At 43.7% G+C, this 51,315-nt stretch carries 46 protein-coding genes and 2 pseudogenes; 24 read left to right on the top strand and 24 right to left on the bottom strand.

From position 1 onward, the window contains the following. The 6 genes from BN161_RS20060 to BN161_RS20035 form a co-directional block, all read right to left on the bottom strand. On the bottom strand, positions 1-778 hold a 778-nt coding region (locus tag BN161_RS20060), incomplete at its 3' end, for a galactofuranosyltransferase (protein WP_044269650.1). 12 nt (positions 779-790) lie between these two features. Continuing rightward, a complete protein-coding gene (glf, locus tag BN161_RS20055; RefSeq protein ID WP_044269648.1) occupies positions 791-1,906 on the bottom strand; it encodes a UDP-galactopyranose mutase in 1,116 nt (371 codons plus the stop codon). 800 nt (positions 1,907-2,706) lie between these two features. Beyond that, entirely contained in the window at positions 2,707-3,516 is an 810-nt protein-coding gene (locus BN161_RS20050; RefSeq protein ID WP_394332306.1) for a biotin--[acetyl-CoA-carboxylase] ligase, read from the bottom strand. Beyond that, on the bottom strand, positions 3,500-3,856 hold the full coding sequence (locus BN161_RS20045; RefSeq protein ID WP_044269646.1) for an MmcQ/YjbR family DNA-binding protein: 357 nt from the start codon (positions 3,854-3,856) through the stop codon (positions 3,500-3,502). Before BN161_RS20045 ends, BN161_RS20050 begins: the two co-directional genes overlap by 17 nt. Positions 3,857-3,896: 40 nt before the next feature. Next, positions 3,897-5,645, bottom strand: coding sequence for an AAA family ATPase (locus BN161_RS20040; protein ID WP_044269644.1), 1,749 nt, complete (start codon positions 5,643-5,645; stop codon positions 3,897-3,899). Positions 5,646-5,750: 105 nt separating this feature from the next. Beyond that, complete coding sequence (locus BN161_RS20035) at positions 5,751-6,116, bottom strand: YraN family protein (RefSeq protein ID WP_044269642.1); 366 nt, start codon at positions 6,114-6,116, stop codon at positions 5,751-5,753. A 93-nt stretch (positions 6,117-6,209) separates the two neighbouring features. Between BN161_RS20035 and BN161_RS20030 the strand changes: the two genes are divergently transcribed. From BN161_RS20030 to BN161_RS30950, 3 genes are all read left to right on the top strand, one after another. Then, positions 6,210-6,443, top strand: coding sequence for a hypothetical protein (locus tag BN161_RS20030; protein ID WP_044269640.1), 234 nt, complete (start codon positions 6,210-6,212; stop codon positions 6,441-6,443). A gap of 34 nt (positions 6,444-6,477) precedes the next feature. Beyond that, positions 6,478-6,912, top strand: a complete 435-nt coding sequence (locus tag BN161_RS20025; protein ID WP_044269636.1) for a nucleoside deaminase — start codon at positions 6,478-6,480, stop codon at positions 6,910-6,912. A gap of 88 nt (positions 6,913-7,000) precedes the next feature. Next, on the top strand, positions 7,001-7,180 hold the full coding sequence (locus BN161_RS30950; protein WP_044269634.1) for a hypothetical protein: 180 nt from the start codon (positions 7,001-7,003) through the stop codon (positions 7,178-7,180). Here the strand turns inward: BN161_RS30950 and BN161_RS20015 are convergent, their stop codons facing one another. The 3 genes from BN161_RS20015 to BN161_RS20005 all read right to left on the bottom strand — a co-directional run bounded on the left by BN161_RS20015 (position 7,181) and on the right by BN161_RS20005 (position 8,932). Further along, a complete protein-coding gene (locus tag BN161_RS20015; RefSeq protein WP_044269633.1) occupies positions 7,181-7,495 on the bottom strand; it encodes a DUF4834 family protein in 315 nt (104 codons plus the stop codon). Between the two features lie 68 nt (positions 7,496-7,563). After that, a complete protein-coding gene (gene pssA / locus BN161_RS20010; RefSeq protein WP_044269629.1) occupies positions 7,564-8,262 on the bottom strand; it encodes a CDP-diacylglycerol--serine O-phosphatidyltransferase in 699 nt (232 codons plus the stop codon). A 7-nt stretch (positions 8,263-8,269) separates the two neighbouring features. After that, entirely contained in the window at positions 8,270-8,932 is a 663-nt protein-coding gene (locus tag BN161_RS20005; protein ID WP_044269627.1) for a phosphatidylserine decarboxylase family protein, read from the bottom strand. 196 nt (positions 8,933-9,128) lie between these two features. Between BN161_RS20005 and dnaE the strand changes: the two genes are divergently transcribed. The 6 genes from dnaE to BN161_RS19975 all read left to right on the top strand — a co-directional run bounded on the left by dnaE (position 9,129) and on the right by BN161_RS19975 (position 19,664). After that, the gene (gene dnaE, locus BN161_RS20000) at positions 9,129-12,923 is read left to right on the top strand and encodes a DNA polymerase III subunit alpha (RefSeq protein WP_044269625.1); all 3,795 of its coding nucleotides are present in this window, start codon (positions 9,129-9,131) and stop codon (positions 12,921-12,923) included. Between the two features lie 65 nt (positions 12,924-12,988). After that, positions 12,989-13,306 carry a thioredoxin gene (gene trxA / locus BN161_RS19995; protein ID WP_044269623.1) on the top strand — a complete coding sequence of 106 codons (318 nt, stop codon included), beginning with the start codon at positions 12,989-12,991 and terminating at the stop codon, positions 13,304-13,306. Between the two features lie 46 nt (positions 13,307-13,352). Further along, a complete protein-coding gene (locus BN161_RS19990) occupies positions 13,353-13,691 on the top strand; it encodes a hypothetical protein (protein WP_007212268.1) in 339 nt (112 codons plus the stop codon). A gap of 219 nt (positions 13,692-13,910) precedes the next feature. Further along, positions 13,911-15,131 carry an efflux RND transporter periplasmic adaptor subunit gene (locus BN161_RS19985; protein WP_044269620.1) on the top strand — a complete coding sequence of 407 codons (1,221 nt, stop codon included), beginning with the start codon at positions 13,911-13,913 and terminating at the stop codon, positions 15,129-15,131. A gap of 24 nt (positions 15,132-15,155) precedes the next feature. Further along, entirely contained in the window at positions 15,156-18,287 is a 3,132-nt protein-coding gene (locus tag BN161_RS19980; RefSeq protein WP_044269653.1) for an efflux RND transporter permease subunit, read from the top strand. A gap of 3 nt (positions 18,288-18,290) precedes the next feature. Next, complete coding sequence (locus BN161_RS19975; protein ID WP_044269619.1) at positions 18,291-19,664, top strand: efflux transporter outer membrane subunit; 1,374 nt, start codon at positions 18,291-18,293, stop codon at positions 19,662-19,664. Between the two features lie 124 nt (positions 19,665-19,788). Here the strand turns inward: BN161_RS19975 and BN161_RS19970 are convergent, their stop codons facing one another. From BN161_RS19970 to BN161_RS19930, 9 genes and pseudogenes are all read right to left on the bottom strand, one after another. Further along, positions 19,789-20,004: an immunity 17 family protein gene (locus BN161_RS19970; RefSeq protein WP_044269616.1), complete on the bottom strand. Its 216-nt coding sequence runs from the start codon at positions 20,002-20,004 to the stop codon at positions 19,789-19,791. Positions 20,005-20,010: 6 nt separating this feature from the next. Further along, on the bottom strand, positions 20,011-20,439 hold the full coding sequence (gene tsaE, locus BN161_RS19965; RefSeq protein WP_044269615.1) for a tRNA (adenosine(37)-N6)-threonylcarbamoyltransferase complex ATPase subunit type 1 TsaE: 429 nt from the start codon (positions 20,437-20,439) through the stop codon (positions 20,011-20,013). Between the two features lie 25 nt (positions 20,440-20,464). Further along, positions 20,465-22,055: pseudogene (porX, locus tag BN161_RS19960) on the bottom strand (T9SS response regulator signal transducer PorX). 118 nt (positions 22,056-22,173) lie between these two features. Continuing rightward, positions 22,174-25,194: a type IX secretion system periplasmic lipoprotein PorW/SprE gene (porW, locus tag BN161_RS19955; protein ID WP_244436566.1), complete on the bottom strand. Its 3,021-nt coding sequence runs from the start codon at positions 25,192-25,194 to the stop codon at positions 22,174-22,176. Between the two features lie 15 nt (positions 25,195-25,209). After that, on the bottom strand, positions 25,210-26,037 hold the full coding sequence (locus BN161_RS19950; RefSeq protein ID WP_026367615.1) for a metal ABC transporter permease: 828 nt from the start codon (positions 26,035-26,037) through the stop codon (positions 25,210-25,212). 1 nt (position 26,038) lies between these two features. Then, positions 26,039-26,455: a hypothetical protein gene (locus tag BN161_RS19945; RefSeq protein WP_044269611.1), complete on the bottom strand. Its 417-nt coding sequence runs from the start codon at positions 26,453-26,455 to the stop codon at positions 26,039-26,041. A gap of 77 nt (positions 26,456-26,532) precedes the next feature. Continuing rightward, positions 26,533-27,786 carry a 3-phosphoshikimate 1-carboxyvinyltransferase gene (locus BN161_RS19940; protein ID WP_044269610.1) on the bottom strand — a complete coding sequence of 418 codons (1,254 nt, stop codon included), beginning with the start codon at positions 27,784-27,786 and terminating at the stop codon, positions 26,533-26,535. 548 nt (positions 27,787-28,334) lie between these two features. Further along, positions 28,335-29,162 (bottom strand): annotated as a pseudogene (locus BN161_RS19935) (ATP-binding protein); the annotation flags it as partial. Between the two features lie 15 nt (positions 29,163-29,177). Next, positions 29,178-30,092 carry a helix-turn-helix domain-containing protein gene (locus BN161_RS19930; protein ID WP_044269609.1) on the bottom strand — a complete coding sequence of 305 codons (915 nt, stop codon included), beginning with the start codon at positions 30,090-30,092 and terminating at the stop codon, positions 29,178-29,180. A 295-nt stretch (positions 30,093-30,387) separates the two neighbouring features. On the opposite strand from BN161_RS19930, the gene BN161_RS19925 reads away from it, so the two are divergent. The 4 genes from BN161_RS19925 to BN161_RS19910 all read left to right on the top strand — a co-directional run bounded on the left by BN161_RS19925 (position 30,388) and on the right by BN161_RS19910 (position 35,828). Continuing rightward, positions 30,388-31,698, top strand: coding sequence for a TolC family protein (locus BN161_RS19925; RefSeq protein WP_044269607.1), 1,311 nt, complete (start codon positions 30,388-30,390; stop codon positions 31,696-31,698). A 160-nt stretch (positions 31,699-31,858) separates the two neighbouring features. Beyond that, positions 31,859-32,893, top strand: coding sequence for an HlyD family secretion protein (locus BN161_RS19920; RefSeq protein WP_044269605.1), 1,035 nt, complete (start codon positions 31,859-31,861; stop codon positions 32,891-32,893). Between the two features lie 4 nt (positions 32,894-32,897). Further along, positions 32,898-34,493 carry an MFS transporter gene (locus BN161_RS19915; protein ID WP_044269602.1) on the top strand — a complete coding sequence of 532 codons (1,596 nt, stop codon included), beginning with the start codon at positions 32,898-32,900 and terminating at the stop codon, positions 34,491-34,493. Positions 34,494-34,622: 129 nt separating this feature from the next. Then, positions 34,623-35,828 carry a multidrug effflux MFS transporter gene (locus BN161_RS19910; protein WP_044269601.1) on the top strand — a complete coding sequence of 402 codons (1,206 nt, stop codon included), beginning with the start codon at positions 34,623-34,625 and terminating at the stop codon, positions 35,826-35,828. Here the strand turns inward: BN161_RS19910 and BN161_RS19905 are convergent. After that, positions 35,795-36,187, bottom strand: a complete 393-nt coding sequence (locus tag BN161_RS19905; protein ID WP_007212286.1) for an A1S_2505 family phage non-structural protein — start codon at positions 36,185-36,187, stop codon at positions 35,795-35,797. The two genes, BN161_RS19910 and BN161_RS19905, sit on opposite strands and share 34 nt — an antisense overlap. Positions 36,188-36,418: 231 nt before the next feature. Here BN161_RS19905 and BN161_RS19900 point away from each other — a divergent pair, with 231 nt between their 5' ends. The 3 genes from BN161_RS19900 (at position 36,419) to BN161_RS19890 (ending at position 38,642) form a co-directional block, all read left to right on the top strand. Further along, positions 36,419-36,856 carry a cupin domain-containing protein gene (locus tag BN161_RS19900; protein WP_044269600.1) on the top strand — a complete coding sequence of 146 codons (438 nt, stop codon included), beginning with the start codon at positions 36,419-36,421 and terminating at the stop codon, positions 36,854-36,856. A 775-nt stretch (positions 36,857-37,631) separates the two neighbouring features. Beyond that, positions 37,632-38,021 carry a DUF2721 domain-containing protein gene (locus tag BN161_RS19895; RefSeq protein ID WP_044269598.1) on the top strand — a complete coding sequence of 130 codons (390 nt, stop codon included), beginning with the start codon at positions 37,632-37,634 and terminating at the stop codon, positions 38,019-38,021. Between the two features lie 9 nt (positions 38,022-38,030). Beyond that, the gene (locus BN161_RS19890; protein WP_044269597.1) at positions 38,031-38,642 is read left to right on the top strand and encodes a radical SAM protein; all 612 of its coding nucleotides are present in this window, start codon (positions 38,031-38,033) and stop codon (positions 38,640-38,642) included. A 3-nt stretch (positions 38,643-38,645) separates the two neighbouring features. On the opposite strand, the gene BN161_RS19885 is transcribed toward BN161_RS19890, so the two are convergent. Beyond that, the gene (locus tag BN161_RS19885; RefSeq protein ID WP_044269596.1) at positions 38,646-39,893 is read right to left on the bottom strand and encodes a nitroreductase family protein; all 1,248 of its coding nucleotides are present in this window, start codon (positions 39,891-39,893) and stop codon (positions 38,646-38,648) included. Between the two features lie 384 nt (positions 39,894-40,277). Here BN161_RS19885 and BN161_RS19880 point away from each other — a divergent pair, with 384 nt between their 5' ends. After that, entirely contained in the window at positions 40,278-41,597 is a 1,320-nt protein-coding gene (locus BN161_RS19880; RefSeq protein WP_044269594.1) for an LruC domain-containing protein, read from the top strand. A gap of 190 nt (positions 41,598-41,787) precedes the next feature. Here BN161_RS19880 and BN161_RS19875 read toward each other — a convergent pair whose 3' ends face one another. Both BN161_RS19875 and BN161_RS19870 read right to left on the bottom strand, forming a co-directional pair. After that, positions 41,788-43,383, bottom strand: coding sequence for an aspartate:alanine exchanger family transporter (locus BN161_RS19875; protein ID WP_044269591.1), 1,596 nt, complete (start codon positions 43,381-43,383; stop codon positions 41,788-41,790). 83 nt (positions 43,384-43,466) lie between these two features. Next, complete coding sequence (locus tag BN161_RS19870) at positions 43,467-46,667, bottom strand: S41 family peptidase (protein WP_044269589.1); 3,201 nt, start codon at positions 46,665-46,667, stop codon at positions 43,467-43,469. Positions 46,668-46,816: 149 nt separating this feature from the next. On the opposite strand from BN161_RS19870, the gene BN161_RS19865 reads away from it, so the two are divergent. After that, complete coding sequence (locus tag BN161_RS19865) at positions 46,817-47,668, top strand: GNAT family N-acetyltransferase (RefSeq protein ID WP_044269587.1); 852 nt, start codon at positions 46,817-46,819, stop codon at positions 47,666-47,668. 296 nt (positions 47,669-47,964) lie between these two features. Here the strand turns inward: BN161_RS19865 and BN161_RS19860 are convergent, their stop codons facing one another. Then, the gene (locus BN161_RS19860) at positions 47,965-48,225 is read right to left on the bottom strand and encodes a hypothetical protein (protein WP_044269585.1); all 261 of its coding nucleotides are present in this window, start codon (positions 48,223-48,225) and stop codon (positions 47,965-47,967) included. Positions 48,226-48,231: 6 nt separating this feature from the next. After that, on the bottom strand, positions 48,232-48,579 hold the full coding sequence (locus tag BN161_RS19855; RefSeq protein ID WP_044269583.1) for a helix-turn-helix domain-containing protein: 348 nt from the start codon (positions 48,577-48,579) through the stop codon (positions 48,232-48,234). Positions 48,580-48,700: 121 nt separating this feature from the next. Here BN161_RS19855 and BN161_RS19850 point away from each other — a divergent pair, with 121 nt between their 5' ends. From BN161_RS19850 to BN161_RS19825, 6 genes are read left to right on the top strand one after another with little or no spacing between them, the layout of a single operon-like run. Then, positions 48,701-48,901: a hypothetical protein gene (locus tag BN161_RS19850; protein ID WP_044269581.1), complete on the top strand. Its 201-nt coding sequence runs from the start codon at positions 48,701-48,703 to the stop codon at positions 48,899-48,901. 9 nt (positions 48,902-48,910) lie between these two features. Beyond that, the gene (locus BN161_RS19845; RefSeq protein ID WP_044269579.1) at positions 48,911-49,153 is read left to right on the top strand and encodes a hypothetical protein; all 243 of its coding nucleotides are present in this window, start codon (positions 48,911-48,913) and stop codon (positions 49,151-49,153) included. Next, a complete protein-coding gene (locus tag BN161_RS19840) occupies positions 49,137-49,697 on the top strand; it encodes a response regulator transcription factor (protein ID WP_044269578.1) in 561 nt (186 codons plus the stop codon). Before BN161_RS19845 ends, BN161_RS19840 begins: the two co-directional genes overlap by 17 nt. Positions 49,698-49,734: 37 nt before the next feature. Then, positions 49,735-50,034 carry a hypothetical protein gene (locus BN161_RS19835; protein ID WP_044269576.1) on the top strand — a complete coding sequence of 100 codons (300 nt, stop codon included), beginning with the start codon at positions 49,735-49,737 and terminating at the stop codon, positions 50,032-50,034. Positions 50,035-50,038: 4 nt separating this feature from the next. Further along, on the top strand, positions 50,039-50,260 hold the full coding sequence (locus BN161_RS19830; protein WP_125910880.1) for a hypothetical protein: 222 nt from the start codon (positions 50,039-50,041) through the stop codon (positions 50,258-50,260). A gap of 33 nt (positions 50,261-50,293) precedes the next feature. After that, positions 50,294-51,271, top strand: coding sequence for a site-specific integrase (locus tag BN161_RS19825; protein ID WP_044269574.1), 978 nt, complete (start codon positions 50,294-50,296; stop codon positions 51,269-51,271). Positions 51,272-51,315 lie beyond the last annotated feature (44 nt).

The following is a 51,315-nucleotide window of genomic DNA, read 5'->3' as shown; positions in this document are numbered from 1 at the left end:
ACTCATGATTGTTTATCCTCAGGTATATCCCGAAATCTCCCGAGCAAGTATGGATAGAGTCTCCTTCCCATATTAAGCCAAAGTGGGCGCTGACCTGTTCTATTAACTGATCAGAAGGCACAAAACCTTTAAATTTGAACAACGTCTTGTCTTCTATTTTGTCTTCCTCGAATCCTCCGCCGTAAAGTTCAAATTGCCATTTTGACATCACATCATTCAAAGAGTACAGGTATCTGTTTTTCTTGTAAGTCAGTGCTCCTGCATAGATCACCTTAATTGGTTTCTGATTAGGCTGGGTATTGTTGTTTACGGAAGGAGATAGATAATCGAAAATCTCCAGGCATACCATAGGTTTGCTGTATCCTTGCTCTTTCAGCCATATCTCCATCTTATCGTTGTGTACGATCAGTACATCCGAATGGTTAAGGCGTTTGATTTCCTGCTCTGCTGTCAACTTCTTTCTTCTGAAAGTTCCCAAGTCATGGATAATCGTGATAACCTTTCCCCGTTTCAAGTGTATGATATTACATACGAAAGAGTAATACTTCTTGAAAGGATACTGGACGACTACCACGTCATTGGCAGAAACTGTAAACAAAACTTTTAGTACTCCGGCAAGGGTTATTAAAAAGCCTGCTATCTTGTTGGAATAAGTGGTTTGCGGTAGTCCGGCATTTTTATATCCCAGTTTAGAGAGAATTTCTTCTATATCTGTTTTTGCCTTATTACCTGCATTGTTCAGGCCATTATAGTTTTTGGATAGATAATATCGGGTCATTATTTTGTTCTTTTAGATTGATAACTCCTTTTTAGTGAGCAATATGGCGGATGCAATAGTATCATCCATATCGAAATATGCATATTGTCCCAAACGTCCTCCGAAAATGACACGGGAATCTTTTTCTGCCAATGCCTTATACTTATTGAAGCATTTTAAATTCTTTTCATCATTGATGGGATAGTAAGGTTCGTCGGAAGGTGTGTATTCCTGAGGATACTCCTTGGTTATGATGGTTGAAGGCTGTTTCCCGAATTCAAAATGTTTATGTTCGATGATTCGTGTAAACGGGTATTTTGCTTCATTGTAGTTGATTACGGCATTACCTTGATAATTGTCAGTATCCAGATGGATATGTTCAAACTTCAGGCTTCTGTAATCCAGTCTGCCAAATTTATATTCAAAATACTCGTCAATGCAACCTGTGAAAAGTATCTTTTCGGCTATACTCTGAAAATAGGGTATGTTATCAAAATAGTTCGTATCGGTTTGAACATCAATATCCTTTAACAGATTATTGGTGAGTGCAGTGTATCCATCTTTAGGGATACCTTGATAGGGATCGTTGAAGTAGTTATTGTTATAAGTAAGGCGGAAAGGTATTCTTTTGATGATGGAAGCCGGCAGTTGGTTGGCGGGGCGTCCCCATTGCTTTTCCGTATATTCCTTAATAAAAGTGTAATATATGTCGTCTCCGCAAAGTTTCAGTGCTTGCTCTTCCAGATTGGCAGGCTGGGATATGTCTTTATACTTAGAGCATTGTTCCTGAATCTTATGTTTTGCCTCTTCCGGAGTATTTACGTTCCATAACTTATTGAATGTATTCATATTAAAAGGAAGATTGTAAAGCCTTCCTTCGCTGTATGCCAGAGGGGAGTTAACGTAATTGTTGAATTTTGCGAATCTGTTTATGTAACGCCAGACTTCTTCATTGTCCGTATGGAATATATGTGCTCCATACCAATGTATTTTTATATCATTTTCTTCTTTAGTGTAAATATTTCCTCCAGTGTGGTTACGCTTGTCAATGACCAGGCATTTCTTTCCGTTTTCATTCATAATTTGAGCAAAAACAGAACCGAATAAACCGGAACCCACAACGAGATAGTCATATATATACTTTTCCATTTATTTAATGCTTCTGATTTGCAAAGTAACGGAAAAATAAAATCTTATCAAAGCATTTGAATATGTAAAAGTATGTGGTACAATGCAATTATAGCGTTATCCGCCTGGCAAACGAGTTGGCTACGTATTATAAATGTCTTGATATGAGTGAAATATGATATCAAACAGGTGGGAAATATGCTACGTTACACTGTGTTTTAGCCTTATTGTTCTTTCTCAAAGCAATGTATGTTTATTGCTAAAAGTATGTAGGTTGTCTTGCAAAACAGTGCCTTATTCCGTTCGACCACATTAGTGGAGCACGTGCTCCATTATTGTGAAGCAACAGGACTACGATTGTGAAGCACGTGATTTATAATTGTGGGTAATGCTAAATTATTGGTTTATAATGTAATAACATAGGTGGCTAACCGGAAAAACATAGGCAGTCAACGTAAACAAACACTGTTCTGAGCATCACTGTAAGGCGGGGATTCTCCCACCGGGATGGCGCAAACTACTGCTACTTGGCACATTCGACGTCTTTGTGATGAAGAAAAAAACGAAAAATGAGGGGTGTTGAAACAGTCGATTTATCTGCTAAAAGAAGTGTAATAAGCCTATTATTAGCGGTATAACTCTGTCTTACGTTGGTGTAGGCAATTTTACCTACACCTTTTTAAAATTTGCCTACACCATCGCTCATTGCCGATGAATAGGGCGATACAGAGCATGGGTGTAAGCGTGTAGGTAAAAGTGTGCATAAACTCTAGGTAGACCTGAGTTCAACTTTTAAATGCGGCACCTGTTTTTTGAGTTTGTCAAAGAATGTATTGTACTTCCTTGAACAGATATCCGCGTACCTTTCCTGCCTGATCTTCAAGAATAAATCGCCCGTCCGGTTCTACGCATAACAGGCGTGCAAGGAATTCACCGTCTGCATCGGCATAGCGGTGGAAACCTTCCCGACGGAAAAGAGAGCGGGCATATCGTTCGGCAATACAGTTGGCGGCATCGCCCGAAGAGTCTGTTTGCAGAAGGATATAGTATTCTTTGAGTCGCCTCATGATGTTGGCGAGTATCAGATAGCGTTCATGTTCTTGTCCTGTGATCTGCTTTAGAGATACCGGGTTGGGGGCATTGCTCCGAAAAGTTTCCTGGTTTATGTTGACACCAATGCCGGAAATGCTGCGTCCGATGTGATGTCCGGAGAGGTCGTTTTCTATCAGTATGCCGCAAATCTTCTTTTCGTTCCAGTAGATGTCATTCGGCCATTTGATGGAAATGCTTTTTGTCCATTCGTCCAACTCTTCTTTAATGGAAAGGGAGACGATTTGAGAAAGGATGAACTGGCGACGGGCTTCAATGAAAGTGGGGTAAAGCACGAAGCTGAATGTGATGTTCCGGCAATCTTCGGACTCCCAACTGTTGCCACGCTGCCCTTTGCCGGCAGTCTGGCGCTCGGCTATGACCGTCGTGAACTCTCGGACAGCGGATTGCTGTTCGTTGCAAAGTTGAGTTAAATAGTTATTCGTAGAGTCTGTTTCCGGCAATATGATCAGTGGGACAGGAAACTCTGCGGGAGTAATCATCAAATTCGGTTCTTTCTTCATATCAGGGCAGGGCATCATATTCGGTACGCATTTTCTTGGTGAACTTCTTTAGTACTTCCTCATAAGCATGGTCGATGAGGCTCTTTATCAGTTTATCGTCCACATCTCCGTCAAGGAAGATCTGGTTCCAGTATTTCTTGTTAAAGTGGTAGGCGCCCTCAATAGCTGAGTAATGCTCACGCAATTCTATTGCATACTCAGGATCACACTTCATACAGATTTTGTTAGAGCCTTCCAAGTCAATCAGTACAAACATCTTATCCATCACTTTCATCACAAGTGAATACTCGTCGAACGGAAGACATTCCGTTACGGCTTTCTTGGCGAGACAGTATTCGCGGGCGGTTTCTATATCCATACTTTCTGTTTTTAATTTCTATTAATTTGCGGGTGTCCGGTTACGAAATTTGCTTGAATTTCACCAAATCCCATCCGCGGAACACCAGGGCGATTGCGATAATTTCCGTAGTACCTTTCTTTTCCTGTACTTTCGGACAGGCTACATATTGCGCCAACTGCATTCCTGCATCTTCCAGCAACTTCTCCACTTCTGCATCTTTGGCGTCGCGGGGGCAATACTTCACTTCAATGGCATAGCTGTACGGCATATCGGGCAGTTGCGGAAGGTTGGGTATCAGGTAGAAGTCGGAGAAGCCTTTGTTCATTTCGTATTCGGGCATTGTTATGTAGTAACTGTTCATGCCCATATAGCTGAGGAGAAAGCCCTTGACGTGCGCTTCACCTTCCATGAATTCGCGGATGGAGCTTTGTTCCTTTAGCCGGGTGGCGATATATTGGAAGTAGCTTTCCCATTCACGGGAATAAGCCATGCCGTACATCAGCTGATTCAGTTCGTCAACATCCAGGTCCATGTGTCCGGCGGTGCGGTATGCGTCTGCCAGATAGCCGTATAGTTGTTCGCGCACCACTTGGTTGGGGATTGTCAGTTGCAGCATCGGTCCGCGTGTACCCGCTATTGTCAGCATTCCGTAATAGAAGAGCAGACTCTTGAAATTATCCGTTTGCGCTATCTCCACGGCGGGGAAGGACTCTTTTATCCTGCCAACCGTTTCACCCTGTGTGATGATTTCTTGAATGATACTGGCATTTTTGCCGAAGTTTTTGTCTATAAGGATGAGGTGGCGCAGTTTGTTATAGTCAGTGCGGCAGTTGGTGTCGAGCATGTCACGGGGCGGTTTCTGACTGGCGAAGTATCTGTTCACGAAATAGAGCACCATGTCAGAATTATACATCGGAGGTTCATTCAATGCATCTTCTGAGAAACAGTAATTATCATACCACGGTTTCATCATGCTGATCAACTCATCGACGGGATGAATGATTTTTCCTTGCTGCCGGTAGTATTCCAGTAATTCCCGTACTTCGGCTTCAGTGAACCCGATCATGCTGTTGAATACCGGGTTGGTACTTTGATTGCTGGCGATATTGAAGCCACTTGTAAGATCGTCCATCGTTACAGGGCTGACACCGGTGATGTACATACGTTCCACAACCCTGTCAGTATAGTCTTTGACGGTTTTGAGAAAGTTCCGCAGAAAACCGTCGCCATGAGTGAGGGCGCGATAACGGGTATTACCGTAGTTGACCAGTACGTTGTTGGCAAAATTGTCGTATTCGTCGAGGATGAGGTACATCTTCAGGCCTTGTCTCCGCAATGACAGGCATACCGCGGTCAGCTTCTCGGAAGCCACTTCCTTTTGTTGTACCATTTCAAGGGTGTCCGGTGGCAGTAAATATGCATATTTCAGACAAAAGTCCGTAAATATCATGTCGCAGTTACTATTGAATGAGGCTTCCATTTTTTCCGGGTCGGAGACGATACTGGAGAAGCTCATCTTCAGCACAAGATACTTGTTGCGGTCCGGGGTAGGATGTTTTCCCACGTATAAGTTGCCAAACAGTTCATCAAATTGTTTTTCTGTCTTACAATCATAATAGCATTCCAGCATATTGAGGAAAAGACTCTTCCCGAAACGACGGGGGCGGACGAAAAAGAAGAAACGGGCAGTCTGTTCTATCTGTCTGATATATTCCGTCTTATCGACATAATAATAGTTATTACGGATAATTGCAGGAAAGTCTGTCATCCCGTAAGGGATTAGCTTAGTGGAATTTGCCTGATTCATAAATAGAGCTTTTTTAGAATATTTCCGAACGAAGATAGAGAGTTTTCCCGAAACGGGCAAGAAGAATTACGAAAATGCTGTGTAAAAGCACTTTTCACGTTTGATTCAGAACATTGGCGGATAAAATGCATCTTTGATATGCTCTATTTTAAATGCATCAGCTTCACCGACAACAGTAATGATATCAAAGCGTACAGGGACATCAATGTTGAAATGCTTGATGTAAGCATCAGCGGCTACTACGATATGGCGTACTTTCTGCCAGTTAACCGCGTCTTGCGGTTCGATGTATTCTGTATTACTGCGGGTTTTTACCTCCACCACAATTAATTGTTCATCCTTGACTGCCACAATGTCCAGCTCAAGACGATTTTTCCGCCAATTACGGTGACAGATAGTGTATCCGTTATATTCCAGATGCGCCACTGCGGCGTCTTCTCCGGCCTTTCCGAGAGCATTGTGTGCTGCCATACCTGTATTCGTACTTATTTTTAGCTGTTTCTATGCAAAAATACGTTTTTTCTGCTTTGTATTTACAGAAGTAAAACTAATTTTGCAGGAAATATGAGAAAGAGAGATAAAGCGTGTGTGAAAGCAACACCTGAAGAACCCAAACGCGAACAGCGCATTGTTTGCCTGATGAGCGAGGAAGAGCTGCGGATTGTAGACCGTTATCTGGAGAAATACAAGATAACGAATAAATCGCGATGGCTGCGGGAGACTATTCTCATGTTTATCCATAAGAATATGGAAGAAGATTATCCGACTCTTTTCGGTGAGCATGATATGAGACGATAAGGAGAATTCTTTAATCCTAATTAAATTGAAGCGGATGGACGATAACTATTATATGAAACAGGCGTTGATTGAAGCGCGTAAGGCTTCCGAAAGGGGAGAAGTGCCCGTTGGCGCAGTCGTTGTATGCAAAGACCGTATTATAGCTCGCGCCCATAACTTAACAGAAACTTTGACTGATGTGACTGCTCACGCTGAAATGCAGGCTATTACTGCCGCAGCCTCTACTCTTGGCGGAAAATATCTGAATGAATGCACTCTCTATGTTACAGTAGAGCCTTGTGTAATGTGTGCGGGGGCGATTGCTTGGGCTCAGATGGGAAGGCTTGTGTTTGGTGCCGGAGATGAGAAACGTGGATATCAGCGTTATGCATCTCAGGCCTTGCACCCGAAAACGGCAGTTTCACAGGGCGTTCTTGCTGAAGAGTGTGCAGTGCTGATGAAGGATTTTTTTGCGGCAAAACGTCGCTGAATTCTAATATAGTTCCTCTTTTTGATCTGTATTTCGTATTTTATCCGTATATTTGACTACTTAACAGATTCTTAAAATGCATTATGTAATGGAATATCATCGTATATCTTTTATTCACAACGATACAGAGTATTCATTTATCAAAGCTATGAATGACAGATTAGTGGGATATGCCTTAATGTCTGCTTGCCGGCTGGAAGTTCAAATTTATATGAAGGAGCATAATCTGAGAGGCAAATACATTCTTACCGGCATGGCAAAAATCTGATTATTCTTTAATTTCTTCAAAATCCACGTATTCTCCTTCATCTTTAGAGAAAAGTTTCTTGTGTTTTCTATGGATATCATTTCCAGAGGAAGTTGTTTCTCCGTTGGATTGCGAAGAAGCATCCTGTTGTTGATCACCCGAGAAAGAATAACCTCTACCGGATTGATAACTTCCTCCGCCATTCTGGTAAGTACCTGAAGAGCTACGACGTTTCCCCAGTCCGAAAACAGTTCGGAGAACGGTGCCGATGATGCTGAGTCCGATGACCAGAATAACGACTATAATGATAAATAAAAATCCTAAGATGTGAAACATGGGCTAATCGTTTTTATATATTGTTCGTCTTACGAACGATAGTACAACAACTGTGCCAGAAGATTTGTTTAGAGCTTCTTTCTTACAAACCAGCACAGAATGATGTACCAGCCAATGACAGCTGCAAGTCCTACAAAGATGAGCAAAGGAATGCTGACTATCAAAAACAAATAACGGATTTTATTTTCTTCCCAAGAGAAATTCTTCAGTTTGAAGGCGAACATTGGGAATTCAGATACCAGTAACAGAGAGAATAATACGATGCAAATCAATAAACCATACAGGATTACTCCACCTTGTATCAGCCAATCATGGTATTGCGCCGCTGCTGCTGCCCAAAATAAGGTATTGGCAGGAGTATTCAGGCCGATGAATGAGCTGGTCTGGCGTTCGTCAATATTAAATTTAGCCAAACGCAATGCTGAAAATACAGCGATGAGGAAAGCAAAATAGGGAACATATTCTTGAAAACAGCTCATCCAGTCGGGATAAGTAGTTTCGCGCAATAGAGAGAATACAATTACTGAGGGTACTACTCCGAAACTGACGTCATCTGCCAAAGAGTCCAATTCTTTTCCAATAGGAGAGGGGGCATTCAGCAACCGCGCTGACATTCCGTCGAGGAAGTCAAAAACAGCGCTGACAATAATGAAGGTAAGAGCCCATTCATACTTGAACTCGAAAGCCATAACACATGCAATACAGCCTGAGAACAGATTCAGACATGTCAATGTATTGGGGATATGGCGGGTAATACAGTTAGGCATTGTTTAGTTATTTTAGTTTGGCTATCACAGTCTGGTTTCCTGTAGTGGTTTGTCCCATCTTTACGAATACTTCTGTACCTAACGGGAGATATACATCTACACGGGAACCAAATTTGATAAAGCCCATGTGTTCATCGATATAACAGTCTTCACCGGGTTCGGCATAGGTGACGATGCGTCGTGCCATCGCTCCGGCAATCTGACGTGCCATTACTTCTACACCTTCGGGAGTTTCAATTACCACTGTAGAACGTTCGTTGTCCGTACTGGCTTTCGGTAACCAGGCTTTCATGAACTTTCCGTTATGATGGGCTACCTTCTTCACGGTTCCGTCTACCGGATACCAATTAGCGTGTACATTGATAACACTCATAAAGATGGAAATCATGAGCCGACGATCGTGGAAGTATTCATTCTCATCCACTTCTTCTATGACTACTATTCTACCATCGGCAGGTGCCACCACTATTTTCTCGGTGTCTTCCTGGCCAAACAGGCGGATAGGGCATCTGAAAAAATTCACCAGCATTCCATACAGGACAATACTTACCACAGCTACGATATAGAATGGCAATTTGCATTCTAATCCAAAGTAGAGAGCGGAATTAACAACCAGTAGCAACAATAAACTGCCGGCCAGTGTATGTGTCCCCTCACGGTGAATTCGTATCTTTTTTAGTTTTTTAGTCGACTCATGTAAGTTGTTTTATTCTTCGAATAGAAATTATCGGCAAAAATAGGCTTATTTTGAAAATCTAACAAGCATTTGGGGCGAGAAATGCAGATGTTGATAACTTTTAGGGAAATATTTTTGTTAGGTCTTATATACGTTGTACTTTTATGCTCTCAATTGAAAGGAGATATTTATGCAGGATTTTGTTCATTTGCACGTTCATACCCAGTACTCCCTCCTCGATGGTCAGGCCAGCGTAAGCGCGTTGGTGGATAAGGCTATGAAGGATGGAATGAAAGGGATAGCCGTGACTGACCACGGTAATATGTTCGGCATTAAAGAGTTCACAAATTACGTTAACAAGAAGAATGGCGGGCCGAAGGGAGAGATTAAAGATCTCAAAAAGCGGATAGCCGGTATTGAAAGTGGTGAGATAGCTTGCGAAGACAAAGACGCGGAACTTGCTGATTGTCGTGCGAAGCTTGCGGAAGCGGAAAATAAATTGTTCAAGCCGATAATCGGTTGTGAGATGTATGTGGCACGCCGCACCATGGATAAGAAAGAAGGTAAACCCGACCAGAGCGGTTGGCACTTGATTGTGTTGGCTAAGAATGAGAAAGGATATCATAATTTGATAAAATTGGTATCCAGAGCCTGGACAAAAGGATATTATATGCGTCCGCGTACAGACCGTAGCGAACTGGAAAAGTATCATGAAGGATTGATCGTCTGTTCAGCTTGTATTGGTGGTGAGGTGCCTAAAAAGATACTTAACGACCAATTGGAAGATGCGGAAGAAGCCGTGCGTTGGTACAAAAATCTTTTTGGTGAAGATTATTATCTGGAGTTGCAACGCCATAAGGCAACCGTGCCCCGTGCCAATCACGAAGCTTATCCGCTACAGCAGAGGGCGAATGCCAAGCTGATAGAGTTTGCCAAAAAATACAATATCAAACTTATTTGCTCCAACGACGTTCACTTTGTAAACGAGGAACATGCTGAGGCGCACGACCGTTTGATCTGTCTGAGTACGGGTAAAGATCTGGATGACCCTAAACGCATGCTTTATACCAAACAGGAGTGGATGAAGACAAAAGCTGAAATGAATGAATTATTTGCAGACATTCCCGAGGCTTTGTCCAATACGCTGGAAATCCTAAATAAGGTAGAATATTATTCAATCGATCATGCGCCTATCATGCCGACTTTTGCTATTCCTGAAGATTTCGGAACAGAAGAAGGGTATCGGCAAAAATATACTGAGAAGGATTTGTTTGATGAGTTCACTCAGGACGAAAATGGCAATGTAGTATTAAGTGAAGAGGCAGCTAAGGCTAAAATCAAACGCTTGGGCGGATATGAAAAGTTATATCGTATAAAATTAGAAGCGGACTACCTTGCCAAACTTACTTTTGACGGTGCTAAAATATTCTATGGTGATCCTCTGTCCGAAGAAGTAATGGAGCGATTGAAGTTTGAACTTTACATTATGAAGACGATGGGTTTCCCAGGGTACTTCCTTATTGTACAGGACTTCATTGCTGCCGGGCGTAATATGGGTGTCTCGGTAGGTCCGGGACGTGGGTCAGCAGCCGGTTCGGCAGTAGCGTATTGCTTGCAGATTACAAAAATCGACCCCATTAAATATGACTTGCTGTTTGAGCGTTTCTTGAACCCCGACCGTATCTCCTTGCCTGATATCGATATCGACTTTGATGATGACGGACGTGGTGAAGTACTTCGCTGGGTGACACAAAAGTACGGTCAGGAAAAAGTGGCGCATATTATCACATATGGTACGATGGCTACCAAACTTGCTATCAAGGACGTGGCCCGTGTGCAGAAACTTCCTCTGTCGGAATCTGACCGTTTGGCCAAATTGGTTCCTGATAAGATACCTGATAAAAAGCTGAACCTGCGGAATGCTATTGATTATGTTCCTGAATTGCAGGCGGCTGAGGCTTCTCCCGATCCTTTGGTGCGTGATACGCTGAAATATGCCAAAATGCTAGAAGGTAACGTACGCGGTACGGGTGTGCATGCCTGCGGTACGATTATTTGTCGTGACGACATTACCGACTGGGTGCCTGTAAGTACGGCCGATGATAAAGAAACGGGTGAAAAGATGCTCGTTACTCAATATGAAGGTTCGGTAATTGAAGATACAGGCTTGATCAAGATGGACTTCCTGGGATTGAAAACATTGTCAATCATCAAGGAAGCCGTAGAGAATATTCGCCTGCACCGCAAGTTGGAGTTGAATATAGATAAAGTGCCTATTGACGATCCTGCTACTTATAAACTATATAGTGATGGGCGTACGATTGGTACATTCCAGTTTGAGTCTGCCGGTATGCAGAAATATCTGCGTGAGTTGCAACCTTCTACTTTTGAAGACTTGATTGCAATGAATGCTCTCTATCGTCCGGGACCTATGGATTACATTCCGGATTTTATCGACCGTAAGCATGGGCGGAAACCGATTGAGTACGATATTCCTGTCATGGAGAAATACCTGAAGGATACGTATGGTATTACGGTATATCAGGAACAGGTGATGCTTCTGTCCCGTCTGTTGGCTGACTTCACTCGTGGTGAGTCCGATGCCCTGCGTAAGGCGATGGGTAAAAAGCTACGTGACAAACTGGATCATATGAAACCTAAGTTCGTTGAAGGCGGACGTAAGAACGGACATGATCCGAAAGTACTTGAAAAGATTTGGGGAGACTGGGAAAAGTTTGCATCTTATGCTTTTAACAAGTCTCATGCTACTTGCTATTCATGGGTAGCTTATCAGACGGCTTATCTGAAAGCTAATTACCCTGCCGAGTACATGGCAGCCGTAATGAGTCGAAGTTTGTCGAACATTACCGATATCACTAAACTGATGGACGAATGTAAGGCTATGGGTATCAAAGTTCTTGGTCCGGATGTGAATGAGAGTAATCTGAAGTTCACTGTTAACCCGGAAGGAAATATTCGTTTTGGTCTCGGTGCAGTGAAAGGTGTGGGCGAAGGTGCCGTGCTGAATATCATGGAAGAACGTGAGAAGAATGGTCCTTTCAAAGGTATATTCGACTTTGTGCAACGCGTCAATCTGACAGCTTGTAATAAGAAGAATCTGGAATGTCTGGCTCTGGCAGGAGGTTTCGATGAGTTCCCGGAATTGAAACGCGAGCAATATTTTGCCGTGAATTCTAAGAATGAAGTTTTCATGGAAACTTTGGTACGTTATGGTAACCGTTATCAGGCAGATCAGGCAGCTGCCGCCAATTCCTTGTTCGGTGGTGAGAATGTAGTTGATATAGCTACTCCCGAAATTCCTGAAGCTGAACGCTGGAGTGATCTGGATCGTCTGAACAGGGAACGTGATCTAGTGGGTATCTATCTTTCCGCTCATCCGCTGGATGAATATTCGGTTGTGTTACAACATGTTTGCAATACGCGTATGGCTGAACTGGAAGACAAAGCGGCACTTGCCGGACGTGAAATAACGATGGGAGGAATTGTAACTTCTGTACGCCGGGGCATCAGTAAGAATGGTAATCCTTACGGCATTGCTAAGATTGAAGACTATTCCGGTTCGGCGGAACTTCCTTTCTTTGGTAATGACTGGGTGACCTATCAGGGGTATCTGGGTGAACGTACTTTCCTCTTTATAAAAGCGCGTTGCCAGCCTAAACAGTGGCGGCAGGATGAATTGGAAGTAAAAATTACTTCTATGGAATTGTTGCCGGATGTAAAGGAGAAGTTGATTTCCAAAATTACCATTCTGATACCGCTTTCCGTGCTGAACCAAGCTTTGGTTACAGAGCTTGCGGCGCTAATGAAAGGGAATCCCGGAACGACGGAACTTTATTTCAAAGTGAGTGATCCTGATAGTAAGACAGTGGTAGATATGATTTCCCGTCCGGTGAAACTTTCCGTAGGACGTGAGTTAATCTCTTATTTAAATGATCGTCCGGAACTGGAATTCCGGATAAATTAGTATCTTTGCTTCCATAAAGATTTTGACAGTAATCATTAAACATTAAATAATTAATCAATAACGCAATGGCTTTAGAAATTACAGACAGCAACTATAAGGAGATCCTTGCAGAGGGTAAACCTGTAGTGATTGACTTTTGGGCCCCGTGGTGTGGTCCTTGTAAAATGGTAGGTCCTATCATTGAAGAATTGGCAGAAACATACGAAGGACAGGTTCTCATCGGTAAGTGCGATGTAGACGAAAATGGCGATGTAGCTGCTGAATACGGTATTCGTAACATCCCTACTGTACTATTCTTCAAAAACGGTGAGTTGGTTGACAAACAGGTAGGTTCTGCTTCCAAATCGGCTTTTGATGATAAGATAAAAAAGATGTTCCTCTAAGGAGCATAATATAAATAAGGTATTAACCCTTAAAAAACTAACTATTATGGGACTGGAAGACGATTTCTTAAAGGATGATCTCGATGACGAAAAAACCATCGAATACATCAAGAATTATTTGCCGCAGGAGTTAAAAGAGAAGTTCTCTGACGACGAATTCTATTATTTCCTCGATTTGATTGACGAGTATTATTCTGAAAGCGGCATTCTGGATGTAGAGCCGGACGAAGAAGGATGTGTCGAAGTGGATCTGGGGCAAATCGTGGATTACATCATCAAGGAAGCCCACAAAGACGAGATGGGTGACTATGATCCGGAAGAAATCCTGTTCGTGGTTCAAGGTGAACTGGAATATACGGAGTCATTGGATGATGATGAAGAATAGAAAGGTTCAGTTAAGTAAAAAAGGAGTCCGGACAGTTTGTCCGGACTTTTTTTGTGGAATTATTCCACACTTGTAGAGCTGATTCTACACTCTTCATTATTCTTGTTAAGTCATTTAATGCGTTGGCTATGAATAATAAAGGTACAGCCATCGAACTTTGGCACGCCAGTTGTGTTTTTTATTTATAGGGTTTTTAACATTAACATAAACAGAGAGCTTATGAAATCGTTTTTTAAGAAGAGAGAAATCAGAATAACGAAAAGGCAGGCAGTGATTGCCGCAATAGCTGTAGTGGTGTTGGTAGCAATTTATTGGTTTATTACCCACCGACCGGCACCTGCACCGGATCTTCCGGTGGTAGCCGTGGAACCGGTGATACAGGACGACGTGGAAATCTATGGTGAATATGTAGGACGTGTCCGTGCCCAGCAATTTGTAGAAGTCCGCGCCCGTGTAGAAGGGTATCTGGAAAATATGCTTTTTGAAGAGGGTACCTATGTGACGAAGAATCAGGTATTGTTTGTAATCAACCGCGACCAATATGCCGCGAAGGCAGACAAGGCGCGTGCACAACTAAAAAAGGATGAGGCGCAGGTACGCAAGGCACAGAACGACCTGGAGCGTATCCGTCCTTTATATGAACAGAATGCTGCCAGTAGGTTGGATTTGGATAATGCAGTGGCTGCCTATGAAACGGCTGAAGCAAGTGTTGCTATGAGTCAGGCTGATCTGGATCAGGCCGAGCTGGAATTAGGATATACCATTGTTCGCTCACCGCTTGCAGGGCATATCAGTGAACGATATGTAGACCTTGGTACGCTGGTGGGGACGGGTGGTAAATCCTTGCTTGCTACTATTGTAAAGAGTGATACAGTACTGGTAGATTTTAGCATGACAGCATTGGATTACCTGAAAACCAAAGAGCGTAATGTGAATCTGGGACAAAAGGATTCTACCCGTTCCTGGCAGCCCAATATTTCTATAACACTGGCAGATAACACTGTTTATCCCTTCAAAGGTTTGGTTGACTTTGCTGAACCGCAGGTTGACCCACGTACCGGTACATTCTCTGTTCGTGCCGAAATGCCCAATCCAAAACATGTATTACTTCCGGGACAGTTCACTAAAGTGAAGCTCTTGCTGGATGTACGGGAGAATGCAACAGTAGTTCCCCTGAAATCCGTTATCATCGAAAAAGGTGGTGCTTACGTGTTTGTAATGCGCCGTGATTCTACTGTAGAACGTCGTTTTATAGAGTTAGGACCTGAATTCCAGAACCAGGTGGTGGTGGAGAGAGGTCTGGTGCCGGGTGAGACAATAGTGGTGGAAGGATACCACAAACTAAGCCCGGGTATAAAAGTTAAGGTTAACAATGCCCTGTTGAAGAAAGAAGATGAAGATCAAAGTCAGACACCGGATTCGGCTAAGACTGAAAAGTAATTGACGAACATAAAACAGACGCATATGAAAGTAAGTTTCTTTATAGACAGACCGGTATTCTCGGCTGTCATCTCCATACTGATTGTCATTGTGGGTATCATCGGATTGACGATGCTTCCCATTGACCAATATCCGCAGATTACGCCACCGGTGGTGAAGATTAGTGCTTCGTATCCCGGTGCCAGTGCACTGACAGTATCACAGGCGGTAGCTACACCTATCGAACAAGAATTGAATGGAACACCGGGAATGCTCTATATGGAGTCCAACAGTTCCAATTCCGGTGGTTTTTCCGCTACAGTGACATTTGATATTTCGGCTGACCCCGATTTGGCGGCAGTAGAAATACAGAACCGTTTGAAACTGGCGGAGTCCCGTCTTCCGGCAGAAGTGGTACAGAACGGTATATCCGTAGAAAAACAGGCAGCCAGCCAGTTAATGACTATCTGTCTGATGTCTTCCGACCCGAAGTTTGATGAAATCTATTTGAGTAACTTCGCTACACTGAACGTACTCGATTTGCTTCGTCGTATTCCAGGTGTAGGGCGTGTCTCCAATATTGGTAGCCGCTACTATGCAATGCAGATTTGGGTGCAACCGGACAAATTGGCAAACTTCGGACTGACCGTAGCCGATTTGCAGAATGCTCTGAAAGATCAGAACCGTGAGTCCGCGGCCGGTGTGCTGGGGCAACAACCTGTACAAGGATTGGATATTACCATTCCTATTACGACTCAGGGACGTCTTTCTACTGTAGGGCAGTTTGAAGAAATCGTAGTTCGTGCGAATGCGGATGGTTCCATTGTTCGTTTGCGCGACGTGGCACGCATCTCGCTGGAGGCGTCTTCATACAATACGGAGAGTAGCATCAATGGCGAAAATGCAGCGGTGTTAGGCATTTATATGCTTCCGGGTGCCAATGCTATGGAAGTGGCAGAGAATGTGAAAAAGGCGATGGATGAAATCAGCAGTAACTTCCCTGACGGATTGAGTTACGAGATTCCGTTTGATATGACGACATATATTTCAGAGTCTATTCACGAAGTATATAAGACTTTGTTTGAAGCGTTGATACTGGTAATTATCGTGGTATTCCTGTCACTGCAAAGCTGGCGTGCTACACTTATTCCGATTGTGGCAGTACCTATTTCCCTGATTGGTACGTTCGGTTTCATGCTGATATTCGGCTTTTCGCTCAATATACTTACATTGCTTGGATTGGTACTTGCCATCGGTATTGTGGTGGATGACGCTATTGTGGTAGTGGAGAACGTAGAGCGCATTATGCACGAAGAGAAACTACCACCTTACGAGGCTACGAAAAAAGCGATGGAAGGATTGACGGGAGCGATTATTGCTACGTCTCTGGTATTGGCGGCTGTGTTTGTACCGGTTAGTTTCCTTGGTGGTATCACAGGGCAGCTTTATCGTCAATTCACGGTGACAATTGTGGTTTCCGTATTACTTTCTACGGTGGTTGCATTGACTTTGAGCCCGGTAATGTGTTCGTTGATATTGAAACCGGAATCGCATAAGCGAAAGAATATCGTATTCCGTTATATTAACTATGCACTGAATATGGGCAACCGTAAATATGTTCGCCAGATTTCACGTGTGATAGGAAATCCTCGCAGAGTACTGGCTGCATTTGGTGTGGTACTGGTAGCCATCTTACTGATAAACCGCCTGATACCGACCAGTTTCTTACCCGTGGAAGATCAGGGTTACTTCAAAGTGGAACTGGAATTGCCTGAAGGTGCTACACTGGAGCGTACACGTACCGTGTCAGAGCGTGCAGTGGAGTATCTGATGTTGAATCCGGCTGTAGAGTATGTGCAGAGCGTAGTGGGTAGCAGCCCTCGTGTAGGCAGCAGCCAGGCACGTAGCGAACTGACGGTTATTATGAAGCCGTGGGGTGCGCGTGACGGACAAACCATTGACGAGGTGATGGCACAAGTGAAAAAGGATTTGCAGGAATATCCTGAGTGTAAAGTATATCTTTCCACACCGCCGGTTATTCCGGGATTGGGAAGCTCGGGTGGTTTCGAAATGCAGCTTGAGGCACGTGGAGATGCCACATTCGATAATCTGGTGCAGGCTACGGATACATTGATGTATTATGCATCGCAGCGTAAGGAGCTATCCGGACTGTCATCATCTTTACAGGCGGATATTCCGCAACTCTATTTCGACGTAGATCGTGATAAGGTAAAACTGGCGGGAGTGCCGTTGGCAGATGTCTTTTCAACCATGAAGGCTTATACAGGTTCGGTATATGTGAACGACTTCAATATGTTCAATCGTATCTATCGTGTATATATTCAGGCTGAAGCACCTTATCGGGAACACAAAGAAAATATCAACCTGTTCTTTGTACGTGGGGCGGATAATGTAATGATACCGTTGACTTCTCTCGGAACCACTTCCTATACCACGGGACCGGGTAGCATCAAACGTTTCAATATGTTCAACAGTGCCGTAATTCGTGGTGGAGCGGCGGATGGTTACAGTTCCGGTCAGGCCATGGAAATCATTGAGCAGATAGCTCGCGAACACTTGCCGGAAAATATAGGTGTAGAATGGAGTGGACTTTCTTATCAGGAGAAACAGGCCGGAGGACAGACGGCAATGGTATTGGCATTGGTATTCCTGTTCGTATTCCTCTTCCTGGCAGCACTTTACGAAAGCTGGACAGTGCCCATTGCGGTGCTGCTTTCATTGCCCATTGCAGCGTTGGGAGCCTACCTCGGAGTGTGGCTGTGTGGATTGGAGAACGATGTCTATTTCCAGATCGGATTGGTAATGCTGGTCGGTCTGGCGGCAAAGAATGCTATTTTGATTGTAGAATTTGCCAAAGAACAAGTAGATCGTGGGGCGAATGTGGTTAAGGCGGCTTTACATGCATCGCAGCTGCGCTTCCGTCCTATCCTGATGACGTCATTGGCATTTATTCTCGGTATGTTGCCGATGGTTATTGCCAGCGGACCGGGCTCGGCAAGCCGTCAGGCTATTGGTACCGGTGTATTCTTTGGAATGATTTTAGCTGTGACGATAGGTATTCTTTTGGTACCGTTCTTCTTTGTACTGATTTATAAGGCGAAGGCAAAAGCGAAGAGTACGAATATTAAGAAAGTTACGAAGCGATTTAAACGATAAGTTATGAAAAGAAAATATACAATATATTACATGATGGCGTTGGTGTTATTGTTCAGTTCCTGCCAGTTGGGTAAACATTATGTACGTCCGGAACTGAACCTGCCGCAACAGCTTGACTCAACGGAACAGGACACGCTCTCTATCGCCGACCGGCAATGGTGGGAACTCTACACCGATACTACGTTGCAAGCGCTCATAGAGCGGACGCTCGAATATAATAAGGATATGAAGATAGCCGCCGCGCGGGTGAAGGAGCTGGCGGCAATGAAACGCATAGATTTTGCTAATCTTTTCCCGCAAGTCAGTGGTAAGTTGTATGCGGACAAGGAAGCGGAGAACTATGGCGGGGACAATTATGATTCGGACCGTAGCTATGAAGCAAAGGCAATCGTTTCATGGGAAGTGGACCTGTGGGGAAACCTGCGTTGGGCGAAAGATAAGAGTATGGCGGATTTCCTGGGTTCGATAGAGGCGCAACGGGCACTGAAAATGAGCCTGGTGGCAGAAGTGGCTCAGGCATACTTTGAACTGGTGGCTTTGGATAATGAACTGGCTATTGTTCGTCAGACACTGAATGCCCGTAAAGAAGGCGTGCGGTTGGCAAAGCTTCGTTTTGAAGGCGGACTTACCTCGGAAACCTCTTATCAACAGGCGCAGGTGGAATTTGCACGTACCGCGACGCTGGTTCCGGATCTGGAGCGAAAGATTTCCATTAAGGAGAATGACATTGCTTTCCTGGCAGGTGAATATCCGCGGAAGATAGAACGCTCGGTGTTGTCCGAAGAGGTGAAACTGCCGGAAAACCTTCCTGTAGGGCTTCCGTCCACATTGCTGGAACGCCGTCCGGATGTACGTCAGGCGGAACAGAAATTGATTGCGGCCAATGCGGCGGTAGGCCTTGCGTATACTAATATGTTTCCTCGTCTGGCTCTGACGGCACATTACGGTTTGGAGAGTGCGGAATTCTCTGATTTCCTGAAATCGCCCTATCATTTCCTGAGCGGTTCCTTGCTGACACCGTTGTTTGCGATGGGTAAGAACCGGGCGATGCTGAAAGCCAAGAAAGCGGCGTACGAACAGGAGGTTTACACTTACGAGAAATCAGTGCTGACGGCTTTCAAGGATGCGCGGAATGCAATTGTAGATTTCAATAAGATAAAGGATATTTATGAGTCGCGCCTGCAACTGGAACAAGCCGCGCAAACCAATGTGGAGTTGGCTCAGTTGCAGTATATCAATGGCGTAATCGGATATCTGGACGTGCTGGATGCACAACGTGGATATTTCGACGCCCAGATCGGATTGAGCAATGCGATACGGGATAAGCAGATCACACTGGTGCGACTGTATAAGGCACTTGGCGGGGGATGGCGGTAGCTGCCTATGCGTACACCCTGCATAGGTCTATGCGTACACCCTGCATAGGTCTATGCGGGCACCCTGCATAGGTCTATGTGTACACCCTGCATAGGTCTATGCAGACACCCTGCATAGTACGGCATCATTCCCTTGGCGTGTTCAGGAAGAAGAATGCGGACATTGCGATAAGAATCACTCCCAGTACGCCATAGAATAACCGGGCGCGCTGCCGTCCTACACTCTTTACGGCGAACTGTGTGTTGCGGGCGGTGAAGAACCACTCCCAGTCGAACACGGCCGCCAGCAGCGAGAGGATGCCGGCTACCGCGAATATACCTTGTACGATGTATTGGCTCATAAGCTATTAATCCGGTTTTTCTTCCATTGTCAACCTGCGCGAACCGTCTTCCTGTTCCTCAATAGTCACTTTAATGGTATTGCCCGGTAGCAGTTCCTCCACCAGTTCCGGCCATTCGATGAAACAGAGCGCACCACTGTAGAAGTAATCTTCGTATCCCATATCATATACTTCTTCCAGCTTCTTGATCCGATAGAAGTCGAAATGATAGATCAATTCTCCCGCTATGTCCGAACGATACTCATTGATAACGGCAAAGGTGGGTGATGTAACGACATCTTCAACGCCCAACTCCTGGCAAAGCGCCTTGATAAAAGTAGTTTTACCAGCTCCCATTTTTCCATAGAGAGCGAAAACGGTATTGTCGCCCATAGCGGCGATGAACTCGCGGGCGGCTTCATGGATATGGTCCAGAGATTGAATTTTAATTTCCATACTATATTTAATTATGATTTTACTTTCAGTTTCGTCCACTTAGTGTGATAAGTGGGATAATCATCTCTTCCATCGAAATGCCTCCATGCTGGAAAGTATCGGTGTAGTAGCTGACGTAATGGTTGTAATTATTGGGATAGGCAAAGAAATCCCGGCCTGTAGCGAAGATATAGCGCGTGCTCACGTTGGGTGAGGGGAGGTGTATCTCGGCGGGGCGGGTGATTTCAAACACCTGTTTGGGATTGTATGCCATGTTGCGTGACAGTTTGTATCGCAGGTTGGCATTGATTTCTTTACTGTTGCTTTGCACCTTTACCGGGTTGTCTACGCGAATGCTGCCGTGATCGGTGGTGATGATAACCCGGTACTGACGACTGGCAAGCGCTTTCAGCAAGTCGCTCAGCGGTGAATGGCGAAACCAGGAAAGGGTGATACTACGGTAGGCTGCCTCGGTAGAGGCGAGTTCGCGTATCATTTTGCTTTCCGTTCGGCTGTGGCTCAACATGTCGATAAAATTGAATACGGCAACATTGAGGTCATTCTGCGCTAAGGCGGGAAGTTGTGCCAGTAGACGTTCTGCACCGGAAGCATCATTAATTTTATGGTAAGAGAAGGTATCACTGCGGCGATAGCGCTCTATAATGGTACGTATCAGTGGGGCTTCATTCAGGTTTTTGTTTTCTTCTTCGTCCTCATCTATCCATAATTCGGGGAAAAGCTTGGCTATCTGGTCAGGCATCAGTCCGGAAAAGATGGCATTGCGGGCATATTGCGTGGCGGTGGGCAGAATGCTGAAATAGAGTTGTTCTTCAATGTTGAATAAGCCGGATAGCTCATTGGCAAGAACGCGCCATTGGTCGTACCGGAAATTATCAAGTACAATAAAGAAAATCTTTTCTCCTTTGTCCAGCAGAGGGAAAAGGATGCGTTTGAAAAGATCCGGGCTCATCAGAGGGCGGCCGGTGTTTTCCGAAGAGGGTTTGCGTGTGTTAGTTGCCCCTTTTTCGTCCGATACCCAGTCGGCATAGTGCTTCTTTATGAATTTGGCAAAGGCAGAATTGGCTTCTGCTTTCTGCATGGCAAGCATCTCGCTCATGGGACTGTCTGTAGCTTCCAATTCCAGTTCCCAGTATACCAGGCGGCGATACAATTCCATCCAGTCTGTTGCCGTCAGCGAGTCATTGATTTGCATGCCTATCTTACCGAAATTTTGTTGATAACCGGTTTGTGCGGCTTCGCTGACTATATCCCGACGATGCAGGTTCTTCTTTAGCGACAACAATATCTGGTTAGGATTGACGGGTTTGATCAGGTAATCCGCAATTTTTTTGTCCGATAGCCATGTCCATGATGTTTTCTTCTTCACTTTTGGTGATCATGACGACGGGGACGGTGGGGCAGATTTCTTTTATTAATGCCAGAGTTTGCAGACCGCTCAGTCCGGGCATGTTTTCGTCCAGAAAGATTAGGTCGTAGGTTGTAGCGCGGCAGCGATCCAGTGCATCCTGTCCGTTGGTTACGGTATCTACTTCGTAGCCTTTGCCTTCCAGAAACAGGATGTGCGGTCGCAACAAACTGATTTCATCGTCCACCCAAAGTAATCTGTCTTTCTTCATATCTGTTAGTTTTTTAGCTACAAGCTACGAGCTACGAGTATGGCGCGGCGACTTGTAGCTCATCACTGTCAGCTACGAGTATAGCGCCGCAACTTGTAGCTCGTCACTCGTCACTGTTTCACTCGCCAAAGATAACACCATTTTCCGGGTCGTCCTCTTCCGCAGGCAGATTTTCTTCTCTCTGCCGTTCTTCTTCCTTTGTCGGCAGGTTCAGCAGAGGTTCATCCAGTGTATAGCCTTTTAGTTCCGGTTCTGGTATGGAAGAGAAGTGTGTACGGTAGAAGGCATCATAATCATCGAAACTATATTGTTTGATTAATTGCGCATAGTTGGCCTCCGAGATGAGTATAGCACGCATACCACTGAGCCGTGCCGCCATTTCGGGATTTGCATAAAGTCGACGGAAATATTGCTGTGTTTCATCGTAATTGTTGAACGGACGAATTTGCAACATACCGATCCCCCGTTCGTGAGCAAATGCAAGGTCGAAGTTCTTAACCAGGAAAGTGGAGAAATTATAGCGTGCCACTTCAAACAGAAGCATATTCTCGTTTACTTTTCCTTCTTCATAAGCAAGGATAAAGAGGAACGGTACATTGCGCTCTGTGCTGAAAGCACTGTCCGGTGGGAGAATAGCGGTACTGCTCAAGCTATCGCCCAGCAGATTGCCTGCTTCGGCCAGTTCGGCATTCCGTCGTTGCCAGATAGAACCGAATGTATGGCTGTCACGTGCCAGCAGACGCCCTTCCTGTACGCCTTTCAGTATATGGGCGGCCAGATCGGTGATTTCGTTCTGCGGATATTGCTGTACAAGTTCTTTCAGAGTGGCGAGGAACCGTTCAGTTTCTCCTCCTTGCAGTCGGGTGACGGCTTCGAGGAACATAAACTTCGGGCGGTGTTGCCCTAATGGATATATTTCGGAAGAAAGATGTTCGGCAGCCCGCACGGTGGCTGTGTCGCCCATCTGGAAATGCTCATAAGCACGGACATAGAGTGAATCTTCGCGTTGTTTACCATGTATGGCATTCTCTGCGAAATCCGGGTCAGCCAGTGTCTTGGCATAACGGCTTTCGGGGAATCGGGCGATAAGTTCGGCTTTATATTTTTCAGCGGAACTGCCTTTTTTCTCATAATATCCTATAGCCAATTCCGTCAGGAATAACTGATAATAGGCTTCATCAGCTTGCGCGAAGTCCGGGAACTGCCGGATGAGCCTTTCGAACATGGCTTCTGCCCGTCGGAAATCGTGCATACGATCCTTGAAGACTATTCCGGCACCGTATAAGGCTTCCGATAGCAATGCGTTGGATGCCTGCATAGCCTCTTCTGTCAATGGAATCTGTGCCAGATAGTATTCCGGACGATGCGTGTCATTGGCGATACTGTCGGCAGTTCCCTCTTTAGAATCTTCTTTGGGGGATACAGGACTTTCTGTGGGTTCATTTTCCTGACTGTTCCGGATACTGTCTTTGGGGGTAATATCTTCCGGTTCACTGTAATCTACCTCTTCAAAATCGTCCAGTGCAACCACAGTCTTGTTTTTCCTTCGCCAGTTGTCTTCCAGTTTTCTGCGTCCCCACAAACGTTGGAACTCTGCTTTTCCCTGTTCCACTAATTGCGGATTATAAAAATACCAATCCTGTTTTCCGCCTATTGCCGGCTGGGTAGTTTGTGAAGTAGTGGTATTGCCTTGCCCCGGTTTGCTGATAATCGAAGTTGCAGGTAACTGACTTTCCGCTTCTTCCCGCATCTGCAGGCGGTTTGTTTCCCGCTCTGCTTCTTCGGCCGCCTTGCGTTCGGCTTCCTCCCGGGCGATGACCTGTGCAATGATGTTTTCTATGACGGCCATTCGTTCCGCCTCCGGCATCCCGGCAAGGTGCTGCAAACTATCCTGCAACTGTATGGTATTGGTATGAGGTACCAGTTCGTCCAATATTTCCGAACGGGTGGTAATGTCGGCATATTCCCGGTGTGTCTTATCTATCAATCCTATTGCCTCTGCATATGCTTTCTGCGCTTCGGCATAGCGTGCCTGCTGCCAGTACAAGTTTCCTAATGTCAGTTGAAGAATTCCTTTCTCCACACCATTACGGGTGCTCTTTTCTATTCCTTTGTGATATGCGGAAAGAGCCTGTGCCGTGTCTTTCCCGGCCAGGTAAACATTACCCAATGCATAGTAAATCTGATCCAGATACTCTTCGTTTTTCTCGTCTTTGCTCAGCCGCAGTAGCTTTCCTGTTATCTTACGGCTATTGGCGGTGGGCATCACTTCCGTCTGGCGGATACGGGCACTCAATGCCAGTTCGTACGGAGGGTTGAGACGAATTACTTTGCTGTATGATTGATAAGCTTGTTCCGGTTGTTGCAATAGCTGGTAAGTCTGTCCCAGGAGATAATAGCATCGCGCTTTTTGCTGCTTGTTCTTCTCGTTTTTGGCGGTCTTTTCCAAATGGGGGATGGCTTCTTTGTATCGCTGACTGCCCAACAGGTAGTTTCCTGTTGCCGAAGCATAAGGGACTGCCAGTGATAGCGGCAGACTATCGTTATTTACCCGGTTCAGAGCGTCTTCCGCATCGTATTGCCAGCCCAGAGCTGAGTAGCAGCGGGATAGCCAGATCAGAGCTTCGGAAGTGATGCTCGTCTGTCCGTCATAGAGGCGCACGATATAAGAAAAGGTTGAGGCAGCTTCCGGGAAATCTCCTTTCTGATATTGTGCTTTTCCCAACAGCAGCCATGCACGGTGTATGAAAGGATTGAACTCCCGACGCGCCAGCCATTTTTTGTATTCGTCCGTGTATGCCCGTCCTGGTTTACGTATGGGGCGTCGCTTGATAGAATGCTGACGAATGGCTTTTTGCGCTTTCTCAATGGCTCGCTCATAGTCGGAAGTACCGATACCTGTAGTTTCTTTATTGCCGATGGGATAGAGGGGGAGCATTTCCATGTAGTTATCCTTATTCCCTTGTTGCTGTGCCTGCAATCCGGCTTTATAAGCTTCGTTTCCGTTGAAGTAGACGTTGTAACGGGTGGTTAGGGCATGATAGAAGCGTGTGCCGGCTGTATTCTTTCGGGTAGAACATCCGGTAATGAGCATCAAAGTGACTAAGATGCCAGTGAGGAGGATTGCTTTGCGTTTCAACTATGCCAGTAAGTTTTACGGGTTCTGCGTTTTCTGCCGTAAAGATAAATAAAAACTCTTTCCCAGCTTACATACTACGTATATAATGATGGAAAAGAAGATGATAGCTGCACCGGAAGGAACGTTGAGATAATAGGATATCATTAATCCGCCCAGGCAACTGAGATAACCGATGCCGATGGATAGCCAGATAATGCGGTGGAAACGATGCGTAAACAAATTCGCAGTCATTTGTGGGATGGTGAGCAGGGAAATAACCAGCACAATGCCTACCATGCGCAGACATGCCACAATGGTCAGTGCAATGAACATCATCAGCACATATTCGAATATTTGTACGGGAATGCCTTGTGAACGTGCAAATTCCCGGTCGAAAGCAACGTAAATAATCGGACGCAGGTATAGGATAAAGAAAATAGCCAGTATCACTGCAAGTCCCGCAAGCAAGGCGATGTCTCCGAATGTAATCGTCAGTATATTACCGAACAGATAAGCTGACAAATCGGGTGCGAACCCGGGTGAAAGAAAAGTGAACATGATACCCAATGCCATCCCCAGCGTCCAGAATACCGCGATAGCTGAGTCTTCGCGCATATCATTGCGTTTGCTAAGCCACTCCACACCAAAAGCGGACAATACCGCAAACACTCCGGCTGCCAAAATGGGAGAAATTCCTGTATATAATCCCAGACCAATTCCTCCGAAAGAGGCATGTGTCAGTCCGCCACTAATGAACACCAGTCGCCTCGTTACGATATACGTACCGATAAGTCCGCAAACAATGCTTGCCAGCAAACTGCCGATGAGGGCATGTTGAAAGAAGGTGTATTGTAGTAGATCCACTTTAAAATCTCCTCTCTCCTATAATCAGGAATATTTCATCTTTGATATTGTTTGGCAGAGCTATTCCACGCAGTTGCAAACTGCGTACCCATCCGGCAACGTCGATGTCCTGCATCGTATAGAATACGTCCCTGAATTCATCTTCCTGTTCAGGAGTGTAATCTTCGGGGGCAATGCCGATGTACTTGTCCAGTTCTTCATCATCGTAGTACTCTATCTTTTTGCTGACGGCAGCTAACAGACTGTCCCGTTCGCATATTTCGTGCTGTCCGCAGCATTCTGCGTCGGCCTCTTTCACTTCAGGCATGGCATCCAGTTCTCCGCGCTCTATTTTCTTTTGTAAGCGTTGGTTACGGATGTATCCTGCCAAAAGGGCGATACAGACAAGTACAATAAGACTTATAATTAATATCCACATAGTTTTTTTAATTAAGAATGAAGAATTAAGAATTACTTAGTGGTATGCTTGCGTAGCGCAGCCAAATTCTTCATTCTTCATTTAATTATCTCAATTCCGAACCCTACCTGTTTCAAATCCTCCCAATATCCTGGATAAGACTTGGAAACTACCTGCGGATCAGCAATCCGTATGGATGGCATCCGCAGGATGGCGGGTGCAAATGCCATTGCCATCCGGTGATCTTCATAAGTCGCAATAACGGGATGGGATTCCGGTTCGCAGCGCTCACCGTTCCAGATTAATATACTATCCTGTTCCGATTTTACCACGTATCCCAGTTTATGCAATTCCGTGATAAGCGCCTGAATGCGGTCGGTTTCCTTTATCTTCAAGCTCTGCAATCCGGTAAATCGGAAAGGTATGTTCATTAAACAACAAGTCACAACGAAAGTTTGTGCCAAGTCGGGTATATCCACTAAATCTTCCTTTAAACAGGCAACGGGAGTTCCCATCTTAGTCAGTACCACTCCTTGGTCGGTATATGTGGTGTGTACACCGAGTCTGACAAATATTTCAGCTCCCCGGCTGTCGCCCTGATAGCTGCGTGGGAGAAGTCCGGGTAATTTTATTTCCGTTTTTGTAGATTCCTTTTTTTCATTATCCTGAATTAAGGCAACCATCTGATACCAGTAAGAAGCACCGCTCCAGTCACTTTCTACTGTGAAAGGAATGTCTCTGTACTTTCCCGGATGGACGGTGATACTACTTTCAGAACTCCAGGCAGCGTCTGCACCGAATTCTTTCATCAGTTGTAGCGTTAGATTAATGTAAGGGCGGGAAATGATTTCTCCTGTAAGATTCAGTCTCAATCCATTTTTCAGGATGGGACCGATCATTAGTAAAGCAGATATATATTGTGAGCTGACATTTCCGGCAAGGCTGATTTCCTCGCCTGTTAATTCTGCACCTGTGATGCGCAAAGGAGGGAAACCTTCTTTTCCGGCATACTCTATCTGTGCACCCAGTTCACGTAAGGCATCCACCAGAATACGTATGGGGCGTTGTTGCATCCGTTCGGTACCGGTAATGATGCGTGTACCCGGTGTTACACTGAGGTAAGCCGTGAGAAAACGCATGGCGGTTCCGGCGGCAAGAATGTCGATATGTCCGGGATTCCCGTCCAGTGCTTTTATCATGACACGGGTGTCATCGCAATCGCTCAAATTGCTTGGTGCGATATGCCCTTGGGCTAAGGCGTGTAATATCAAAGCCCGGTTACTGATACTTTTGGAAGCCGGGAGCTGGATAGTGGTATGCAAAGTGGCTGGTGCCGAAAGTTTATAGCGCATAGTTGTATTCCTTCTTAAATGTAATAGCTGGTTTACAGGCTACAAAAGTACGATAAATATCTGAATAAAGAAACTTGAGTTACATGACTTCTATCCGAACTGTGCACAAGTTTGTTCCGTATCTGCTCCGTGCCTGCTCCGTACTTACTCCGTATATAGTAGAAGTATCACTGACCGAGTAATCTACGGAGTAGTTACGGAGGTGATACGGAGATAGTATGGAGATGATACGGAGATCATACGGAGATGGCATGGAGCCGCTCTGAAACGAATTCCGCCAACGGGTTATTTAAGAGGTGTGTAGAGCGCAAGTAATATATGTCTACGAATATCCTTTTTGTGTAAGGAAACTTTCTTTCTGATTATCAAAAGCTTACAAGATGTTGATTTCTTGTCGACAAGAAGTTGGGAGTTTGTCGACAAGAAGTTAACTTCCTGCCGACAAACTCTTAACTTCCTGTAAATGGGAAAATAGTAAATTTCCGGTTTCCTTACACTATGTGACTCAGCCTCCGAGTATTAGGATTACCAATCTGATTGAACGGTGGTTATAACACAAATTCCTGATAGTTCTCTTTGTTTATTACTTTGAAAGACGCTTCCGGATAAGCTGTTGCGAAGCTGGTAGGGACATTCGGTTTTTTGTCTCCCCATTTGAATTCAAAAGCGGATAAACCTTCGGGTGATTCCTCTATTAGATCGATTTCTTGATTGTCGTATGTTCGCCAGAAATAAAATTCTTTGGCTCGGTTACGATTATAAGATTGCTTCATTCGTTCGCTGATTAAATAGTTTTCCCATAGTGCGCCCACATCTTGGCGTACAGATAGAGGAGTGAAATTTCCGATGATTGCATTGCGAATGCCGTTATCGTAAAAGTACCATTTTCCGGCTTTCACTACCTCTTTACGGAGATTGTGTGAATAGGTTCCCAAACGATACACCACGAATACTTTGGATAATAAGTCAAGATATTTTTTAACTGTATTTTTGCTCATCCCCAATTGCTTACCTAATTCGTCATAAGATACTTCACTGCCCATTTTAAATGCAATAAGACGCAGTAGTTCCTTCATCTTACCGGAATTTTTCAAACCGTCGATTGCTAAAATGTCTTTCAATAGATAAGCTCCTACAATATCTCGTAGATAATCAGTTTTCCGCTCGAAGCTTTCTAGCATCACTACTTCAGGATAAGAGCCATAGATAAGTCTCGATTCTAAGTGTTGTCTTGTTTCCAAAGCATTTTCTATTTGTGAAATCTCCTTTTGTGAGAATGGAGTCAGATGGAATTGGGTAGATCTGCCTATCAAAGGTTCACCAGCTTTGTTTAGTAGGTCGAAAGAGGAAGAACCGCTTGCAATGACTTTGAGACCTTTTTTATGACTAATTCATCTTTCTTCAACGAACACTATATCTTTTCTGAAATCAACCGGTGATACACCGGCCTTCCGTTTGAAGAACTTTCCGAATGAAGACTGGTCGGAGAAGTTGAGGGTGGTGGCAATCTCCTGTATGGAGAGTTTGGAATGTGTCAGTAAGTTACGGGCTTCGCTGAATAGCATTTCGAAGATGAAGTCGCTCACGCTTTGTCCTGTCACGAGTTTCACGATCTGCGTCAGATGATGGGCAGATAGGTTCAGGCGGGCAGCATAGAAATCTACCTTATGTTCTTCACGATAATGCGTTGCCAGTAGTTCGATGAATGATTTGATAATACTTTCGTATCGAGTCAGGCAGCCGTCCGTATGGGGGAGGTTGGTTCGTTCAAGGATGTCACTTAAATCAAGATAAAAGGCGAACAAACGGTTCAGAATGACTTCTTTGTGATAGAAATGCTCTGTACGGTCAATATTCTTATTGATGCTGGCTAATCGTTCGGCTAATAAAACGGCGTAAGGATGCGCTAAAGGAACTACCGGTTGGTTATATAGCCGCACACCGTATTTGGTCCGTCGGTAGATCATGTCGGTGGAGTCCATTTCATCCGTAAAAGCCTTGCTGACAAAGAGACATTGGCATTGAAAGTCATCACTACATTCATAAAAATGAAACAGATGAGCAGAAGATAGAAGTAAAAGCGTATCCGCTTGAATATCATACGCCTTGTAATTGATTACGGTATGTCCTTTTCCGGATAAAACCAATAAGATGATAAAAGCGTCCAGGTGGATATCTGACGAAAACTGTTCTTCCGCTTCCCGATGCCCGATAGTGATGCAACTGATTTTCTTTCGTGTGTCATTCCTGCTGCCACTAATGATGGGGAGTTCACTGATGTTTTTGATGCGTATAGAAGAGGCCATTAGGTGTGATTTTATGTTGTGCAAAGATAATGTAAACCTTTGAAATCTCCAAATTAAACCAATTTTGCCCAATTTGGGATTTCCCTCCGGCAAAGAATTTATCCGACCTTTGCAGCCGTTTTGAGGTAAATGATAATTTATCGCGCAAAGCGCGATAAGTAACGAGCTACAAGCTACAAGTGACAAGTACCTTTCGGCATGATAGCCGGGCGAATTATTATTCGCCCACGAGTACAGCGCAGCAACTCGTTACTGGTAGCTCGTAGCTCGTTACTTAATTAATTTAATAGGTATTATGAGGAAATTGAAAGTATTATTTGTCTTTATCGGTGCATTGAGCATTTCGTTGGCATCTGCACAAACTTTTCAGAAGATGACAATTGAAGAAATGTTCGAGTTGGCAGATGCTAATAGTCGCAGTATTCGTACGTTCCGTCTGGCGGAAGAGGAAGCCGGACAGGCAGTAAAGGTGGCCAGGAATGCTCTACTTCCTTCAATTGACGTATCCGTTTCGGTAAGTTATTTGGGGGATGCCTGGTTGGCAGACCGTGATTTTACAAATGGAGAGAATGCCGCTATGCCGCACTTCGGCAATAACTTTGCAATAGAAGCATCGCAGGTAATTTATGCGGGTGGAGCTATCACCAGCCGGATTGCCATTGCCAAATTACAACAGCAACTGGCAGAGTTGGATAAGGAAAAGAACAGGCAGGATATCCGCTTTTTGTTAGTAGGCAATTACTTGGAGATGTATAAATTGCAGAATCAGGCGGAAGTGTACCGGAAGAATATAGAGCAAACCCGGAAATTGGTAGAAGATATCAATGCCAAACAATCGCAAGGACTGGCTTTAAAGAATGATATCACTCGTTATGAGTTGCAACTGAAATCTTTGGAACTGGCATTGACACAGATTGAAAATGGTATCCTTATCCTGAACAATCAATTGGTTACGGTATTGGGTTTGCCCCAGGAAACGGTGATAAATGTGGATACTACCTTGCTGGGACGACTTCCCAAGCCCTCGGAAGAAGCTCATTGGCAGGAAACGGCGGTATTGAGTTCTCCCGTACTGCAACAGATGAAACTGAATATCAAGCAGTCGGAGTATAATGAACGGATTGCAAAGGCTGAACGTTTGCCGTCTATAGCTCTTTTTGCAGGTGATAAACTAGATGGTCCTATTACGATTGAAGTGCCTCCCATTAACAAAAATCTGAACTATTGGTATATCGGTGTAGGAGTGAAATTCGATATTGCTTCTACTTTCAAGTCGGGTAAGAAAATTCGTCTGGCACAACTGTCCACCCAGCGTGCGCAAGAAAACGACTTATTGTTGCAGGAGAATGTGCGGACGGAAGTAAAAGCGGCATATATCCGTTTTCATGAGGCTTTTACCATTTGCGATACACAAGAGAAAAGCCTGGAATTGGCAGCACAAAACTACAGCGTGGTGAATAACCGCTATTTGAATGATCTGGCGCTGATTACTGATATGCTGGATGCCAGCAATTCTAAACTGAATGCGGAGCTGCAGTTGGTGAATGCACAGATCAATATACTTTTCAATCTCTATAAGTTGAAGAAGACGGCGGGGTGCTTATAAATCGTCGTCAAGTAATTTTTCATCCGCAGATGACACAGATTATGCGGATTTTATTTTTCTGAAAGGCATAGCGCAGCCGTAGGGACTGTGCAATCCGCGTTATCTGCGGATGAAAAATGGTTTTTGATATATGAATGTAAACTAATGAATTAAATAAGACATGGAACGTAAAAAGAAAAAACTGATTTATAACGTAGTGGTTAGCCTCTTACTTATCACCGGACTGGTGTGGGTATGTTCCCATTTCGTTCACCTCGGCAATGTAGCCTATACAGACAACGCACAGGTGAAACAACTGATTGTCCCCGTCAACAGCCGTGTACAAGGTTTCATCAAGAAAATCTATTTCGATGAATACCGGGAAGTACATAAAGGCGATACTCTGGTCTTGATTGAAGATTCCGAGTTTCGTTTCCGCCTGGCACAGGCTGAGGCTGATTTTCAGAACGCCATTTCGGGAAAGAATGCGGTGGCCACCACAGTACATACTACTCAGAATAATATAGCAGTATCTGATGCCGGTTTGCAGGAGGCAAAAGTCCGTTTGGATAATGCCGAACGTGAATACCACCGGTATAAAAACCTTTTGGCACAGGATGCCGTCACTAAACAGCAGTACGATGCCGTGCAGACAAATTACGAGGCATCCAAAGCGCGCTATGAACTTCTGCTTCGCCAACGTCAATCTACAACTTTGGTAAAGCAGGAGCAGACCCATCGTCTGGAACAGACGGATGCAGGTATCAAACTGGCGCAAGCTGCCCTGGAGCTGGCGCGTCTGAACCTTTCTTATACCGTTATCCTCGCTCCTTGTGACGGAACTACCGGTCGGAAAGAAATTCAGGAAGGACAACTGATACAGCCCGGGCAGACTTTGGTTGACATTGTCGATGAAAATGAGAGATGGATAGTAGCTAATTATAAAGAGACGCAGACTACCCATATCCGGGAAGGCCAGCCGGTAGAAATAGAAGTGGATGCTGTGCCCGGAATAACGTTTAAAGGTGCTGTGAAATCTATTTCCCGCGCTACGGGTGCCAGCTTTTCTCTTCTGCCGCAGGATAACTCTGCCGGAAACTTCGTGAAAGTAGAACAACGTATTCCTGTCCGTATAGAATTCTCTGCCGGCAATCGTCCGGAAGATATGGAACGCCTGCGTGCCGGTATGAATGTGGAGTGCGTAGTAAATTATTGATATTATGCACGAAACAGGACCTTTTTCCATTCCGGCCATCCGTGATTTTGTTCCTCCTAAATTGCGTCCCTGGATCATCATTGCCTTTGTCATCGTTTTCCAATTTTCCGGTGGCCTCTATTTGGCGGCAGTCAGTGAGATGGTCGGTTCTACGGCATTGATGCAGGAAGATATTATGATGGCAGGCTACGCTTCTATGATAGGCATGGGGCTGACATTTGCCATCATGTTTCGACTGAAGTTCCGCTTTGCTTCGAAAACTTCATTGATGACGTGTAGCATTGCTCTGATTGTTTCTAATCTGATATGTATGCATACGCATAGCATTCCTGTGCTGGTGATCACCTGTTTCTTTGCAGGAATCTTCCGCATGTGGGCTACGTTCGAATGTAATTCCACCATTCAGCTATGGCTTACCCCTAAACGGGATTTGTCGGTATTTTTCTGTTTTATCTATCTGTTGGTGCAGAGTTGTATTCAGCTGTCGGGACTGATAACAGTCTATACAGCATTTTGGGCAAAGTGGGAGTATATGCATTGGCTGATTATTGGTTTATTATTATTGGTGATGCTGGCTACATTGTGCCTGTTCCGTAGTTATCGCTCTCTGCCGAAGTTGCCCTTGTTCGGTATCGATTGGTTGGGGGCTTTAATGTGGGGACTTGTGTTGTTGTGCATCCTCTTTGTCTGTGTATATGGGGAACATTACGATTGGTATCAGTCTTTCCAGATCCGGGCGGCAACCGTCATCGGTATACTTATTCTTGCATTGAATTTGTGGCGTGCATCTTTTATTCGTCACCCGTTCATTGCTTTGAAGACCTGGACGTATCGTGCCGTATGGTTTCCCTTTATACTATATATAGTAATAGATATTCTGCTGGCGCCTTCGCATCTCTTTGAGCACATCTATATGGAGAGTATATTAGGGTATGATGCCCTGAATGTAATTTCGCTCAACTGGGTGGTATTGCTGGGAATTGTAGTGGGAGCAGGCTTTACCTTTTTCACTTTTTCCCGTCGTAAGTGGCGATATAAGACAATGACTGTGATTGCATTCTCTTCCATTACGGGCTATCTGATGTATTTTTATTTCGGCATTGACTATGCTTTGCCCAAGGAGACATTGTTTGTGCCGCTATTCCTGCGCAGTTTCGGGTATGTGATGATAGCTATTTGTTTCCTTACAGTGCTATCTCGTGTCCCTTTTCAGCATTTCTTTCAGGCGGTGTCCGTACAGTCGTTTGTCAGTGCCGGATTTGGTGGGGCTTTGGGAACGGCTATACTGGGGCATGCTCTCAATGGGGCAATGAAAAAGAACTTGATATTACTGGGTTCGGTAGTGGATCATGTAAATCCTTTCATCAGCCGGATACCCGTTGGAGAAGTGTACGGTGCTGTGCAGCAACAGGCTCTGATGGTTTCTATGAAAGAACTGTATGGCTGGCTCACTCTGATGGCTTTGTTCTGTCTGTTGGCCTTCCTGGTTTACGAGAGTGATATTCGTCCATATAAAGTACTGCATCCTACCTATCGTTCCATTCGTCGTTTTGTGAAGCATGAGTTGCGTATGGATAAAAAACTGGAAGCTACAGCATAAGTTGAGATTTTTTTGTTCTTGTATTGGATAGCTTTGACTAAAATTGGTAGGGAGAATAAGGTGAATTATTATTATTTTTGCAGCCCGAAAGTGGACGTATATTCCACGAAATGTATAAGTTAAGTTTATATGGTAAAAGATAATTCAAAGCTGTTTATTCTAGTCTTATTGGGTATGCTGACGGCCTTCGGGCCTTTTGTCACGGACATGTACCTACCGAGTCTTCCGTCTATGGGAGAATATTTCAGTACAAGTTCTTCAATGGTTCAGTTAGGACTGACTACCAGTATGATCGGACTGGCCGTCGGGCAGATATTCTTCGGCCCTTTGAGTGACCGTTATGGTAGACGCATACCGTTGCAGGTTGCTATGTGGTTGTTTATCGTGTCAACGATTTCTTGTTTGTTTGCGCAGAATATTCAGCAATTCGTCGCTTTCCGGTTGATACAAGGTATTGCCGGAGCAGGGGGGATTGTTATAGCCCGTTCCATTGCTACGGATAAATTTTCGGGCAAAGATCTGGCAAAGATGCTGGCGATCATTGGAGCCATCAATGGCATTGCTCCCGTGGTAGCACCTATTATTGGCGGAGTGTTTACGGAAGCCATCGGTTGGCAGGGAATTTTCATAATTTTACTTGCATTGGGTGTGCTCCTTTTGATAGGATGTATGCGTTTCCGTGAATCACTTCCGGCGGAAAATCGCCTGGCCACGAAATGGGCGGATACTTTTAATAGCTTCAAGGTGGTGCTTCGCAATAAACAGTATGTCTGCTATGTGCTGCAACTCGCTTTTGCACAAGGAGTACTGTTCGCTTATATTGCTTCCTCACCTTTCATAATACAGCAACATTATGGTTATTCGCCCTTTGCTTTCAGCATTTGTTTCAGTATTAACGCCATTGCCATCGGTGGTGCGGCGGCATTTTCCGTGAAGTTTCGCCGGCCTGCAAACGGAACGCTGGTCGGGTGTATGGGTATGCTTGTTTTTTCTTTACTCGAATGTTCCGCTTTGGCTTTGGGTTGCAGCTTCTGGATTTATGAACTGCTGCTGATAGCGGTTCTTTTTATGATGGGGATGACGTTTACCACCTCTACTGCATTAGCCATGGAGTGTGAGCGCACGAATGCCGGAACAGCTTCAGCACTATTGGGTGCTGTTTGCTTTTCATTCGGCGGCATTGTCTCTCCCCTGGTAGGCATTGGAAATATCCTGGTTTCTACAGGGGTTATATTTGTTATCTGCTCTTTCTGTTCCCTTTCCTGTATTTTGTTGGCTTTAGGTAGAAGGCGTACGAAGCTTTACTTCGCATTCAGTACATCCCAGAAGCGTTGAGGCAGGTGAATGTTAGGCACATCCGCAGCCTCTTTAAATAAAGGGGCAATCTCTTTCGGGGCGAATCCGGCAATGCCGCATCCTATCTCTGTAACGAGGAAAGTATATTGTGAATGCTCTTTGGCAAAGCGGATAAACTCATCTACATAAGGTCTGATGGCTTCTGGTCCACCATGCATGGTCGGAATGCCATAGGTCTGCCCCTGTAATCCGGTTCCTTGTCCCCAGATGGCTCCCCATTTTTTCCATGCCAGATAAGCGGCTCCGCCACCATGTGCGCCTTCCAGGTTGCTGCCAAAAACGAATATCTCGTCCGGATGTAATTCTGTGATACGATTAGAGGTAATTCTTGTTTTCATACTTTTGTGATTAGGTCATAATTAGTTTTTTCTTCTTTTCTTCATTTTTAAACTCTTGCTTTTCAGCAAAAGTAACCTTTAGGTAACTATCTTACCGGTTTGTAACTTCTTGTTTATAAGTAAAATAGTATATAGCTTTGCATCATCGGAAAGTCACTGACTGCATTTGCGAAGTTAGTGAAAAAACTGATGAATGCAACTATTTTATAAACAAATTAAAAGCAAAAAACAATGAAAGAACTTGCAGTAAAGAATTACAAGACCGCAGAAGGTCAGAAAATCAGTCAGGGTGGTAATGAATTTACAGTGAAACCGATTGTTGAGCAGGCGGATGTGGACCAATGCCGTGTGAACTTTGTAGAAGTGGAACCGGGTAATTTTGCCTATGGATATCATTATCACGAAACGGACGAAGAGGTGTTCTATATCATCAGTGGTACAGGAATTGTTCGCACAGCTAATGGGGATGTGACGGTGAAGGCCGGTGATGCAATAACTTTCCCTACAGGTCCTGAAGGTGCGCATGTCATTCGTAACGGTTCGGATACGGAAAAGTTGGTTTATATTGACTTCGATACGAATAATCTTCCGGAGATTGTACATCTTCCCGATACAAATCAGGTAATGGCTTACGGGAAGTTCTCTAATGGGGTTTATGATAAGAAGTAAGGGGGGGATAAATTAAAGAGTTAGCCCCATCAGTAAATTTAGTGATAAAGCATTATAAAAGACAGTATTTCTCTTGTTCTGAAATGGCCTCTAAATCGGTGTTAGGGAAAGTCGTTACCTTTCCCTAACTCCTTTCAGAAGGTACTGTAGGAGCGATTTTGAGGGTGGCTCTCCGTTTTCGGACAAAAACGCGTGGATGTGAAAAATATACACATAATGTGCGTTGGTGACCTGTAGCTCATAATTATTCCTAACTTTACCTCCGGAAGCTAAAGAAACTTGTATACTATGGGACTCTTCTGATTTTTATTGTAACTTTGCATAATGCATAACTCTAATATTGGGGTATATGAAAATTAGAGAAATGCCCTTGGATGATATCGACCTTCTTGTTAAACTCAGATTTGATTTTATCAGAATTTAGGTTTCGTACCTATTAAAGATATCGCTAAGTAAGTGAACATAATTAGTTCATATTATGATAAATGATAATTTAGCGGTGAGAATGAATAGGCAGAACTATCTCAATTCTCCTCCTCCGAGGAGGAGGAGTACCCGTAGGGGGAGGTGGTAGGTAAAATAATAAATACCTATTAATAAGAATATTAAGGAATTCTTTCCCACCTACCACCCCGCCCTCTGGGCACCCCTCCTCCAAGGAGGAGGGGAATTGAGATACTCCGACATCTCACCGCTAAATTATCATTTATAGAACAAGCTAATTTTGCATGAGTACTTATACGATTGAGGTTATAATATTAAAGAAATAGGAAATATGGAAATAGATTTAACGACTCCGGCTCTGTTGTTTTCGGCAATTTCATTGATAATGTTGGCTTATACCAACCGTTTTATGTCGTATGCCCAGTTAGTACGTACTTTGAAGGAACAATACCGGGAAAATCATTCGTCGGTAACCGCGGCACAGATTGCCAATCTTCGTAAACGTCTGTATCTGACGCGTGCCATGCAGGTGACAGGAACAGGCAGCTTATTGTTGTGTGTCGTAAGTATGTTCTTTATTTATATACAACTTTATCTTGTATCCATCTATATCTTTGGGCTGGCAATGGTGTTGCTGATTATCTCTCTGGCTATCTCTGTGTACGAGATTTATATTTCGGTGAAGGCTTTAGAGATACATCTGAATGATATGGATGAATAACCGGATAGAATGAGTAATCTTGTCCCCATATTAGGAGTGAACAGGCACCGCCTGCTGATTGACGGTGAGGGAGTGACCACATTGGTGGCTTTTCATGGTTGTCCTTTGCGTTGCAAGTATTGTCTGAACCCTCAGTCTCTATCCGATGATTTTGATTTCCCGCTTTATTCCTGTGAACAACTGTATGAGAGGGTGAAAGTAGATGAACTTTACTTTCTTGCAACTCGTGGTGGTATTACCTTTGGTGGTGGTGAACCTAGTCTGCGAAGTGAATTTATCAGCCGTTTCCGGGAACTTTGTGGGAAGGAGTGGAGGATTACAGTAGAAACGTCTTTAAATGTACCCCGGAAGCATCTGGAGATTCTATTGCCTGTGGTAGATGACTATATCGTAGATATCAAGGATACGAATGATGAAATCTATCAAAACTACACAGGCAGAAGCAATCATCAGGTGCTCGGAAACCTGCGTTGGCTTATAGAGCATGGAAAAGCCGAACAGATTACAGTCCGTATCCCCTTTATTCCGCAGTATAATAAGGAGGAGGATACTACGCATAGCATAGATTTACTAAAATCTATGGGACTGAGTCATTTTGATGTATTTACGTACCGAACTTAAAAATTACTTCTTATCAGGTTCCGTCCAACGGTCATAATGTACATTCTCCGGTTTCCATTTATCTTTCGGAAGTGGGTTCTCAGCCGGATAACCGATAGGGATTACATTCAGAGGAACAATCTGTTCGGGTAATTGGAGTATTTTCTGTACTTCTTTTACCCGTTCGTCTATGGGATAAACGCCTGTCCAGACAGCTCCTAATCCTAAAGCTTGTGCAGCCAGCAACAAGTTCTCACTGGCGGCGGAGGCGTCCTGTACCCAATACTCTATACCCGCACCACTGATAGCTTTAGTTAAATCTCCGCATACGGCAATAGCCAACGGAGCGTCTTTGACCATCTTGGCGTAAGGAAGAGTAGAACCCAGTTCATTCATCGTTTCTTTGTCTCTGATGACAATGAAAGCCCAAGGTTGCCTGTTGGTTGCTGTAGGAGCTGCCATGGCAGCCCTTAACAATTGCTCTATTTTTTCATCTTCTACTTCTTTAGGCTGATAAGAGCGAATACTGGTTCTTGCATGTATGTTGTCAAGAACCGAAAGTTTATTATCCTGTTTCATGGTAGGTTCCTCCATCTTATTAAGTTGATTGGGTTTCGGTTGGATAGATAATGCAGTTACTACTATAACCAAAGCTAGATTGAAAGTGTTCAGCGCATAGTGCATTGTTTGCTCTTTGGGCCTTTTAGAAAGATATGAGATGATTAGGGTACATAATGCGATGCCTGCCAGTAATCCCAGGAAGAGTATCCAGTCGAAACTGAAAGCACTTGCCGGTTTGTCTGCCGAATGCTCCTTTGCATACTCCATGGCCTTATGTACAGACTGGATAATGGCTACGGAAGATTCTGTGGCTCCGGATATTCCGTCCACTTCTTTATGGATTGCTTCCTCCGGTGAAAGATTGCTCCACTGTTGTAACAGACCGCTGTTTCGTACTTTGGCAAAGTAGCTGGGTGTTTCGGAGTTTTCCAGAGCTACTACTTTTAGAATACGGTTATCTTTTATATAGATTTCCAGAGGAACATTTCCGCCGTACCCGTTAATATCTTTTGTTAGTTGCCGGGTAGATATTATCTGTACTCCGTCATCTGTATGTCGTAGTATCCCGGAAGTTCCTGTTTGGCTTTCTGTCGTATTTTCGCTTTCAGAAAGAATGTTCCCAAACTTGTTTCCCTTGCAGATGGTGACTGCCAGAACCAGGAAGAAACAGGTTATCAGGCTAATGATGACTTGGGCTTTTAATGTTTTCATATTTAGCTGCTATTTATTGTGTATGCAAATTTAGGGGATTTTTGCTGAAAATAGAAGTACTTATTAAAAAGTAATGAGATGGTTTTACTTTATTTATCATATGGAGGGATAGATAGTTAATGTTGATATATTTTTTGTTTTAATGATGGATGGCCTATTTATAGCCACTTTTATTATAAATTGTATTATTTGTTTTTATCAGTCTTTAATTTGTATATTTGAATTAAAAGTTGCATATTCGCATCGGAATAATATGCCAAATATGTTCATTTTATAAATAAAGTATGAAGAAATTATTATTGTTGTTTGTATCAATTTTTGCGCTTCTATCGTGTGAGGTGAAAAATTCTTATCAGGGAACCAGAGACTGGTAAAGACTTCTCTTTGGTTGATGAAATTAGCGTGAGTGTTAATACTACGGAAAATACTCGCTGCCTGCTCTATGCCGGTGATCCTTATGTGGATGGTCATTTAGTCGGAGACCCCATTCTGATTGACTATGCTCCGTTTACGGAAACTGTCCGGATTCCTAAAGCTACAGATAAGTTGTATTTGTTGATGAATGGTCAGATGTCTACCTATTCGAAGGGGGATATTGTTGTCAATAAAGGTGTTACGAGGGCTGAGAGTGAACTGAGTGACGCGCTGATTACGGCCATCAATAATTATTATCCGGAAGGAATCAGAAATACGCCGAGTGATAGCTATGCGGAGTGTTCTGATTTGATAGTTGGAAGTGAAGAGAGTGAGGTCTGGATTACTTATGTGGGTAATGGTGGTGCTCACCTCAATAACAGTTTGTACTATTATACTTATAAAGATGGCGACGATGACTTTCAAAATCTGACTCTTGTATTCGATGGAACCCAAAGTATTGGTACGAAGAAAGCACTTGGTAAATTTAAAGATTGTAAGATAGGGTTTGCTTGCTCGTATTCGTCAGGTGTTTATCGGTATTCAACTCCGAAATTTAATGTGAAGCATAACGATGGGCTATTACTGGCATCAGGGGTTATCAGAACGCTGACGTTCAATGGTAAGGAGTATCAAACATTGGGTATGGAGGATCAGATTCCAGGTGGCTGGTTTGATCAGGATTACAATGATGTGTTGTGTGTGATTGAATCGACTCCTACTTTGAAGCCTGAGATTGAAGTTCCGGTTCCGGAACTGGATCCTGCTAAGATTGTCTGGCAAGGAATGTGGTTATTCGAAGATAACTATCCGTATCAGGGAGACTATGATTTTAATGATGTGGTGGTGAGATTCCGCATTGAAGAGCCTAAAGACGGTAATAATGCAATGGCATATATCCAGGTTATGGCAACAGGAGCAACCTTTAGTAATAGCTTTGGTATCAATGGTAAGACATATGTTGAAGGTTTGAGTGGTTTTATGAATGTATATTCAAATACTGCCAAGGTAGATACTGAGGTTATTCAGATTACTCTACCGAAAGCATCAGAATATATCCCAATGCTGGATAACGGAAGAGCTACTTTCGACCTTAATTCTTATAATACGCATAGTGCTGATTTCCCCAATGTTCTTGAAGTTCCATCAGCTGATTTCAAGTGGTGTCTGGAAAAAATCAGAATTGATGAGGCTTATCCTATGTATACGAAGTGGGTGGATAGTGGATGTAAATCGTACACTAACTGGTATAGCGGAGAACGAAATGATGATAAGGTATATTTGAAATAATATTTTTTGAAGAAGTTCCTTTAGTTGAGTTAAATAGGTTTCTGTCCGGACTTGATGAACGGCTGAAACCTATTTTTTTGTTGCATTCAGTTCAGTTAATTCTTTATTAGGAGTGTTATGAATTAAATGAACTATCTCAATTAGGATAGTACTATTTAATCACTTTAGTTCCTTTCTAATACGTTTAGACTTAAACCATAGTTGCAATAATCTGAATAAACAGTATGAGGAATACCATTGCAATAGGATAAACCGTAGCATAAGCCACACTCGGAATGTTGCTGTCAGTCATAGAATCAGCTGCTGCAAGTCCCGGAGTACTAGTCATACCACCGGTGATGGTTCCCAGCAAGTCGAGTATGTTGATTTTGAATACAAACAGTCCGACGAACACCGCTACTAACATAGGTACCAGCGTAATAGCAGCACCTACTCCGAATAGCAACCAGCCGCTTTCCTGGAAAGTCGCTACAAGATTGGTGCCTGCCGAGGTGCCGACTTCGGCTAGGAATAGCAACAAACCTAACTGGCGTAATAACTGATTAGCAGGTCCGGACATAGACCATAGAATAGGGCCTGTCTTACCAATTGCACTTAAAAACAAAGCTACAATCAGAATACCGCCCGTCAATCCCGGGGAGAAAGATAAACCACCGGGGAAAGTTATATTCAGTTTACCGAACAATACCCCTAAAACAATACCCATTGCGATAGGGAAGAAGTCTGTGTCTGATAACTTTTTAGCATTGTTTCCCAGCAAGCGAGCCAATCCTTTGAGTCCTTCTTTTTCACCTACCACCATTAGTTTATCACCGAATTTTAAAGTCAGATCCGGCGATGGAGACAGGTCGATACCGCTTCGGCGAACACGTGTGACAGTACATCCGAAGTTCTTCATCAGGTTCAGATCTCCCAATTGTTTATTGATCATATCCTTTTTGGTCAGCAATAAGGATTCGATCTCCTGCGTGTCTACCAGAGGCAATTCGCCCTCTTCGTGTTCTCCGACTAAAACTGAAAGTTGGTTCAGAGCTTCCTCACTGCCCACTGCCTGTATATAATCATTTTCATGTAGCACCGTTTGTGCTGTGGGAATGGAAATTCTTTCATCATGTTTATGGCGTGAAATAACAGCGCCTGTCATGGCCCGTGCATTGATTTGCATCAGACTGCGGTTGAATACGGCGGGATTTGTAACACGATAGATACAGGTCGTCAGTTCGGGAAATTGGCCGCGACGTTCTTTTTCCAGTCGACGGGCCTCCTTGTCCAGATCAATACGCATGATACGGGGGAGCAATTTTACAAACAGGATAACACCTATAACCCCAAACGGATAAGCGATACCATAGGAAATGGATGCCAACGGAGAATTTGTACTGTCGATGGCTACGGCAAGTCCCGGTGTACTGGTCAGCGCACCGGCTATCAAACCTACCACACTGGGCGTATCGATGTCGAATAGGTATTTGAGCCCGACAGCTGTAAGAGAAGCCGAGCAGATAATCAGCATGGTAATTATGATCAGGGTCTTTCCTTTGCTTCGGAACGAGTCGAAGAAACCGGGGCCGGCCTGAATGCCGATAGTAAAGATAAAAAGTACCAATCCGAAGTTTCCTAATTCTTTAGGAATGACTACACCGAAGTGTCCAAAGAGAAGGGCAATGAAAATAACTGCGGAAACATCCAGTGATAAACCTTTGATTTTGATTTTTCCCAGCATGAAACCCAATGCGACAATGAGGAAGAGGGCGAAATAGGAGGAATTAAGTAGGTCAGCAAACATGAATTTAGATTATTTGTTGATTTTGCCGCAAAGGTACGGAAAAAGGAGCCAAATTCATAGTCTGGCTCCTTAATAATCACTATCTAATGTAGTTGTTTCAATAATTCCTCTACCGCTACTTTCAGCTGTGTATCTTCGCCTTTCACAATTGTTTCGGGTGAGTTGGCTACTTTAATATCCGGTTCCAACTGAGTGTTCTCCAGATAACTGCCATCGGGCAGGCGGTAACCAATCACAGGAATACCGAATACCAAGGTAGGATCTTGCAGGCGTTCCCATGATACACTGGTCATAGTGCCCGGGACAGGCATACCTACCAGCTTGCCCAGTTTCTGATGACTGTATACCCACGGTGTGCCGTGTGCATTGGAATAGTTGGCTTCGCACGTCAACATGATGGATGGTTTGTTCCAGCGGCGGCTGGGCATATCGCAGGCTTCACGGCCGCGAACCACCTGTGTGAAGTATTTCTTACCACTGAACAGTATTTCTATATCTTCGTGCAGGCGACCGCCTCCGTTGAAACGTGTGTCGATGACAATGCCTTCACAATTATTGTATTTTCCCAAGATATCTGAGTAGATGGAACGGAAACTGTCATCACCCATAGATTTGATGTGCACATAGCCCAGTTTGCCGTTCGACCATTTTTCAACATCTGCCGCACGTTGTTTTACCCAGCGCTCGTAGAGCAATGCGCTGAGCTCACTGTCCTTGATGGGGATTACCACTTCTTCCCAACGCTCTTTCGTTTTAGGATTATAGAGTGAAACAAGAGTTTTCTTTTTTACCTTGTCATTGAGAAGCACGTAATAATCAGTTTCAGGAGTAATCTCTTTGCCGTCAATCTTTTCAATAACAATGCCGGCTTTCACCTTTGTGGTAGCCTTGTCGAACGGGCCTTTTTCTATCACTTCGGCAATGAGCATCCCTTTATCCTGATAGTTCCAGTCGAAAAGTAACCCCAGACTGGCTGTAGGCTCGCTTTGTCCATCCGGATAGAAACGGCCTCCGGTATGAGAGACATTCAATTCGCCCAGCCATTCACTTAAAAGTTCGGAGAAGTCGTAATTATTATTGATGTGTGGCAGAAATTTATGATAGGCTGCCGTCATGGTGTCCCAGTTGACTCCGTGCATATTGGTATTGTAGAAACGCTTTTGCTGTTGCTTGTATACATGATCGAACATGTACTCGCGTTCGGCTGCCAGATCCAGTTTTACCTGAGCAAGATATTTAATAGGTTTCAAGTCATCGGAAGCCATGTTCATCTTCTGCATATTCTTACCGTTCAGAATGAAGAGAGTTTTTCCTTCTTTATCCATTTCCAGAGAAGTCCATCCGGCATCTACTTTGTGAAGTAGTTTGGTTTCCTTCTTGCGCAGATCCATCTTCCATAAGTTACGTCCGCCTTCGGCGCTTGCTAGGTAATAGAGGGTTTTGCCATCTTTGGAGATGAGGGTACTCCCCATATTTGATGAGTTTGGTGTCAGACGTACGATGCGGTCTTCTATGTTTTTCAACTCTACCACGACATCTTTTACCTTACTGCTGTCTTTATCAACTATCTTCTTCCGGTCGGAGTTTGCTTCTTTATACAGTTCGTAATCCTCTTTGCTCAGACTGAATTTATCGTATGCATCCTGATTCAGGAATACCAGCATGGCATCGTCCAGAGAACCCCATGAAGCGTGTGCACGCATACCGTAGCGTTCGGTAATGAAAAGAATGGCATTGCCGTCGAGCACGAAGCTGGGTGAACCGCTTGTGTATCCGCTATTAGTCAGATTGACAATCTCGCCATTGCCTTGTGCACTGACCAGACCTATATCCGAGTATGGATCGTGCTTGTTTCCGATAAATTCCAATGTAAACCATTTGCCGTCCGGAGACCATGCATAGTCAAATCCTCCGCCTGTGCTGTACCAGGTGGAGCCATCGGTGATCCGGCGTACTTTCTTGGTTTCCAGGTTGAGCACCATCAGGTGGTTACGGTCTTCAATGAAAGCTAACTCCTTACCGTCGGGTGAGAATTGCGGATGTGAGCGTTCTACGGTGGTAGAGGGTAATAGCACCTCTTCCTTTATTAAAGTCGCGTTTGGGAAATTCGGATCTTCTTCCCGAACTATCTTAGCCAGATAAATCTGCCAGTTGCCACTACGTTCACTGGCGTAGGCCAGCGTCCGGTTGTCGGGAGCAAACGAGAGACCATCTTCTTCTGCTGCCGTATGTGTGATCTGTTTGGTCGTGGCATAGTCCGCAGATGTGACGAATACTTCACCACGTACAGTGAAAGCAATCTGTTTGCCGTCCGGTGAAACTGTAGCGGAAGTTGCTTTATCCGGATATTTCAGATAGGCTATTTGCGGCTGGTCGTCACGAATGATTTCCACATTTATCTTCCGGGGATTCGAGCCTTCCTGTTGGGTATAAATCTCACCATCGTATCCATAGCACAAGGTGCCGTTGTTACTCATTGAAAGGAAACGCACGGGATGGGTTTTAAAGCTGGTTATTGTTTTTATCGATTGGGGTTGCGAAATCGGGAAAGAATATACGTTGAATGAGCCGCCATTGCGTTCGCTCAGGAAGTACACGGTTTGTCCGTCCGGTGATAATACCGGATTGCGGTCTTCACCTCCGCGCTGGGTAAGGTTGGTGTGTGTGCCTGTCCGGACATTGTACATCCACACGTCGCGGGTAATGGAAGAAGTATGATGTTTTCTCCATTCGTTTTCGCCTCCTTTACGGTCCTGATAGAAAAAGCGGTTACCGGATTTATCGAAACATACAGCTTCGGCAGGGGTGGCCAGAATTTGTTCCGTGCGTCCGCCTGCTGAGGGAACTTTATAGAGTTCGGTCATTGAAGCGGCGGGAAAGAGGGCGCTACTTGCCGGGTCCTGAATGGACGCTGAGAATAAGACATGTTTGCCGTCCGGAGTAAAAGTGGAGGGGACTTCATTGGTTGAATGGGTAGTCAGCCGCCGGGCTGTTCCACCATTCGCCGACATTACAAAAATGTCGAAATTTCCATTCCTGTCACTGGCAAAGGCTATCTGTTTGCCATCCGGTGACCATACCGGGGTACATTCGTAAGAGTCTTGTGTAGTAAGCTGTGTAGCTGTTCCGCCTGTGGCTGGTACTTTGTAGACATCCCCTTTATAGCAAAATACAATTTCTGTTCCGTCGGGTGAGATTTGTACATCACGCATCCAAAGGGGAGTCGTCGCATAGCTGGTTATTGCCGTGAAACTAAAGGCAATATAAGCAAGAATTTTCTTCATAAGTATATTTAATGCGTTTTTATGCAAATATAGGTAATTAGTCTGTAAATATGAAAAAGCATGGTCTGATATTCATATTTTTTCCTTGGTTTTGTTATATTTGCGAATATAATATTCTGTATCTACTCCTTATTTAATAAAGAAACTACATGGAAATCAACTCTCTTGGTAAAACGAATTTCGACGCACTATTTAGAGCTTTTGACCAGGCTTTTGCCGATTATGAAGTGCAACAAAACAAAGTGCAGTTCAACGCTCTGTTGAAGCGTCGTGGCTTTGATCCATCTCTTTCCTTTGCCGCTTTCGAGGGAGATGAGATTGTATCTTTCACTTGCAATGGGATTGGAAATTTCTTCGGAATGCCGACGGCTTATGATACGGGAACGGGGACGCTTAAGGATTACAGAGGACAAGGGCTGGCTACCCGTATTTTTGAGCATGCTATTCCATACCTGAAAGCGGCGGGTATTTGCCAGTATTTGCTGGAAGTGTTACAGCATAACACAGGAGCAGTTTCTGTTTACCGGAAACTTGGCTTTGAAGTTACTCGAGAGTTCAATTACTTCAGGCAGGAGAATTTAGAGATAAGGAATGATTTGAAAATCATTAACCATCCTTACTCCGTTCAACCTGTTGATGTTCGTCAATATGATTCAATCTCCGGTTTCTGGGACTTTAAACCTTCCTGGCAGAATAGTCTTGAATCCATTGCGAGGTCACCCGAAGACTTTATCAGTCTGGGAGTATTTGCTGATGATAGTCTCGTCGGATATTGTGTGTTTGAACCGGCATCAGGTGATATTACCCAATTAGCGGTTGATAAACGGTATAGAAGAAAAGGAGTTGCTTCCTTGTTGCTTCAACGGATGCTGGAGTCAAATAGGTGTGAATCTGTTAAAGTTATAAATACGGATATTTCGTGTACTTCGATTACCGGCTTTCTGAAAGCGAAGAATATAGCGGTGAGAGGGAGGCAGTTTGAAATGATCAGAAAGCTATAATTATGGATAGGAATGCTCGGCGATTAGGATGCAGCGGTTTACGCTATGGTTTACGTCAATGGGTAATTTAAGGCCGTTTGGGGTACTTTTGTGAGATCTTGCTAAAAAGAAAAAAGCATCGATAATCTTTCGATTATCAATGCTTTATCGGTAGTCGGGATGACAAGACTTATTGTGCACGTATTCGCTTTTGTAAAGAGCTGATTATTAATTAGTAATGATATGGTAATCCTTAGCTTTTTCATATAATACGTCCCGATTTCGTCCCGGTAAATATTATGTTATTCTTTTTATTATCAGTCTTTTTTGGTGAATTTGGTTTTTATATTCTTTAGTAACTGAATCATATTATCGCATTCAATACTTAAATCAGCGGAATCAATGATTCTAATATTCTCAGCATCATTTTCATCTACTTTAGGAGTTTTATAATATACTTTTGCATCAGATATTTCAGCATTGGAACCACTTAGCTGGAATGATACTAATTGGTATTGCGACTCTAATTTTTCTTGATAGTCTTTGATATCGAGTCTATGTTTTATTAATTTTGCCATAGTACTTTATTTGCTCATTAATATTTGAATTGTTCTTTCTTTCTCTTCAAGTAATTGCTTGAGATGCTCTATTTCTTTGTCTTTATCTGTCATAACTTCGACGGTCGCATTCCCATATATGGAAGCTGCGCTGCCATTACCATTAGCTATTGATTGATTCAAAGGTGCACTATCAAAGAAGTATCCTATGGGTACATCGAATATGTGGGCGATTTTTTCTAATTCACCAGCCTGAATCTTATTGAGATTAATACAACGGTGAAGGTTTTGCTCTGACATTCCAATTTCTTCGGCTAAACGCTTAATACCACCTTCTTTTCGCTCACATAATTCTCTTATTTTTAACAGGTTCATAATCAGCTATATATAAGTAATGGCTAAAAAATATAATAATTTTAATACTAAAATATTTGGATGTGATTAATAAATACTTTAGCTTTGCGTTATAAAATTAAGAATAAAAACTGTAATAATTATGAGAAAGGAGCAAAAACAAACGAAAATGGTACTTAAATACCATTATGAACAATTGTCCAGAGATGACAAAACTGAATTGCGAGATGAATTCCTCAGACAGAGTGGAGTGTCTTTGCCTGCCTTTTATAATAAAATGGCAAATGATTCATTTAAGCCTCTTGAGAGAGAATTGCTTGAGAAACTTTTTAATGATAAATAATCTAATTATATGATTATGACAAGTGATTATATTACAGCAGCAGATGCTTTGGAAATTTCGAATAACGACAGTGTAATTGACAATATTATGGTCGAGATAAGGAAAGAAGCTTTAAAAGGAGGTAAGCATATTATCTATGTGATAATTAGAGAAAGTGATATTCTTCTTTTACGGGAGTTGGGATATAGAGTTATAGAGGATAGAAAGAGAAAAGACGTTTATTCAGTTTCATGGGATGGAAACAATAACTAACATCGAATTCTACAACACCCCCGAAGGTGATGTAATGATGAAGGAGTTTGGCAAGCCGACTATTGTACTTAAAGATACTGAGCGGCCAACCATTGAATACATGCTTACTATTATTCGCGACCGTTATCCAAAAGCGCACACCCGACTGATGGAACTCTATTCAAGCAGCACGATGAACCGGTGGCATTATGAATTTAAGGTCGTTCATCGCTTTATACGTTGCAACTTCGGAGAATATGACCAATACAACTTTGACATTAATAAAGACGGTCTGTTTATGTTTGAAGAGGTTAAGTGTCCTCTCCGGGGTGAATGTGAACATGAAAATGTCATTTGTCGTCCGGAACTGGATACAGCATTGACCGAGCGTGAGATGGAGGTGTTTAGGCTAATTGCTTCCAATTTGCAAACGGATATGATTGCAGGTGAGTTGCATCTCTCCCCTTGTACTGTGAATCGCCACCGGGAGAATATCAAAGCTAAAATAGGTGCCTGCGCTGTTGCAGAGATGGTTTCCTATTGGTATCAGAATAATCTAAAATAAGCCATTCGGCTTTTATTAATACTAAAAACAGAAGAATATGGAAAAGCTAAAATTACAACCGTTTACTGTCATCTCTTCTCCGGATGACAAATTTAAAATCTGGGTGCAGCGTCCTATGTATAATGGGAGGATTGCATGTACTTGCGGTTTCTCTTTAAAAGGGCGGATGGCATTTGTGGATGCTATAGACAAACTATCGTACATCTCGGTAGAAGAATCCAACAGCATTGATGAAGATATGAGTCACATCATACTGCGTGTTGGGGATAATAAAAATGCTGTCCGGCTGATAGAGGACTTGCCGGAGCTAATGGAACAATATCTTATTAATGTATAGGGTCATGGTAACTAAGGAATATGACATGGATGTTAATGTTGTAAATGCATTAAAATCTGAGATATCGGAAAAGGATCTTCCTGTGCAGTTGCAAACTGGATTTCCATTTACTTCAGAAAATGGAAATCAAATGATGCACGTGCAGATGGATTGTTCGGATGAGTATGCCGATGAATTGGGAGAACTTATAAGCCAGATTATTAATAGAATTTATTGTCTAACCTAAAAATATACAGCCAAAGCATTACAATTATGTTCTTTGGTCCAGCCCCGCCAGGCGAGGAAGGACTATATTAACCACTTCCGTCAAGATAAACCTTTAGAAGGAGTTTACTTCACAGGGTTTGCACGCGAAGTCCTTGAAAAGAGAAGCAGGCGCAAGCCTGAACACTATGCAGCGATCTATGACGCAATTATGAAGCATATAGATGCTTTTTCCAAAGAATTTGACTGCGATATATTCACTAATTCCGTTACGGGTGAATTTCTTGATGATTTCATAATTTATTTGGAAGATCAGGGACTCAGGCATAACACAATAGTAGGGTATATCCGGAAAATTCAAACGCTTGTCCGCCGGGCATCACAATACAACTATGCGGTAGATAACACCTATGATGAGATTGATTTGAAATGTGAGCCTACCAACGCAGTGTTCTTGTCAATGAATGAAATTGCAAGGATATACTACTACAAGTTTGAAAAGCAGGATAAACGGAAAGCGAAGGAAAGGATTAGGGACTTGTTTGTGGTTGGGTGTCTTACCGCTTTGCGTTACTCTGATTACTCCACCTTAACGAAAGACAACTTTCAGGGTGATTATTTAGTCAAGCGGACAAAGAAGACGAATGTTGATGTCAAGATACCACTACACGCCTATGTGAAAGAAATCTATGCTAAGTATGGCGGTGTTATCCCATGCAAACTTTGCATTCAGTATGTCAACAAATATTTGAAGGTAATAATGAAAGAGATTGGCTTGAATGATCTTGTTACTTATTCATTTACCAAAGGTGGCAAATTGATAACGGTTACCCGTAAGAAGTGGGAACTAATAAGTAGCCATACAGCAAGAAGATCAGCAGCCACCAACATGTATTTAACTGGTCGGATGACAACACTGGAAATCATGCGGCTGACCGGGCATCGTACTGAACAGAACTTCTTCCGATATATCCGTCTGACAAATGACGACACGGCAAGAAGTATTTCTGGAGATATATTTTTTAGGAAGTAAAAAAACAGAGCCTCCTCTTTGACTTTGGGGAGGCTCATAATAAT

It is taken from the genome of Bacteroides timonensis, assembly GCF_000513195.1.
Lineage (GTDB): Bacteria > Bacteroidota > Bacteroidia > Bacteroidales > Bacteroidaceae > Bacteroides > Bacteroides timonensis.
The sequence above is the reverse complement of the archived record's forward strand: the minus strand, read 5'-3'. Positions and strand labels throughout refer to the sequence as shown.

Excerpts from the sequence above, each read along its gene's own strand:
- BN161_RS20050 (WP_394332306.1), bottom strand. The coding sequence starts at position 3,516 with ATGATGCCCTGCCCTGATATGAAGAAAGAACCGAATTTGATGATTACT.
- BN161_RS19865 (WP_044269587.1), top strand. The coding sequence starts at position 46,817 with ATGGAAATCAACTCTCTTGGTAAAACGAATTTCGACGCACTATTTAGA.
- BN161_RS30950 (WP_044269634.1), top strand. The coding sequence starts at position 7,001 with ATGGAATATCATCGTATATCTTTTATTCACAACGATACAGAGTATTCA.
- trxA (WP_044269623.1), top strand. The coding sequence starts at position 12,989 with ATGGCTTTAGAAATTACAGACAGCAACTATAAGGAGATCCTTGCAGAG.
- BN161_RS19975 (WP_044269619.1), top strand. The coding sequence starts at position 18,291 with ATGAAAAGAAAATATACAATATATTACATGATGGCGTTGGTGTTATTG.
- pssA (WP_044269629.1), bottom strand. The coding sequence starts at position 8,262 with ATGCCTAACTGTATTACCCGCCATATCCCCAATACATTGACATGTCTG.
- BN161_RS19885 (WP_044269596.1), bottom strand. The coding sequence starts at position 39,893 with ATGAAAACATTAAAAGCCCAAGTCATCATTAGCCTGATAACCTGTTTC.
- BN161_RS19915 (WP_044269602.1), top strand. The coding sequence starts at position 32,898 with ATGCACGAAACAGGACCTTTTTCCATTCCGGCCATCCGTGATTTTGTT.
- BN161_RS19925 (WP_044269607.1), top strand. The coding sequence starts at position 30,388 with ATGAGGAAATTGAAAGTATTATTTGTCTTTATCGGTGCATTGAGCATT.
- BN161_RS19940 (WP_044269610.1), bottom strand. The coding sequence starts at position 27,786 with ATGCGCTATAAACTTTCGGCACCAGCCACTTTGCATACCACTATCCAG.
- BN161_RS19970 (WP_044269616.1), bottom strand. The coding sequence starts at position 20,004 with ATGAGCCAATACATCGTACAAGGTATATTCGCGGTAGCCGGCATCCTC.
- BN161_RS20045 (WP_044269646.1), bottom strand. The coding sequence starts at position 3,856 with ATGGATATAGAAACCGCCCGCGAATACTGTCTCGCCAAGAAAGCCGTA.
- BN161_RS19920 (WP_044269605.1), top strand. The coding sequence starts at position 31,859 with ATGGAACGTAAAAAGAAAAAACTGATTTATAACGTAGTGGTTAGCCTC.
- BN161_RS19875 (WP_044269591.1), bottom strand. The coding sequence starts at position 43,383 with ATGTTTGCTGACCTACTTAATTCCTCCTATTTCGCCCTCTTCCTCATT.
- BN161_RS20035 (WP_044269642.1), bottom strand. The coding sequence starts at position 6,116 with ATGGCAGCACACAATGCTCTCGGAAAGGCCGGAGAAGACGCCGCAGTG.
- BN161_RS19905 (WP_007212286.1), bottom strand. The coding sequence starts at position 36,187 with ATGAAAACAAGAATTACCTCTAATCGTATCACAGAATTACATCCGGAC.
- BN161_RS19990 (WP_007212268.1), top strand. The coding sequence starts at position 13,353 with ATGGGACTGGAAGACGATTTCTTAAAGGATGATCTCGATGACGAAAAA.
- BN161_RS19870 (WP_044269589.1), bottom strand. The coding sequence starts at position 46,667 with ATGAAGAAAATTCTTGCTTATATTGCCTTTAGTTTCACGGCAATAACC.
- BN161_RS20030 (WP_044269640.1), top strand. The coding sequence starts at position 6,210 with ATGAGAAAGAGAGATAAAGCGTGTGTGAAAGCAACACCTGAAGAACCC.
- BN161_RS19830 (WP_125910880.1), top strand. The coding sequence starts at position 50,039 with ATGGTAACTAAGGAATATGACATGGATGTTAATGTTGTAAATGCATTA.
- BN161_RS19900 (WP_044269600.1), top strand. The coding sequence starts at position 36,419 with ATGAAAGAACTTGCAGTAAAGAATTACAAGACCGCAGAAGGTCAGAAA.
- dnaE (WP_044269625.1), top strand. The coding sequence starts at position 9,129 with ATGCAGGATTTTGTTCATTTGCACGTTCATACCCAGTACTCCCTCCTC.
- BN161_RS19985 (WP_044269620.1), top strand. The coding sequence starts at position 13,911 with ATGAAATCGTTTTTTAAGAAGAGAGAAATCAGAATAACGAAAAGGCAG.
- BN161_RS19945 (WP_044269611.1), bottom strand. The coding sequence starts at position 26,455 with ATGTGGATATTAATTATAAGTCTTATTGTACTTGTCTGTATCGCCCTT.
- glf (WP_044269648.1), bottom strand. The coding sequence starts at position 1,906 with ATGGAAAAGTATATATATGACTATCTCGTTGTGGGTTCCGGTTTATTC.
- BN161_RS19855 (WP_044269583.1), bottom strand. The coding sequence starts at position 48,579 with ATGAACCTGTTAAAAATAAGAGAATTATGTGAGCGAAAAGAAGGTGGT.
- BN161_RS19895 (WP_044269598.1), top strand. The coding sequence starts at position 37,632 with ATGGAAATAGATTTAACGACTCCGGCTCTGTTGTTTTCGGCAATTTCA.
- BN161_RS19840 (WP_044269578.1), top strand. The coding sequence starts at position 49,137 with ATGGAAACAATAACTAACATCGAATTCTACAACACCCCCGAAGGTGAT.
- BN161_RS20040 (WP_044269644.1), bottom strand. The coding sequence starts at position 5,645 with ATGAATCAGGCAAATTCCACTAAGCTAATCCCTTACGGGATGACAGAC.
- BN161_RS20025 (WP_044269636.1), top strand. The coding sequence starts at position 6,478 with ATGGACGATAACTATTATATGAAACAGGCGTTGATTGAAGCGCGTAAG.
- BN161_RS19980 (WP_044269653.1), top strand. The coding sequence starts at position 15,156 with ATGAAAGTAAGTTTCTTTATAGACAGACCGGTATTCTCGGCTGTCATC.
- BN161_RS19845 (WP_044269579.1), top strand. The coding sequence starts at position 48,911 with ATGATTATGACAAGTGATTATATTACAGCAGCAGATGCTTTGGAAATT.
- BN161_RS20015 (WP_044269633.1), bottom strand. The coding sequence starts at position 7,495 with ATGTTTCACATCTTAGGATTTTTATTTATCATTATAGTCGTTATTCTG.
- BN161_RS19850 (WP_044269581.1), top strand. The coding sequence starts at position 48,701 with ATGAGAAAGGAGCAAAAACAAACGAAAATGGTACTTAAATACCATTAT.
- BN161_RS19860 (WP_044269585.1), bottom strand. The coding sequence starts at position 48,225 with ATGGCAAAATTAATAAAACATAGACTCGATATCAAAGACTATCAAGAA.
- BN161_RS19890 (WP_044269597.1), top strand. The coding sequence starts at position 38,031 with ATGAGTAATCTTGTCCCCATATTAGGAGTGAACAGGCACCGCCTGCTG.
- tsaE (WP_044269615.1), bottom strand. The coding sequence starts at position 20,439 with ATGGAAATTAAAATTCAATCTCTGGACCATATCCATGAAGCCGCCCGC.
- BN161_RS19835 (WP_044269576.1), top strand. The coding sequence starts at position 49,735 with ATGGAAAAGCTAAAATTACAACCGTTTACTGTCATCTCTTCTCCGGAT.
- BN161_RS19910 (WP_044269601.1), top strand. The coding sequence starts at position 34,623 with ATGGTAAAAGATAATTCAAAGCTGTTTATTCTAGTCTTATTGGGTATG.
- BN161_RS19930 (WP_044269609.1), bottom strand. The coding sequence starts at position 30,092 with ATGGCCTCTTCTATACGCATCAAAAACATCAGTGAACTCCCCATCATT.